We start from the raw sequence: 57210 nt of genomic DNA on the forward strand, positions 1-57210 counted from the left end.
TCCTCCTACAGCGGCAACGGCGGTTCCTGCGTTGAGTGGGCACCGGATCACGCCTCCACGACCGGCATCGTCCCCGTCCGCGACAGCAAGCGTCCGGGCGGACCGGTCCTCATGGTCTCCACCGACGCCTTCACCGGACTCGTGACCCTCGCCAGGCACGCAACGGTCTAACCTCCGGAAGGGCAGGCCGTGATGAACTGGATCAAGTCTTCCTACAGCGGCAGCGGCGGCACCTGCGTCGAATGGGCCCCCGCACACGCCACCACCACCGGCATCGTCCCCCTCCGCGACAGCAAGCGTCCCGACGGCCCGGTCCTCACCGTCTCCACCCGCGCCTTCACCGGCCTGGTGACCCTCGCCAGGACCGCGACCGTCTAAAGGCACAGCGCCCAGCGTCCCGCGCCCACCGGCCCGTCAGAGCCGGTGGGCGCGGGCACGTCACACCGCCACCGTCACTTCCCCCGGTACGCGTTGTGGATCGTCATCGACCCCTTGTTGCCCTGCCTGTCGGCGACCGTCGCCCGCAGCGCGATCCCCTTCCCCTTCGCCGGGCTCTTCACCGTCACCCGGCCGTCCTTCACCACGGCCTTCCGCCAGCTCTTCCCGCCGTCGTACGACACCGACACACTCAGCGACTTGAGGCTCTTCCCGGCCGCCGGGCCCTGCACCGTCACCGGGTACGTCTGGACGCGGCCCGCCGGAGCCGTGGAGTCCAGGCCCACCGACGGGGTGAACCGGGCGATCGACAGCGGCAGTTGGCTGAACTCGGACGTGCGCTGCGAGCGGAACGTCCATGACGCGTCCACCCGCGTCGCCACCCTGGTGACACTCGTGGGCCGGGTGACCGACGTCGCCAGGGTGTAGGTCGCCTTCTTCGGCGGCAGTGCGGTGAACAGCTCGCCCGCGTCCGTCGGCCGGTCGGCCCGGCCGACCAGGCTCGTACCCCGGTGGAGCGTGGTCCGGGCCGTGGCGTACGTGGAGTCGGCCGCGTTGCCCCGGCCGTCGGCGAACAGCGGCAGATGGGCCTGGAGCGCGTCGCCCTCGCGGAACACGCCGAACGTCCCGTTGACCAGCGGGCCGTGGACGGCGGTGTTGAGGTCGACGCGGTACTTCTTCCCGGCCCGGAACTTCTCCGGCGCGGCCGACCAGTGTGCCGACTCGGGGTTCCGCCAGTCGTCGGGCGTGCTCAGCTGGTCGTGTTCCAGGGTCCACCGGATGCCCTGGGCCGTGGTCAGGTAGCTGGTCCGGCGGGACTGCGCACGCTGGTGCACCAGCGTGCTGGAACCCAGGCCGGGGGCGAACTCGCCGTACGCCATGTACTGGCTGGACTTGCCGGGGACGGAGGCGCCGAGGCCGACGTCCACCCGGGCGAAGTCCGAGGGGCGGTAGTGCTTGCTGAGGCCGGCCGGGAAGCGGGTGCCGCTGCCCTTGTGGGCGGTGGTGTAGTCGGTTCCGGGCTTCTGCCAGCTGCTGAAGGCGTGGTGGGTCACGGTGCCGCCGCCGGTCAGGGCGGGGCCGACGTGCGCGCTCCGTACGCTGTTGAGGGAGTGGAACCCGGACTGCCACTCGTACGTCGACGCCCCCTGGCGCACCACGTACGAGAGGTCCGTGATCCCCTCTCGGACCTCGGGGTCGGGCACGGTGACCCGGAACGGCCTGGTGGTGCGGGCGTCGAGGACGACGGTGGTGTCGCCCTTCAGGTCCAGCAGGGGCCGGACCATCAGGTCGGTGTCGTCGGTCACCGGGTCGTACGACTGGCCGGTGAGGGCGTAGCGCCCCTTGGGGAGCCGTACGGTCCCCTCCCCGGTGGCGGGGTCGACCGCCACGGCCCTGTCGGGGGATTCCCCGGCGGGGAAACCGATTCCGGCGGTCGCGTTCGGGTCGGGCCTGCCGTCGCGGCCGATGGCCTTGATGGTGAGGTCGTACGACTCGGGTTCGCGGTTCACGGTGGTGGCCGTGCGCACCACCGTCCGGCCGTCGGCGCCCTTGGCCACGACAATGGCCTGATACCGACCGTCGGCGGCGGCCCGGATGTCGGCGGTCACGTCGAGGGACGCGGTCCCGCCTGCGGGGACGGTCAGCCGGGGCGTGCTGAGGGTGAAGAGGCCGTCAGGGCCGGTCGCGGCGGCGAGGGACACGTCCAGGGTGAGGTCCGTCGTACCCGTGTTGCGGTAGGTGATCTTCTCGGTGACGGGCACGGCGTCGTCGTGGGGCCACCGCTGGTCGCCGAGGGAGATCGACGCGGGTTCGGCGACGACGTTCTGGGTGGTGGCCCGGTCGATGTCGATCCGGCCGGTGCCCTGTTCCCAGACGCCGTACGGGCCGGGGTCGGCGGATCCGGTGAGGGCCGCTTTGATCCGGGAGCCGGTCCAGTCGGGGTGCTGCTGCTTGAGGATCGCCGCCGCGCCCGCCGCGTGCGGGGCGGCCATGGAGGTGCCGTCCTTGTTCGTGTAGCCGGGCGGCGGGTTCCCGGTGGCGGAGCCGGTACCGGTGGCGGCGGCCGCGGTGACGGCCACTCCGGGGGCGGTGACGTCCGGCTTGACGCCGCCGCCGTCGAAGCGGGGGCCGCGGCTGGAGAAGTCGGCGATGGCGTTGTCGTCATCGACCGCGCCGACGGTGAGCGCCCCGGCGGCAGAGCCGGGGGAGTCGACGGTCGAGGGGCCCGATCCGGAGTTGCCCGCGGCGATCGCGAAGAGGATGCCCTTCTCGGCCGTGTACTTGTTGACCAGGGCTTCCATCGGGTCGATGCCCGGGGAGTCGTCGCCGCCGAGGCTCATGTTGATGACGTCGGCGCCCTGGGCGACGGCCCAGTCGATGCCCGCGAGGATCCCGGACGTGCTGCCGGAGCCGTGGTCGTTGAGGACCTTGCCGTTGAGGAGGGTCGCGCCGGGTGCGACGCCCTGGTGGGTGCCGCCGGACGCGGCGCCCGTGCCGGCGGCCGCCGACGCGACATGGGTGCCGTGGCCCCGGCGGTCGCCGGTGCCGGGGGCGCTGGAGAAGTTCCGTTCGGCGACGACGCGGCCCGCGAGGTCGGGGTGGCTCGTGTCGATGCCGGTGTCGAGGACGGCGATCTTCACCCCGGTGCCGTCGTACGAGCGCGACCAGGCCTTCGGAGCGCCGATCTGGCGGGTGGTGCGGTCGAGGCTGGCCTTCACGACGGCGTCGAGCCAGACCTTCTCGATGCCGGCGGTGGTCGTGAGCGCTCCGCCGCGGGTGGTGCGGGTGAGCGCGTCCCACAGGTCGCCCGCCCCGGTGGGGGATTCGGCGGCGACGGCCTCGGCGCCGACGGCCGGCAGGGTCCGGTGGACCGTGGTCGCCCGTGCCCCGCGTACGTCCTTCTTCGCGGATCCCGCCGCCGGGCCCGCGTAGCTGACGATGGCCTTCACGCCGTCGCCGTGGAGCCGGCGCCCCTCGGGGCTCGCCAGTTCGGTGACGTCGAACAGCCGCCGGTCGAGCTTCCCGGCCGCGATCAGGCGCTGTGCGTCGTACGGGACGACGTAGGTGCGTCCCCCGGCGCGTTCGGTCCGGACGGGTATCCTCTCGCGGCCCTCGCCGGGCCGGACCTGCGTGATCCGTCCCCCGGCGCCGACGACCACCCGGTCCCCGGTGATCAGCGTGACCGTCGTCCCGCCCTTCGTGCTCTGACGGGCCGCCCCGCCGTCCCGGTGCTCCCCCGGTGACGCGGCGGCTCCGGCGGTCAGTGCCGTCCCCAGCGTGACCGCGAGGGCCACTCTCAGCGATCTCTTCGTGCGTCCGCGCACACGTCCTCCAGTGTCTTCCCCCGGGCCCGGATGGGTTCCGTTCCTTGTGGATCCGGTGAGCGCCGGTGGAGGTGGTGGGTTCACTGAGCGCGATCGGTTGGCCGTGATTCGGACGATCTTCACTGCGTACCGGGCGCCGGGCCGCAGGTACCGGGCGCACCAAAATGCCGGAGGGACCCCGACCGGCTGTCGGGATCGCCTCCGGCATCCTGCGTGCCCGCCGTCGCGCCACCGGGGGTCGCCTCGGGCCCCGGTGTGCGCGCCGGCCGGCCGTACCCCCGGGCGGTCCCAGGTCCGCCCACGCAGGAGGGTCCGTCCGGCCGGGAGGGCAGCAGGCTTTCAGGGGGAGCGGGCCTAGGGGCGCGCGCCGGTTCCGGCGAAGAGGACGCCGGTGCCCTCCTCGCCGCCGATCCGCCTGCCCTCCGGGCCGCCGGTCGGGCGCAGCGGGTTCAGCCGCAGGCGCAGCGCCGTCACTTCCCGTTCCGCGAGATAGGACTTCATCTCGGGGTGGTCGCCGACGACGACGGGGATGCCGACGCAGTTCATCATCGGGATGTCGGAGGTGTGGTCGCCGTAGGCGTAGCACTGGGACGGGTCGACGCCGGGGTGGGCGGCGAGGAGGGTGCGTACCGCATCGGCCTTCGCCTCGCCGATCACGGGGACCTCGACCTCTCCGGTGTAGCGGCCCTCGTGTTCCAGGGGGCGGGTGCACAGCAGGTGGGCCGCGCCGACCCGGTCGGCGACGGGGGCGAGGAGCGCCGGGAAGGAGCCCGACACCAGGACGATGGTGGCGCCCCGCGCGCGGTGGTCGCGCAGGGCGGCTTCCGTGCTCTCGATGAAGAGGCCGGCCGCGTCGCGTTCGGCGAACCAGCGGGCCGCCAGTTCGGCGACTCTGTCGACGGGTTCGCCCGCGTAGAGGGAGTAGTAGGAGCGGTTGATCTCCTCCCGTGGCACGCCCGCGTCGGCCTTGGCCTGGACGTCGGCGCGGATGCGGAGGTATTCGGCGCCGCCCCGGATGCCCTGCTCGGCGATCATGCGGAACTGAAGGAAGTCGAACATGCTCTTGCAGTTGATCAGGGTCTCGTCGACGTCGGCGAAGACCAGGTAGGAGGGGGTGGGCATGGCTCGGGCTCCTTCGTGCGATGCGCGGTCGTGGCCGGTCCGGGAGGGGGGAGGGTGGGGCGACGGGGAGGCGGTACGGGTGGGGGGACCGAAATCCGGACGGGGGGTTTCCGGAATGCGGCTCTGTGGGGGGTCCGTACCGCCTGTTCACCGTCTGTGGGGGGAGTTCCGGGTCCAGGTCAGCCCCGCAGCAGGGCCGCCCCGGTCGCCATGCCGCCGCCGAAGGCGAGCAGCAGTGTCAGCCCGTCGCCGGTCAGGGCGTCCCGGCGGTGCGCGTCGTCCAGCGTGATGGGGACGGAGGCGGACGCGGTGTTGCCGTACCGGTCGATGGTGCGGTGCACGGTGACGTCCTCGGCGAGCCCCAGGGTCGGCACCAGCGCGTCGAGGATCACGCCGTTGGCCTGGTGGGCGACCAGATGGCGGATCTGCCGGCCGTCGACGCCCTGTTCGGCCAGGAAGTCCTTCACGGCCAGCGGGACCTCGGCGAGGACGAAGTCGCGCACGCCCGCCCCGTCCATGCGGAAGTGGTCGCCGGGTTCCATGTGGATCAGCCGGCCGAGGTGTCCGTGGCTGCGGAGCCGGGTGGCGATGATCTCCCCACGTCCCGGTTCGCTCTCCGGGCCGATGACGACCGCGCCCGCTCCGTCGCCGAAGAGCACGACCGTGCGGTGGTCGGTGGGGTCGAGAATCCGCGAGTAGAGGTCGGCACCGATGACCAGCGCGTACCGTCCCTGGTCTCCGCTGGAGAGCATGCCGCGCGCGGTGGCCAGGGCGTACATGAAGCCGGTGCAGACGCCGTTGATGTCGAGGGCGGCGGCGCCGCTCGCGCCCAGGGCGGCCTGGACGGCGGTGGCGGTGGGCGGCTGGGGCCGGTCGGGTGTGGAGGTGGCCAGCGCGATCACGCCGACCTGCTCCGGCTCGATGCCGGCCCGTTCCATCGCGGCGCGCGCGGCGCGGGTGGCGGCGTACGCGGTGGTGGTCTCCGGGGCGGCCCAGCGGCGTTCGACGATCCCGGTCTTGCGGGTGATCCAGCCGCTGGGGCCGCCGGTGTGGGCGACGGCCTCCTCGTTGGTCACCACCCGTTCGGGCACCCAGGATCCGGTCCCTATGACGGCGGTGGTCATCGGGACACCTCCCGCTCCAGGGCGCGCGAGGCCACGGGGACGAGGTTGGTGAGCAGGGCCACCAGGGCGCCGATGATCAGCAGGGTGAAGTGGACCATCTGGACCGGGCCGAGGTGGAGCCAGTAGCCGAAGTAGAGGCCGCTGATGAGGAAGCCCGCGAAGAGGAGCAGGAAGAGGACGAGGGAGTGGTTGACCCGGCTGATGTACTCCAGCAGGCCGGGCGAGTCCGATCTCAACACCCGGATGCCGGTGGCGACGGCACGCCACATCAGGGCGACGGTGGCGAGCTGGTAGACGATGACGGCGATCAGGGCGGGTGCGGCGAGTTCGTTGGGCAGGGCCCGCCATTCCAGGCCGTTGCCGCGCACCGGATCGTCGATCAGGGCCTCCATGTTCATGGTGGCCTGAAGCAGGGCCTTGTTGGTGCCGAAGTCGTTGATGTTGTTGATCGCGATCAGGGTGAGCCAGGCCGTGACGCCGGCGAGCAGGACCACCGAGAGCAGCAGCAGGCCGCTGCGGGTGTGGACTGGCTTGTTCTTGGCGGGTCGGGTCTCGCTTGGGCTGAGGACAGCGGTCACAGGAACTCCATTCGTGCGGTCCGGCGCGCGGACCGTGGAAGAGGGGACGGGAGAGGAAGGGAAGGAACGGGGAGGTGCGAGGGGTGTACGGGGTGGTCAGGCGACGGCGACGGGTGCCTCGGCGCCGCCGCCCAGGGCCTTCGCCACCGCGGCGGCGGCCAGGCGGTGTTCCTTGGGCGCCAGGCGGGCCGCGTCGAACGCGGTGAACGTGGTCCGCGCGTGCGCCGCGCGGGTGCCGGTCTGGTGGAGTTCCTGTTCGACGGTGAACTTCAGCTTCGCCGGGTCGCTGGTGTCGGACTCGGTCACGACGCAGGTGATGTCCGCGTCGAGCGGGAAGAGGAAGTTGTCGAAGCTGATCTCCATCGAGTGCCAGATGTAGTAGTACTTCCGCTGCGGCCACTGGGACGCGACGAACTTCTCGCAGAACGCGATGAACATCTGCCGGAACGCCTCGATGGCGACCATGCCCTGGACGTGCTCACCGGTCTGGTGGTCGAGCAGCAGCTCGTTGTCGGAGTGCAGCCGCAGCCCGGCGCGGTAGGTGCGGTCGTCCTGCCGCTGCAAGCCCGCGACCAGGACGTTCGCCTCGCGGTACTTGTGTGCCTCGGCCCGTGCGGCGATGACCGGGTTGTTGGGCTGCATCAGGATCTTGCGGCTCAGGCCGGCGCGCTCCAGGGCGGCGCGGATGTAGCCGCGGTCGAACTCGTCGATGCCCTGCCCCTCCCACAGCAGCATGGGTCCGGCGAGGTCGTCGTAGGTTCCCGAACCGACCGCGGATACGAAGCTGCTGACGGTGCGCACGGATTCGTGTCTGGCGAAGGACGCGAAGCGGTCCCCGACCAAGCAGACGCTCTTGAGGGTGTGTTCGGACATGGCTCCTCCGATAAATCGGGTGGTGACGGCCTTGGAAACCAGATGGCAGGCCGCGGAAACATGGCGATCCGCAGGCGAAGACGGCACGTTTCGCCAGAAAGTCGAGAGGGTCGATTACCAGCCAACCGGCACCACGATGTGCCCGGGCGGCTACGGTTCGGCGGCGTGGGGGGCCCGCCTCGCGGAGTGGGTCAGACTCGCGGGGCCGGGCGCCGCGACCTGCCACGGGACGTGTGGTTCTCCCCTGTCCCATGGAGGCGGGTGGCGTCCTGATTCGAGCCGCGGTGGGCAAGGTTCGGCAGTCCGCACAGAAAAGCGGAGCCTCACCATCCGCGGAAATCACGGAGCATGGAAATAACGGAGCGTGAAAGGCATTCGGGGCAGGCAGGCTCGTCGACTCGGGAACCCGAGAGCGCAGGCCTCGCGAACGGAAGCCGGAGAACTCGCGAACCGAGCGTCACGGGATGCCGGGACCCCGGAGAGTCCGCACGGACACATGGCGCATGAACATGTCAGTGCGTGAACATGGGCTTGCAGGCGTCGCAGCGCGCACACACAAAACAATAAGGAATCGTTAAATCCGCATCAGGCACGCCGAGTTGGCCGCACCGGAGCCGAAAGTGTACGCTTGAGAAAGCTTCACCCATTCGGCATGGAGACAGCCCAGGGTGACAGCGGTCAATTCAGCGAAAACAAGCCAGTTGGCCAGTACACCTGGTCAGGGCGTACAGGCCAGACAGTCGACGGTCTCCCAAGTTGGGTCGCTGACCTGGCTGTTTACAAGAGCGGCCGGGCTACTTGATACACAGAACATAGATCCCCCCACAGGTCTATCCGCACGTTCCCCTGTCGCAGGAGTACTTCCCTTTACTCCTCGCGACAGGTGAAACCTTGCCAAACATCCAGTTGGTTGGCAAGCCCGAGTGACACGCTTAACGTAATTCACACGGGCCGCCCGGCCACCCCACCTCCGCTACTCGGGCGCGTCGGCCCCGCGAATTCCATTCACCAGACCCGCCGCCAGGTCCACCACGGCACCACGGACGACCTCGGGTGAATCCGCCTCCTCCACACGGGAGCCGACGATCAGCCGGGTGAGCTGAGGAACCGCGTTCGGCCAGGCCGCGAGGCCGATGAGGGACAGCAGCACGACGGCCGCGCGGGGGCCGGAGCCGATACCGAGCCGGCTCGCGAGGGCGTCCACCTTCAGGGCGTAGCCGTCGGCCCGCCGCTGCTCGCCGGGCAGCTCGCTCCCGCCATGGCTCAACGCCTCCCACAGCAGCAGCCGCAGCAGCTCGGGCCGCTCCCGGTGGAAGTCGTACACCGACCCCACCCAGGCCGCGACGTCGTCGCCCGGCTTGCCCACCGCCTCGGTGAGTTCGTCCATCGCGGCGCTCACCGTCGCCGCGAACAACCCCTCCTTGCTGCCGAAGTGGCCATAGACCCGCTCCTTGTTGACCCCGGCCCGCTCCGCGATGCGGTCGACCCGGGCGCCCGCCACCCCCAGGGCGGCGAACTCCTGCCGGGCGGCCCCCAGGAGCTTCTGCCTCGTAACGGCTGTATCTCTTGCCATGCTCACACCTTACCCAACCAAACAGTTGGAACTACCTTGACACCCAACTAGTTGGTTGGTCTCATGTGAGGCATGACAACCGACTCGAACGTCACGCCACAGTCGGCTCTTCGGGTCGGCGCGCCGACCCCCGCGCCAGGCGTGCCACACGCCGGCGGCGCCTCCCCCTCCCCCCACACCACCCCGGTTCCGGCCCCGACCTCCTCCGGGGCCGGGACCGGGGCGGCGGCCGGGGAAGGGAACGCCTCCTTCGGCACCTCCGTGCCGGCCCTGTGCGCGGTGGGCATCCTGATCGTCGGACAGCTCTACACCGTGCTCCCGGTCCTGGACGACCTCGCCGGCTCCTGGTCCACGAGCACCTCGGCGGCCGGCTGGGCCACCACCGCCTTCGGCTTCGGGTACGCCGCCGGATTCCTGTTCTCCGGGCCCCTCTCGGACCGCTTCGGCCGGCGCCGGCTCATCGTCACCGGGCTGCTGATCACCGCGCTCGCCACGGTCGCCGTCACCCTGGCGCCCAACCTCGTGGTGGGCTGCGCCATCCGCGCCGTGCAGGGCCTGGCGGCGGCCACCTTCGCGCCCGCCGCCTTCGCCTATATCGCCGAACGGGTCGAACCGGCCCGGCGGGTCGCCGCCATGACCTGGCTGACCAGCTCGTTCCTCTCAGCCGGCGTGCTGGGCCAGGTCTTCTCGCAGTCCGTGGCCGAAGCCTGGAACTGGCAGACCGTCTTTCTGATCTGCGCCGCGGCCATGGTCGGCGGCGCGGTGCTGCTGCGCACCGTGCTCCTGCCCGACCGCGACACCGCCACCACCTCGGCCCTGGACGCCTACCGGGCCATGGGCCGGCTGCTCACCAAGCCGTCGCTGGTGCTGTTCCTGCTGGCCACACTCACCCTGCTGTGCGGCTTCGTCGCCGCCTACACCGCACTCCAGCTCATGGGCCCCGGCTCGCTGAGCGAGAGGCCCGACGCGATGCTGCTCCTGCGGGCCAGCTCGCTGCCCGCCATGGTGCTGGTCCCGCTGGTCACGCCCTTCCTCGTCCGGCTGCCCGCCGCGCGCCGGGTGGTGGGGGCCCTGCTCCTGGCGGGCGCGGTGAGCGGGGCGACGGCCCTGTTGGCCGCCGGTGACGGCCTCGGTCTCGTGACCCTCGGCGCGCTGATGTTCGTCTTCGTCTTCGGTATCGCGGTCACCGCGCCGGCCCTGGTCGAGGCCATCGGATCCCAGGCGGGAGCGGCCCGCGGCGCGGCCGTCGCGCTCTACACCTTCACCCTCTTCGTCGGCGCGAGCCTCGGCCCTCTGCTGGCGACGTCCGCCGGCGACAGCTTCGCGACCGTCTCCGCCGTGATCGCCGGGGTCCTGTGCGCCGGTGCGGCGCTGGCGGCCGCGGGGCAGCAACTGCGCCGCTGAACACCCGCGGGCACACCGGGCGCAGCCGCCCGGTCCGCTCCGATCCCCCACGAGGGGACCGGCCGTGTCCGCGGCAGGGCGCGCAACCGCCGCCATCACGCGGAAGGCCCACACCGCAAGGAAGGAACGACACACCCATGCGATCCCGCATCATCATCCCGGCCCTCGCCCTCGGCGGAGCCGTCGTGCTGGGCACGACGCTGCTGGTCAACGCCGACGACAGCGACGCCTCCCCCACCGCCACCGCGACCAGCACGCAGACCCGTCCGCCCGGGGCACCGGTGGACGACGCCGCGCAGAGCGCGCGGGAGAAGAAGCAGGAGAAGAAGAACGTGACAGCAGCGACCCAGGGCAGCGCCCAGGAGAACTCCGCCGCCGCCCGCCAGTCCCAGCAGTCCCTGGCCGACGCGGGGCTCTCCATCCCGGACGGCTGGCGGCCCGTGCAGGTCCGCGAGGAGAAGCACGAGGACCGCGCGGTCACCGTCGTCCGCTACGAACAGGGCACCGAGCGCACGATCGGCGGCGAGCACATCACCTCCGTCGTGGACGGCGAGGGCACCCTGCTCGGCTACACCCGGATGACCCTGGACGCCGCAGGCTCGTCCGTGCCCTCCAGCTCGACGGCGGAGAAGGCGGCCTTCGACTGGATGGAGCGCTTCGTCCCGGAGCACTCCGCGGGCCTGTCCGTGCAGTGGGTGGACCAGCACGACGAGGAAGTGCGCGACGAGTCCGGGGCCAAGCACACCATCTCCGGCGCCAAGGTCAAGAGCCACCACGAGAACGGCCTCTACACCTGGGTGATCGTGGACGACGAGGGCGAGGTCATCAGCTACGAGCGGGACATCCGCTGGGACGGCTCCGCGGGCCGGCGGGCCACGCAGATGTGGCTGCACGACAAGTGGATCGCCGCCCGCGAGGGCAGCGGCCCCCAGCCCGAATCGCCGTACGCGAGGGCCTGAGCCCTCCGCCCTCCCCCTGTCCCGACCCACCCAGCGCCGAGAAAGGCGACGACCGTGAACAGCGTCACCCTGCCCCCCACCCGCACCACCGCACCGGGGTCGGCCGCCGGTACGGGAGACCCGGCCCGGGACCGGGCCCTCCCCGACTCGGCCTTCTGCACCTGCGGCTGCGCGGTGGCCACCTGGTCCATGCCGGACGCCCCCACCGTCCACCGGGCCGCGCCGGCCCTCCCGGGCCACACCCGCGGGTAGAACCACCCGTCCCGGGCACCGCCTGAGCACCGGCGGTCCCGCAGCCCGGTCCCGGCGGCGCCACCCGTCCCCCGCGGGCGGCTGCCGGGGCCGGAGCCCCGGACACCGGTCCCGGCAGAGCGCTCCCGTCCCCCGTGAGCCTCTGCCGGGACCGGCCCTTTTCCCCGCCGGTTACGTGTTCTCGTGGGACTCCGCGTCCCCGTGCGGGTCCCGGGTGCCCGCCCCGGTCTCCCCGGCCGATTCGGCCGCGCGGATGGCGGCGCGATAGGCGCGGCCCGCCGCACGCAGTTCCGCCTCCGGGTCCGTGCCCGCCGCGTCCGCCCGGACGGCGAGGGCCAGCAGCTCCGCGCCCGTACCGCCGGTGTCCGGGAGCGGCACGTCCAGACCCGCCGTCCGCACCCGGGACGCCAGCTTCGCGACCAGCGCGAGCGCGGGCTGCCCCGGCGGAATGCCGTCGGTGACCGACTCCCGGTCCTTCTCCTCGGCCTTCGCCCGCAGCCAGTGCGCGCGGACCTCGTCCGGGGTGTCCGCGTGCTCCTCGCCGAAGACATGCGGATGCCGGTGGATCAGCTTCTCCACGATGGTGGCGGCGACATCGTCCACGGAGAACGGCTCCTCGGCGTCCTCCTCGGCGATCCTGGCGTGGAAGACGACCTGGAGGAGGACGTCCCCCAGCTCCTCGCGCAGTTCGTCGCGGTCGCCGTCCTCGATCGCCTCGACCAGCTCGTACGCCTCCTCGATGGCGTACTTCGCGAGCCCCTCGTGGGTCTTCGCCGCCGACCAGGGGCACTCGGCCCGGATCCGGTCCATGACCTGGACGAGGTCGAGCAGCCGGCTGCCGGGCAGGTCGTACGAGCCGGGCAGCAGCTCAAGATCCGGCATGGCCTCGCGGCCCGAGCCCGCCAGCCGGGCGAGCCCGTCGGTCAGCGGCCCCTCGCCCTCGCCGGTGGCGACGACCACCACGGTCGCCCCCGTGGCGCACTGGTCGACCAGCTCGCGGGCGGTGGGCGCGGCGATCTCCACGGTGACGCCCGCCTCGCGCAGATAGGGCAGCTGGGGGTGGCCGGGATCGGCGCAGAGCACCCGGTCGGCCGCGTGCAGCAGCTGCCACGCGGGCCAGGACAGCAGCCCGGGGGCCACCCGGTGGCTGGCGGTGAGCAGGACGATTCGGCCGGTGGCGGGGGTGGTGGTCACCCCCCGAACCTACCGGTGTCACGCGCCGCCGGGCTGGGCGGGCTGCGGCTGCGGCTGCGGCTGCGGCTGCTTGGTGATCTGCTTGATCCACGGGGCCTTGTAGTCGCCCAGCTCCAGCTGCTGGTCCTTCCACTGCCCGAAGCGCGGATTCACGTCGATGTCGAGGGCCTTCGCGGCGGCGACGAAGGCACGGTTCAGCTTCTCCTGCCCGTCGGGGGCCCCGGAGGCGCCCACGGACTCGGCCAGCTTGCTGATCTGGATCTCGCGCCGGATGGCGTCGTCGATCCGGTCGGGGGCGACCCCGCGCTCCTGGAGATAGGCGGCTTCGAGCTGCTGCTCGCCGCCGGACTGCTGGACCAGACCGCCGCGGGTCTGCTGGATCTCCTTGCGGCTCACGCGCACGCCCGCGTCCTGGGCGGCGCGGTCCACCACCCGGTCCACGATGATGTCGTAGAGCTTGGCCCGGCTCAGCTGCCCGCTGTCCTTGATCAGCTGGGCGGCCTGGGGCGAGCGGGCCTGGGCGGCGCGGACGTCCTTCGCGGCGGCCTGCACGGTGGACACCTCGACCCGTTGCCCGCCGATGAGGGCCGCGGCGCCGGGGCGGGCCTCCTCACCGCAGGCGGCGAGCAGGGGCGTGGCGATGAGCAGCGCGGTGGACGCGGTGATCGCGGTGCGACGGCGGCGGTGCAAAGGATCCTCCCGACATTGTTTGTGCGGTGGTTCACAAGGCCCTGCGGTGATGATGTTAGGCAGTCGGACGCGGCCTCGGCCACCACTTCGCCCGCACTGATTGCGATCAGTCGCCGATCGGATCCCGATCGGTCCGCCCGCGCCGGCGCCGATCAGAGGGAGCGGACGGATATCGCCCCGGTGTCCGGCTCCGGCTCGGCCTCCGTGCGCGCGGGGGCCTGCGCCGCCTGTCCCGGGCCGCCGGCGTCCCGGCCCGCCTTCTCCGGCCGGAGCATGATCGTGCGGGAGAGGACGAAGGTGACCGGGATGGCGGCCGCCGCCGCGATCAGGGGCGCGTACCGGCTCCCGAACTCCAGGACGTCCACCAGGAGGTAGACACCGGCCGTGGTGATCACGAAGTTGGCCGCGTTGGTGAGCGGGAAGAGGAGGAACTTCCGCCAGGTGGGCCGGGTGCGGTAGGTGAAGTACGAGGTGAGGAAGAAGGAGCCGACCATGCTCAGCGCGAAGGCGGCCACATGGGCGGCGACGTACGGCAGCCTCAGCAGGAGGAGGAGATAGAGGCCGTAGTACGTGCCCGTGTTCACCGCTCCGACCAGGGCGAAGCGGAACAGCTGCCCCCGTACTGTCATCGTGGCGAACTCCCCCGTGCGGGTCCTGCGGCTGTGCGGTCCCCCTTAGCGTGACACACGCCCCGGCCCACTCCCGTGACCCTCCCGCGTCCCGCCGTCGCGGTCGCCGGACACCTCGCCGCCGCCCTCGCCGGACGCGGGCACAACCCTTTGGCCCGCTCGCAGGTCACACGTGTCGCACCGGCGGAATCCGCCGGATACGCGGGCGACTTGACCGAGCGCCCGCGCAGCCGTACGCACGAAAGGCTGATCATGAATTCCCATCGACTCGCCCGGGGCCCGGTGCTCGCCGCCGCCGTCATGGCCGCCGCCGCCCTGACCGCTCCCCTGGCGATCGCCGCGCCCGCCGCCGCGCCCGCCCCGCCGAAGAAGGCGGCCGCGAAGCCGAACGACTTCAACGGCGACGGCATCCGCGACCTCGCCGTCGGTGCGCCCGGCGGCACCGCGGGCAAGGTCGCGAAGGCCGGGCACGTCTCCGTTCTGTACGGGTCGAAGAGCAAGCCGCTGACCGCGCAGAAGCAGCTGTTCCACCAGGACTCGCCGGGGGTGTCCGGCACCGCGGCCGCCGGCGACCGGTACGGGGACAGCCTGGCCGGCGCCGACCTCGACCGGGACGGCTACGCCGACCTGGTGGTGGGCGCCCCCGGGGACACCATCGGCGGCCACGGCCCGAACCGGGGCTCGGTCTCCGTGCTCTGGGGCTCTCCGAAGGGGCTCACCGCCGGACCGACTCTGGCGACGGGCGGGGCGGACACCGATCTCGTCGGCCTGCGCCTGGCGGTGGGCGACTTCGACGGCGACGGGGACCAGGATCTGGCCCTCACCGAGAGCCAGGCCAACCTGCGGATACTGTCCGGCCCGTTGAAGCGGGACGGCTCGGCCACCGGCGTCCGGGCGATCACCGACCAGGACAATCTGCACCGGATCACCGACCTGGCCGCCGGGGACGTCAACAAGGACGGCCGCACCGACCTCGTCGCCTCGCGCTACAACAGCGACATGTACGAGTACCCGGACACCGCCGTGTGGCAGGGGACGGCCCAGGGTCCGGCGGCGACGCCGAAGGTCGTCAAGACCAAGCGCATGGACATCCAGGGCGGCGACAACCTGGACGTCGGCGATGTCAACAAGGACGGGTACGCGGACATCGTCGTCGGGAAGGACGACTTCCGCGAGTTCGACATGGACGGCGGCAAGGGCGGCCGGATCCTCTTCTACCCGGGCTCCGCGAAGGGCGCCGACGGGTCGAAGGCGGTCGTGTGGACCCAGGACACCCAGGGGGTGCCCGGCACCGCCGCCTACCGTGACTACTTCGGCTCCGGTGTGACCGTGGCCGACGTGGACGGCGACGGCTACGGGGACATCGCCTCGGGCCTGCCGGGCAAGACCGTCGACAAGGCGAAGAAGGCCGGTTCGGTGCTGGTGCTGCGCGGCTCCGCGAAGGGCCCGACCACCACCGGCGCGAAGGTCTTCACCCAGAGCACCGCCGGGGTGCCGGGCGCGTCCGAGGCGAACGACACCTTCGGCGCGAGCGTCGGCGTCACCGACCTGAACGGCGACAACCGTCCCGAGCTGGTCGTCGGCGGCACCGGCGAGGACAAGGGCGCGGGCGCGGTCTGGGTCCTGAAGGGCACGAAGACCGGCCCGGCCACCACCGGCGCGATCACCTTCGGCAACGGCACGGTGGGCGCTCCGGCCGCCGTGAACAGCGGGTTCGGTTCGGCGTTCGCCAACTTCACCACCTACTGGCACTGAAACGACAGCGGCCGTCCGGCGGGGGCCCCCGCCGGGCGGCCGTGTCATATCGTCCGGCGCGTCACGGCGTACGGAACCGCTGCTGGTGGTCGAGCGCGCGGCGCAGTTCGCCCGCGAGCGGGTGGTAGGGGCCGTAGCCGCGTTCCGCGTCGTACAGCAGGGCCTGGAGCTGGGCCCGGCCGCCGGTGTGGTCGCCGAGGGCCAGCAGCAGGTTCCCGATCCGGTGCCGGATGTCGAAGGCGCGCGCCCGGTCGGCGACGCCCTGGTGGTACGGGAGCAGCGCGCGGTACTCGGCGAGGGCGGCGGCCGGTTCGCCGAGCTGTTCCAGGCACTGGGCGGCGTCATAGCGGTACTGGAGGGCCTGCGGGTCGGCGGCGCCCGCCTCGGTGGCGCGTTCCTCGGCGAGGCGGCGCAGTTCGGGCAGGGCCCGGCGGTACTGGCCGTCGTCCATGAGGGTGCTGGCGTACTGCTTGCGCAGGATGCGGACGACGGGTGAGTGCTCGCCGTGCTCGGCGGCGGCCGCCGGGAGGATGGAGCCGAGGACGTCGACGGCCTGGGTGATGCCGCCCTCGCCGAGGAGGCGTTTGACCTCGTCCACGGCGGCGGCCACGTCGACGCGCGGAGCGACGGGTTCCACCGCAACCGCCGGGACGGACGGGGTGACCGGGGCGGCCGGGGCAGGGGGTGCCTGGGGTGCGGGCCGGTCGGGCCAGGGGGCCCAGGGCCGCAGGAAGGGCCGCGCCGGGTCGAGCGGGCGGCCGGGGGGCACCGTGCCGACGGGGGCGCGCGGGTCGCCGACGGGGGTGCCGCGCGCGGGCAGCAGCGGCGCCAGTGCCTCGTACACCTCCTGCGCGCCGGAGGGCCGGTGCTGCGGGTCCTTGGCGAGCAGCCGCAGGACGAGCGCTTCCAGTGCCCCGGGGATCGCGGGCCGCTCCCGGCGGACCGGCGGCGGCGGGTCGTAGAGGTGCCGGTGGAGCACGCCGAGGGCGGTGGACCCGGCGAAGGGGACGGACCCGGTGAGGAGTTCGTGGAGCAGCACCCCGAGGGCGTACAGATCGGTGTACGGGCCGACCGCGCCGCCCATGGCCTGTTCGGGGGCCATGTATGCGGGGCTGCCGATGGGGGAGCCGGTGTGGGTGAGGCGGGTGGTGTCGGTGTCGATGACGGAGGCGACGCCGAGGTCGAGCACGGTGACGGTGCCGTCGGGTTTGATCATCACATTGCGGGGTTTGAGGTCGCGGTGGACGATCGGCACCGCGTGGACGGCGGCGAGGACGGCGCACAGCTGCGCGGCCACGCAGACGGCCCACTGCCAGGGGTAGGGCTCGTGCTCGGCGAGGTGGTCGGCGAGGTCGGCGCCCTCGACGTACTGCATGACGAGGTAGAGGTCGTCGTCGTCGCCGCCCGCGTCGTGGACGGTGACGAGGCCGGGGTGGGTGACCTGGGCGGTGACCCGGCATTCGCGGAGGAAGCGGCGGCGCATCTCGTCGGCGGCGGTGGCGGCGGCCATCCGGTCGGGCCGCAGCAGCTTGACGGCGACGCGGCGGTCGAGCCGGCCGTCGTACGCGGTCCACACCTGGCCCATGCCGCCCTGGCCGATGACGGTGGAGAGTTCGTAGCGGCCGGCGATGACGCGCCCGTTCACCGGTCCCGCTCTCTGCGGAGGTAGTCGCTCAGCTCGTCGAGTTCGGCGCGGACCTGCTCGATCCGGGGCGCGGGTACGGGCCGGGGCGGTGTCGGTGCCGGCGGCGGTGTCGGTGTCGGTGTCGCGGTGTACGGGGAGGGCTGTACGGGCGGCGGCGGCTGCTGGGCGGGGTACCCGTAGCCGGGCGCGGTCCGCCGGGGCTGTGCCGGGGCCTGGGGGTATCCGTAGCCGGGGGCCGGGGGCGGGCCGAAGGCGGCGGGTGCGGTGGTCCCGTACGCCGGGTGCGCGGTCCCGGGGGCGGCGGCGGTCCGCGTACCGAGCTGCTGGAAGTAGCGCAGCTCCACGACGAGGTAGTGCACCGGGACTCCGATGCCCATGGCCACCATGGCGAGCAGGGCGACGACTTCGGGGCCGGAGGCGGTGTCCGGTTCCTTCTTCGCGGTCTCGTCGGTCGCGCCGAAGTCGGCCACGAAGACGAAGAGGGCCACGGCGAGGGCGAGGCACGCCCAGAACAGCACCCAGTCCAGGGGGCGTCGGCGGAGCACCGCGAGCCGCAGCATCGGGGCCCAGGACAGCAGGCCGAGGCTGAGGAGGGAGATCACGACGAAGAAGCCGCGCAGCGCGAAGAGCGTCGCGGTCGCCGGACGGCGTCCGGGGGACGGCGGGGCGTGGCCGTGCATGTCCGCTCCTGATGGCCTGGGGACGAGGCTGACAACCTGAACAGGGGATGAGCGTATACACCGACCGGCGCGAGGGCCGCCGGGTTGTGGCACGACGGCGAGCGGCGGGCCTGTCCCGGGGTCCGTCGGGCAGCGGCGGGCCGGCTCAGCCCGGCGGTACGGTCCCGTCCGTCAGCCCGTCGAACAGTCCCCGCACGAGCCGTTCGCCGAGCCGGCCCGCGAGCCTGAGCGCGTCCTCGAAGGCGGCGAGGGCGCGGAAGCGTTCGCCGTAGCGGCGCTGGTCGGCCAGGGGCAGCCGGGGCAGCTGGAGCCGGCGGACGTCGAGCCGGGTGGCGGTGGAGGCGTGGCTGCTGGCCTGGCGGGTGTTGGCGGTGCCGCGCAGGAAACCGGCGAGGAACCAGGGGTCGAGCGCGTCGGGCGCGGGCCGCAGCAGATGGAGGTTGCGGCCGAGGACGGCCCCGGCGGTGGCCTCGTCCACGACCCGGACGACGGAGCCGCCGCCGAGGACGGGGACGACGACGTCACCGGCCTGGACGCGGACGGCGTCGGCGGCGGCGCTGTCGGTGTCGGCTTCGGGCAGCGGCCCGGACGGGGGCGCCCCGGTGAGCACGTCCTGTTCGGTGAGGACGGCGGCGGTGGTGCCGGCGGGCGGCGCGGCTCCGGCGCCGGGGTGGGTGGTCCCGGCGCGGAGCAGCAGGGCCCCGGCGCGGGCCAGTTCGCCGACGGTGGTCAGCGGCCAGGGCGCGGGCGTCGCGGGCGGCGCGGGCCGCGGTGTCAGTTCGGCGGTGAGCCGCAGGGTGTCGGCGAGCCGTTCCCGTACGCGCAGCAGTTCACCGGCGTCGGCCCCGGTGGCGGGCGGGGGGACATGGCGGGCGGGGGCCAGGTCCACGTCGTCGTCGAGGAGTTCGATGACGGGGACGCGCCGGGCGGCGGCCGGGGTGTCGTCCGGCGCGCCGGGGGTGCCGGCGGCGAAGGGCCGCCAGGCGCCGAGGACGGCGTCGTGGACGGCGGGCCAGTCGATGCGGTCGCGGCCGCCGGTGGCGCCGGGCAGTTCGGCGGTGTCCACGAGGAGCAGTTCGGGGGCGGGTGCCTCGCCGGCGGCGGGCTTGCGCAGCACCCACAGGTGGAGCGGGATGCCGTAGGGGGGCGCGGCGCCGGCGGGCAGGGCGACGACGGCCCGCAGCGCGCCCCGGCGGAGCAGTCCGGCGCGGATGCGGCGGCCGGAGCGGCGGGAGGCGGCGGCGGGCGGCATCAGGACGACGGCGGTGCCGCCGGGCCGCAGCCGGGCCAGCGCGTGCTGGACCCAGGCGAGTTCGGACTCGGTGCGGGCGGGCAGGCCGTACTCCCAGCGCGGGTCGTAGGCCAGTTCGTCGTGGCCCCAGTTGCGTTCGTTGAACGGGGGGTGGACGAGGACGGTGTCGGCGCGGGCGTCGGGGAAGGCGTCGGCGCGCAGGCTGTCGGCGGCGCGGGCGCGGACGGCGGCGTCGGAGCCGAGGGCGAGCCGCAGCGCCGCAAGCGCGGTCGGGCCGGGGTCGGTGTCCTGGGCGAGGAGGGTCCCGGGGCGCGGGACGGCGGCGAGCAGCGCGCCGCTTCCGGCGGCGGGGTCGAGCACGGTCGAGCCCGGGGCGGGGTCGGCGACGGCGGCCATCAGGGCGGCGGCGGCTTCGGGGGTGGGGGTGTACTGCCGGGAGCCGGCGTCGAGGAAGCGGCCGTGGAGGAAGGCGAAGGCGTCGCGGGGCCCGAGTTCGGCGGCGAGCGCGGCGGCGGAGCGGAGCAGGGGCATCGATCCGGGGGCGGGCTGTCCGGGGGCGGGGAGCGCGGCCCGGAAGAGGTCGGCGCGGTCGGCACCGAAGCGGGCGGTGAGGACCTGTTCCAGCGCGGTGGGCAGGAGTTCGGCCATCCGCTCGTCGGCGGCCGCGGGGTCGGCAGCGGAGCCGGCAGCGGAGTCGGCAGCGGAGTCGGAGGAGTCGGCGAGTTCCCGCCAGAGGGCCGGGCGGTCCTGGACGAGGAGCAGGGCGCAGCCGGCGCGGACGAGGGCCGCGGTCAGGGACTCGGGGTCGTCGGCGAGCTGCTGCCAGAGCCGTTCCCGGAGCGGCACTTCGGCGAGTTTGCCCTGCTCGCGGAGCCAGCGTTCGACATCGGCGAGGGCGAACGAGGGGCTGCTGTCGGTGCCGCCGACGGGCCGGGGGAAGTCGGCGTGGCGGCGGCGCCAGTTGCTGACGGCGGCCCGTCCGACGCCGGCCAGCCGGGCGATCCCGGCCGCGGTCACCTCGCTTGCGTGCTCCGGCACCTGCCCGCCTCCGTCATCCGTCGCCGCTGGTCAGAACCCCGTGTGTGCGGTCGAGCATAGCGCGGCACCCGGAGGAATCCCTTCACAGCGACCCGAAATCCTTTCCCGTGAACTCTTGTTGACTCGGTTCACAGCTCATGCTCTTATTGACCCGTCACCACGGGGGGCTCCCAGCGGGTCCCGATCACACCGCATGTCCGGGAGGGCACGACTCATGTCCCACTCCACGCACCAGGACCCCTATGGCCAGGGGCAGCAGCAGCCGTACGGGAACCAGCCGGGGTACGGGACCCCGGGCGGGCCGCAGACCACCGCCGGACACGGCGACGGATACGGCGACGGATACGGGCAGCAGCAGGCCCCGGCCGGATTCGGACAGCAGCCCCCGCCGCCGCAGCGGCGGATGCGCAACGGACTGGGCACGGCGGCGCTGATCCTCGGCATCATCGGCACGATCACCGGACTGATCCCGCTGCTCTTCTGGCTCGGCGGCACCCTGGGCCTGATCGCCCTGATCCTGGGGCTGAGCGGCCGGGGCCGGGTCAAGCGCGGCGAGGCCGGCAACAAGAAGACGGCCACCTTCGGCGCCCTGCTCGGCCTGGTGGCCATGGTCGTCGGGGTGATCGGCGCGGTGATCACCTTCAAGGCGGTGGACGACGCCGTGGACGAGATCGACAAGGCGGCCACCGGGGTCACCGCGACCAAGGAGCCCGGCTCCGACGACGGCTCGAAGAGCGGAACGAGCAAGAACAAGGGGAACAAGGGGAAGAAGGGGAAGGGAAAGGGCGCGGGCGGCGGCTCCGGCGACAGTGGCGGTGCCTCGGCGCTCGCGGCCGGCGACACCGCCTCGTACCCCGACGGGCTGAAGATCACGACCGCCGCGCCCCAGCCGTACACGCCCGACGAGTACGCGGCCGGCCACACCCGGGGCAACAAGGCGTACCTGGTGAAGGTCACCGTCGAGAACACCGGCGCCGAGAAGTTCGATTCGGCGCTGCTGATGGCCCAGGCCCGCGCCGGTGCCGAGGGGGTCACGGCCGAGGAGATCTTCGACGACACGGTCGGCGGGGGCATGACCGGCACCCTGATGCCCGGTAAGAAGGCCACCGTCAGCTACGCCTTCGACACCCCGCCCACCGCGAAGGACCTCACCGTGGAGATCACCCCCGGCTTCGAGCACGACGCCTCCCAGTGGGAGCTGGCGCTCTAACGAAAGGGAGTGCGGCCCGCCCACCGTCTCCGGTGGACGGGCCGCACTCCGCGCGTATCAGCGGGAGGCCGTCAGGACCCCAGGACCGTCGTCAGGAACTCGCCGGTCCAGGCCAGCAGCTCCCGCCCCACCACCGGCTTCCCGCCGATCTTCCCCGTGGTGGGGCGGGGCACCAGTACCTGCCCGGCCGCCGCCTTCACCACCGTGCGCGGGTACAGCCGCTTCAGCCGCAGCTCCTGCGACTCCCGCAGCTCCACCGGAGCGAAGCGGATATTGCTCCCCTGGAGCACGATCTCGCCGACCCCGCAGGCCCGCGCCAGCATCCGCAGCCCCGCCACCAGCAGCAGGTTCTCCACCGGCTCCGGCAGCTTGCCGTAACGGTCGGTCAGCTCCTCCCGGACCGCCCGCACGTCCTCCTCGGTGTTGGCCGAGGCGATCGAGCGGTACGCCTGGAGCCGCAGCCGCTCCCCGGGCGCGTAGTCGTGCGGCACATGGGCGTCCACCGGCAGCTCGATCTTGACCTCCAGCGGCGGCTCCTCCTCCACCCCGCCCTCCAGGGAGGCCCGGTAGTCGGCGACGGCCTCCCCCACCATCCGTACATACAGATCGAAGCCGACGCCCGCGATGTGCCCGGACTGCTCGCCGCCGAGGAGATTGCCCGCGCCCCGGATCTCCAGGTCCTTCATCGCGACATACATGCCCGCGCCCATCTCGGTGTGCTGCGCGATCGTCGCGAGCCGCTCGTGCGCGGTCTCCGTCAGCGGCTTCTCCGGCGGGTAGAGGAAGTACGCGTAACCCCGCTCCCGGCCCCGGCCCACCCGCCCGCGCAGCTGGTGCAGCTGCGAGAGGCCGAAGTTGTCGCCGCGCTCCACGATCAGGGTGTTGGCGTTGGAGATGTCGATCCCGGACTCCACGATCGTCGTGGAGACCAGCACGTCGAACTTCTTCTCCCAGAAGTCCACGACGACCTGTTCGAGGGCGGTCTCCGACATCTGGCCGTGGGCCGTCGCGATCCGCGCCTCCGGGACGATCTCCCGCAGCCGGGCCGCCGCCCGGTCGATGGACTCGACCCGGTTGTGGATGTAGAAGACCTGGCCCTCGCGGAGCAGTTCGCGCCGGATGGCCGCGCCGATCTGCTTCTCCTCGTACGGGCCGACGAAGGTGAGCACCGGGTGGCGCTCCTCCGGCGGGGTGGTGATGGTCGACATCTCCCGGATGCCGGTCACCGCCATCTCCAGGGTGCGCGGGATCGGCGTCGCGGACATCGTCAGCACATCGACGTTGGCGCGCAGCTTCTTCAGCTGCTCCTTGTGCTCGACGCCGAAGCGCTGCTCCTCGTCGACGATGACCAGGCCCAGGTCCTTGAACTTCGTCTCGGACGAGAAGAGGCGGTGGGTGCCGATGACGATGTCGACGGCGCCGTCCTTCAGTCCCTCCAGGGTCGCCTTCGCCTCGGTGTCGCTCTGGAAGCGGGAGAGCGCCCGCACATTCACCGGGAACTGGCCGTACCGCTCGGAGAAGGTGCCGTAGTGCTGCTGCACCAGCAGGGTGGTGGGGACGAGGACCGCGACCTGCTTGCCGTCCTGGACCGCCTTGAACGCGGCCCGCACCGCGATCTCCGTCTTGCCGTAGCCGACGTCGCCGCAGATCAGCCGGTCCATGGGGACGGTCTTCTCCATGTCCTCCTTGACCTCGGCGATGGTGGAGAGCTGATCGGGGGTCTCCGCGTACGGGAAGGCGTCCTCCAGCTCCCGCTGCCAGGGGGTGTCCGGGCCGAAGGCGTGCCCCGGCGCCGCCATCCGCGCCGAGTACAGCTTGATCAGGTCGGCGGCGATCTCCTTGACGGCCTTCTTCGCGCGGGCCTTGGTCTTGGTCCAGTCCGCGCCGCCGAGGCGGTGCAGGGTGGGGGCCTCGCCGCCGACGTACTTGGTGATCTGCTCCAGCTGGTCGGTGGGGATGTAGAGCCGGTCGCCGGGCTGGCCGCGCTTGGCCGGGGCGTACTCGACCACCAGGTACTCGCGGGTGGCGCCCTGGACCGTACGCTGCACCATCTCGATGTAGCGGCCCACGCCGTGCTGCTCGTGGACGATGTAGTCGCCGGTCTCCAGGGTGAGCGGGTCGATCGTCTTGCGGCGGCGGGTCGGCATCCGCTGGCCGTCCTTGCCGGCCGCCTTCTGGCCGGAGAGGTCGGTCTCGGTGAGGACGGCGAGCCGCAGCCCGGGGGCGGTGAAGCCGTAGTCGATCGAGCCGCAGACCACCTGGACGACGGCGGCCGGGATCTCGCCGGTGCCGCTGTCCAGCCGGGCGGGGACGCCCTCGCCGCTCAGCACCTCGACGGTACGGGCGGCCGGGCCGTGGGCCTCGGTGACGAAGACGACCCGCCAGCCGTCGGCCAGCCAGCCCTTGGTGTCGGCGAGGGCCCGCGCGGTGTCGCCCCGGTAGGACTCGGGGGCGCTCAGCCCCAGGGTGAGGGTGTCGCCGCTCAGCTCCTCGTCGGCGGCGAACGGGGACACCGACCACCACATCATGCCCAGCTCACGGGCGTGGTCCCGGACGTCGGCGATCCCCCACAGCGAGGCGGCGCCGACATCGATGGGGGCCTGGCCGTCGGCGGCCATGGCGATCGCCGCCCAGGACGCCTGGAGGAACTCCTGGCTGGTGGCGACGAGGTCGGCGGCCCGGGTACGGACCCGCTCCGGGTCGCAGACGACGGCCATGGACCCCTTCGGCAGCACGTCGAGCAGCAGCTCCATGTCGTCCACGAGGACCGGCGCCAGGGACTCCATGCCCTCGACGGCGATCCCCTCGGCGATCTTGCCGAGGAGTTCACGCAGCTCGGGGTGGGCCTCGGCAAGATCGGCGGCCCGGCTCCTGACATCGTCGGTGAGCAGCAGCTCACGGCAGGGCGGGGCCCACAGACCGTGCTCCGCGACCTCCAGCGACCGCTGGTCGGCGATCTTGAAGTAGCGGATCTCCTCGATGTCGTCGCCCCAGAACTCCACCCGCAGGGGGTGCTCCTCGGTGGGCGGGAAGACATCCAGGATGCCGCCGCGCACGGCGAACTCGCCGCGCTTCTCGACCAGCTCGACCCGGGAGTACGCGGCGGCCGCGAGCGCTTCGGTGATCTCGCCCAGATCGGCCTGCTGCCCGGTGCGCAGGGCCACGGGCTCCAGGTCGCCCAGGCCCTGGACCTGCGGTTGCAGTACGGAACGGATGGGCGCGACGACGACGGAGACGGGGCCGGCGGCCGGGTCGTCCGCCGACGGGTGGGCCAGCCGGCGCAGCACGGCGAGCCGCCGGCCCACGGTGTCGGAGCGGGGGGAGAGCCGCTCGTGCGGCAGGGTCTCCCACGCCGGGTACTCGACCACGCCCTCCTCGGGGAGCAGCGTGCGCAGGGCGGCCGCGAGGTCCTCGGCCTCCCTGCCGGTCGCGGTGACGGCGAGCACGGTGCGGCCGGAGTCCCGGGCGAGCGCGGCGAGCGCGAAGGGGCGGGCGGCGGGCGGTCCCACCAGGTCGACCTGGGTGCGGCTGCCGGCCCTGGCCGCCTTCACCGCCTCGGTGAGCGCGGGGTCGGGTACGACGGCATCGAGCAGACCGTGCAGGCTCATGAAAGGCTTTCCGTCCCGGGAAGTGGGTGAGAGGAGTGGGTGGGGCAGGGCTGGGCAACGCGAAGGGCCCGACACGTGTGACGGGCCGGGGGTTTCCAGCGTACGCCCGCCCACCGCGCCCCCGCCTCCGCGACCGGACACGCCGTCCGGGCCCGGGAAGAGCCCCCGGTGGGGGTGCCCGCCGCAGGACCGCCGTGACCAGCCAGGAGCCGTATGACCGACGAGGAGTTCGAGGAGTTCTACACGCACTCCGTGAAACACCTGGTCGGACAGGTGTATCTGATGACCGGGGATCTTCATGAGGCCCAGGACGTGGTGCAGGAGGCGTTCGTCCGGGGCTGGGCGCGGCGGGCCCGGCTGGAGCGGGACGCGGGCCCCGAGGCGTGGATCCGTACGGTCGCGTGGCGGCTCGCGGTGAGCCGCTGGCGGCGGCGGGGGCGGACCCTGGCGGCGTGGCGGCTGCGCGACGGCCATCTGCCGGGCACGGCGCCCGCGCCGGACCCGGAGACGGTGACGCTGGTGGCGGCGTTGCGGCGGCTGCCGGAGGGGCAGCGGCGGGTGGCCGTCCTCCACTATGTCTGCGATCTCAGTGTCGAGCAGGTGGCCGCCGAGACGGGGCTCGCGGCGGGCACGGTCAAGACCCATCTCTTCCGTGCGCGGGCCGCGCTGCGGCCCCACCTCGTATCCGAGGAGGAGCACTGTGTCTGAACGATCCGGAACCGCGGGGCCCGGGGCGGCGGTGGACCCGGCGCTGGCGCGGGCGTTGAAGCGGGCCGCCGTGGCCGGGGGCTCGGGGGTGGTGCCGGAGGTGGCGGGGCGGGTGATCGCCCGGGGGGCGCGGCGGCGCCGGATGCGGGCGGCCGGGGCGGCGGCGGTGGTCGGGGCGCTCGCCGTGTCGGGGGCGCTGACGGCGCTGTCGCTGCGGGGCCCGGAGCCCGGTGTCCCGGCGGTGGTGCCGGCCGCGACTCCGGCGGTGTCCCCGCCGCGCCCGCTGCCGACGGCCTCGGCGACGCGTCCGGCGGCGGAGCGGGCCACCGGGGCACCTAAGTGGTCGTCGCCTTCGGCCGCGACCGGGATGCCCGCGGGCGGGACCCCGCCGCCGGCGACGCCGACCAGGCCGCCGGCCCCCTCGCCCTGAACGGGATACGGAGACGGGAACGGCCCCGGGCGTCCGCGCGGGGCGGGCGTCCGGGACCGGGTCTCCCCCGTACCCCCGTGACGGGGGCGGTCCGGTTCCGGTGGGCGGAGTCCGCCCACCGGAGCCGGTTGCCCGGTTCCATCGATCTCGGTCAGCCGTCGGTGGCGATGGCGTTCAGGACGTTCATCCGACCGGCCCGGAAGGCGGGCACCAGGGCCGCAAACAGGCCCACCAGCGCCGACGCGAGGAAGACCAGGATGATCGTCGTCCACGGGATCTCCAGGATCTTCATCCCCTCCAGGGCGAGCAGCTTCTGCGCGGCGGCGCCCCAGCCCATCCCGAGCCCCAGTCCGAGCAGCGCTCCGAAGAGGGCGATGACCACCGACTCCAGGCGGATCATCCGGCGCAGCTGGCGGCGGGAGAGCCCGATCGCCCGCAGCAGCCCGATCTCGCGGGTGCGCTCCACCACCGACAGGGCCAGGGTGTTCACGACGCCGAGGACGGCGACGACGATGGCGAGGCCGAGCAGCCCGTAGATGATGTTGAGCAGGGAGTCGATCTCGGACTTCAGCTCGTTCTTGTAATCCGTCTGGTCGCGGACCTTGTACTGGGGGTAGTCCGCGAGCGCGCTCTCCAGGGCGGCCCGGGCCTGCTTCTCCTGCCCGTCGGCGGCGGTGGCCAGGACCATGTAGCTCAGCGGGAAATCGGCCGCGGGGATGTACTCGCGGGCGGTCTCGGTGCTGAGGTACTTGGCGCCCTGGTCCATGGCGTTGTCGTCGGAGGTGATCGCCGTGACCTTGAGTTCGGCGGTCTTCCCGGCGGTGAAGTCGACGGTGAGGGTGTCCCCGATCCTCACGCCGTGCTTCTCGGCGTACTCGCTGCCGACGGAGATGGCGTTCTTGCGGTACGCGTCGGCCTGCTCGCCCTCGGCCATGTCGCGGCGCAGGTCCTTGGCGTAGGCCGGGTCGGCGACGACCAGCTCCTCCTTGGCGGTCTTGCCGTCGGGGGCGGTGATCCTGGCCATGACGAGCCGGTAGTCGGTGATCCGCTCCAGGCCCCCGACCTGCTCCAGCGCCGTACGGGCCTGCGGTACGACGGGCTGTCCATTGCTGGACTGGACGATGTAGTCGGCGCCGACGCTGCGGTCCAGTTCCTCGGTGGCCGAGGCCACCATGGAGGAGCCGACGACCGAGAGGCAGGCCACCAGGGCGAGGCCGATCATCAGGGCCGCTCCGGTGGCGCCGGTGCGGCGCGGGTTGCGCAGGGCGTTGCGCTCGGCCATCCGGCCGACGGGGCCGAAGGCCCGCAGGACGACGGTGCCCAGCGCCTTCACCACCACTCCGGCGAGGAGGGGGCCGATGACGACGAAGCCGAGCAGCGTGAGGAAGATCCCGACGCCCAGGAAGAGGGAGCCCTCGGATGCCTTCTCGGCCTGGGTGACGACGATCAGCGCGGCCGTGCCCGTACCGGTCAGGGCGAGGCCGATCAGGGCGCGGATCCAGCCGGCGCGGCCGTCGGCGGGGGTGCCGGCGTCGCGCAGGGCCGCCATCGGGGAGACCTTGCCGGCCCGCCGGGCGGGGACGTAGGCGGCGAGGACGGTCACGACCACGCCGAGGAGGACGCCGACGACGGGGGTGGTCCACTTCACCGTCAGGTCGTCGGTGGACAGCTCCATCCCGACGGCGCCCATCAGCTGCATCAGCCCGACGGCGAGACCGACACCGGCGGCGACACCGAGGACGGAGCCGACGATGCCGAGGAACAGCGACTCGATCAGCACGGACCGGTTGACCTGCTGACGGCTGGAGCCGATGGCCCGCATCAGGCCGATCTCGCGGGTGCGCTGGGCGACGAGCATGGAGAAGGTGTTGACGATGAGGAAGATGCCGACGAGGAAGGCGATCCCGGCGAAGCCGAGCATCGCGTACCGCATCACGTTCAGCATCTCGCCGACTTCTTCACGGCCCTGGTCGGCGGTCTCCTTGGCGGTGGTGAGCTTGAACTCGCCGCCGAGGGCCGCGTCGACCCGCTTCTTCAGCGTCTCGTCGGCGAGGCCGTCGACGCCGGTGATGTGGAGGTAGTTGAAGAGACCGGCCTGGCCGAGCAGCTGGCGCTGGGCGGTGGGCGTGTCGAAGTAGAAGAGCGCGGCGCCGGGGTTGGTCACCTTGAAGGAGAGCAGTCCGGAGATCTTGGCGCGGTGGTCGCCGAAGGCGGAAATGACGCGCAGCTCGTCGCCGATGGCCAGCTTCCGCTTGTCGGCGGTCTGCTCGTCGACCATCACCTCGGTGGGTCCGCGCGGGGAGCGGCCCTCGGAGATCTCCATCGCCCGCAGGTCGTTCTCGGTCCAGTTGCCGACGATGGTGGGGGCGCCGCCCGTGGGGCCGACGTCCTTGTTGCGGCCGTCGACGACGGTGGCGTTCATGACGGAGACGGAGCCCTCCGCGACCTGCACGCCCTCGACCTTCCGCACCTTCTCCAGGGCGGAGGCGGGCAGGGTCTCGGTCCTGCCGGACTGCGGGTCCTCGTCCTCGCCGTCCTTCTCCTGCGGGGCGACGGTGACATCGGTCGCGGTGACGGCGAAGAGCTTGTCGAAGGTGGTGTTCATGGTGTCGGTGAAGACGAGTGTCCCCGACACGAAGGCCACCGACAGCAGCACCGCCACCGCCGACAGCGCCATCCGCCCCTTGTGCGCGAGGAAGTTGCGCAGGGAGGTCTTGAGCACGGTCACGAGGTCCGTCCCCGGGCGTCGAAGTCCTTCATGCGGTCGAGGACGGCGTCGGCGGTGGGGCGGAACATCTCGTCCACGATCCGGCCGTCCGCGAGGTAGAGCACGCGGTCGGCGTAGGAGGCGGCGACGGGGTCGTGGGTGACCATGACGATGGTCTGGCCCAGGTCGTCCACCGAGCGGCGGAGGAAGTTCAGCACCTCGGCACCGGCGCGGGAGTCCAGGTTGCCCGTCGGCTCGTCCCCGAAGATGATCTCGGGCCGGGCGGCGAGGGCGCGGGCGACCGCGACCCGCTGCTGCTGGCCGCCGGAGAGCTGGGTGGGCCGGTGCTTCAGCCGCTCGGCCAGGCCCACCGTCTCCACCACCTTGTTCAGCCAGGCGGCGTCCGGCTTGCGGCCGGCTATGTCCATGGGGAGGGTGATGTTCTCCAGGGCGTTGAGCGTCGGCAGCAGGTTGAAGGCCTGGAAGATGAAGCCGATGCGGTCCCGGCGGAGCTGGGTGAGCTTCTTGTCCTTGAGGCCCGTGATCTCCGTGTCGTCCAGGTAGATCTGACCGGAGGTCACGGTGTCGAGGCCGGCGAGGCAGTGCATCAGCGTCGACTTGCCGGAGCCGGAGGGGCCCATGATGGCCGTGAACTGTCCCCGGTGGATGTCGACATCGACCTGGTCGAGGGCGACGACCCGGGTCTCCCCCGAGCCGTACGCCTTGACGACCTGGCGTCCGCGCGCCGCGACAGCGGTCAGCCCTCCGGCACTCCCGTGGCGGGGAATGGTCACAGGCGTTGTCACTGTAGGTCTCCTGTCGTTGCTTCGGGGACATCCGGGCCGTGCACCCGGCGGGTGCGGTGGTTTCCGGACGGTGGTGGCGCGCGAATCGAGTCTGCCGGGTCGGGCACCGGGGCGCGCTGGTGCCCGGCGCAGTCTTGGGCCGGGGGTTTTCCCCACCCCCTGCCTCCCGTGACCCCCCGGACTGCCGTGATCCCCCGGGCCTTCGGGCCGGCCCTGGGCTCCCGCTGGTTGCCGTGATCCGCTCAGGACCACAACGCTACGGAGCGGGAGCAAAGGCCACGTCGTCCCCCGGGACGAACGGCCCCCGGAACGCAGGGGGGAGGAACCCCTAGGGGTACGCAGCCGCCGGGGCCCGCCGTCTCAGGGACGGGCGGCCGGATCCGGTGCCCGTGGCCGGGGGAACAGGCCCGTCCCCTCCCGCCGTGCCCCCGTCGGTGAGAGGGTGTCCCCGACATTTACTTGTATGACGAAAGGACTTGCCGTGGGGGAGCGTCCCGGGCCGACGCCGAACGGGCCGGCCACCGGCCCCGATCCGACGGCCGACCGCCGGGGGCCCGTGGTCGCCGCCCTGATGATGGGCATGGCCCTGGCCGCCCTCGACGGCACCGTCGTCTCCACGGCCGTCCCGCAGATCGTCGCCGACCTCGGCGGCTTCTCCGTCTTCTCCTGGCTCTTCGCCGGCTACCTCCTCGCCGTCACCGTCTCCCTGCCGGTGTACGGGAAGCTCTCCGACACCCTCGGCCGCAAACCGGTGCTGATCGCGGGCATCGTCCTCTTCCTCGCCGGCTCCCTGCTCTGCGCCCTCGCCTGGAACATGGCGTCACTGATCGCGTTCCGCATCGTCCAGGGGCTGGGCGGCGGCGCCCTCCAGGGCACGGTGCAGACGATCGCCGCCGACCTCTACCCCCTGAAGGAACGCCCCCGCATACAGGCCCGGCTCTCCACCGTGTGGGCGGTCTCGGCGGTCGCGGGCCCGGCGGTCGGCGGGGCACTCGCGACCTGGGCGGACTGGCGCTGGATCTTCCTCATCAACCTCCCGGTGGGCGCGGTCGCGCTCTGGCTGATCGCCCGCCATCTGCGCGAACCCGCCCGGAAGCCGCGTGCGGAGCGGCTCCCCGTCGACTGGCCCGGCGCCCTCCTCGTCTTCGCGGCGGGTACGGCGCTGCTCACCGCGCTCGTCCAGGGCGGGATCGCCTGGCCCTGGCTCTCCGGCCCCTCGCTGGCCCTCTTCGGCGCGGGCGCGGCCCTGCTCACGGCGGTCGTCCTGGTCGAACGCCGGGCCGCCGACCCGGTGCTCCCCGGCTGGGTCTGGCGCCGGCGCACCATCGCGGCGGTCAACCTCGCCCTCGGCGCGCTCGGGGTGCTGATGATCGCGCCGACGGTCTTCCTGCCGACGTACGCCCAGTCCGTACTGGGGCTCGGGCCGGTGGCGGCCGGGTTCGTGCTGTCGGTGATGACGCTGAGCTGGCCGGTGAGCGCCGCGTACTCCAACCGCCTGTACAACCGGATCGGCTTCCGGCAGACCGCGATGGTCGGCATCGGCCTGGCGGCCCTGATCCTCGCCGCGTTCCCGCTGCTCCCCTACCCGGCCGAGCCCTGGCAACCGGCGCTGATCATGCTGCTGCTCGGGGCGGCGCTGGGTCTGTTCCAACTGCCGCTGATCGTCGGGGTCCAGGCGACCGTGGGATGGGCGGAGCGGGGCACGGCGACCGCGTCCATCCTCTTCTACCGGCAGATAGGCCAGAGCGTGGGCGCCGCCGTCTTCGGCGCGGTGGCGAACGCGGCACTGGCGTCCCGGCTGGGCGGCTCCGGCGACCTGGACGCGGTCTCGCGTTCCCTGGAGGACGCGGGCGGCCTGTCGGCGGACGCGGCCGACACGCTGCGGCGCGCGGTGGACGCGGCGGTGGACCAGGTCCACATCGGGGCGGCGGGGGCGGCGGTCGTGGCGCTGCTGGTGCTGTTGTTCCTGGCGCCGAGGAGGTTCCCGGTGCTGGAGGAGGAGCGGGACGGGGTGGGGGGTACGGCGGAGGCGGCGGGTACGGCGGAGGCCACCGGGACACCGGACGCAACGGGGACGGCGGGTACGCCGGAGCGCTGAGGCGGTCCGGGCCGGATCACCCCTCTTCCGCCGGCTTTTCGTCGCCCCCACGCCCGGTGAGGGCGGCCAGGCTGTTCCGGATATGGTCCATGTGCGCGTGGATCTGCTCGCGGGCCTCCTCGTGCTCGCCGAGGACCCGCTCGGTCTCCCGGCCCGTGCGCTCCTCCGCCAGCCGCGCCTGGGCGACGATCTCGGCGGCGCGGGCCTCCGCGTCCTCCTGGCCGTGCCGGGTGGACTCCTCCGTCTCGGCGAGGGCACGTTTCGTCCCGTCGAGCACGTCCTCGGCACGGGTGGTCAGCTCGTCGAGCCGCCGCTCGTGGTCGGCGGCGCGGGCGGCCAGTTCGAGCCCGTCGGCCTCCCACCGCTCGGCCTGCTGGGTCTCCAGACCGGCGAGCAGGGCCTCGGCGCGCTGCCGGGTCTCCTGCCACCCCTCGACGGCGTCGGCCCGCTCCCGCCCGGCCTCGGCGACGGCCTCGGCGACCAGCCGCTCGGCCTCGGCACGGGCGCCGGCCAGCGTCTCCTCGGCCTCGGCGTCGGCCGCCGACCGCACCGCCTCGGCGGCCTCCCGGGACTCCGCCCCCATCCGGAACCCGTCGCTCTCGGCGGCCTCCCGCACACTCCCCGCCTCGGCGAGCGCGTCGGCCCGCAGCTCGGCGGCCTCCTCCTCACTGAGGACGAACACCTCCCGCGCCCGCTCCCCGAGCCCTTCGTACGTCTGCGGCTCCAGCTCCCCGACGACCCCGCGCAGCCGCTCCGCCTCGGCCTCCAGCTCCTTGGCGAGCACGACGAGCCGGGCCACCCGCTCCCAGGCGGCATCCCGCTCCCGGGAGAGGGCGAGGACCCGGGCGTCGGCGGTGTCGGTGCGGTAGCCACGGCGTACGACGGTGAATCCGTGCGGCGACACCGATGCAGCGCTCATTCTTCAGCCCCTCGTGGTCCCGGTCCGACAGTGCATGAGGCGATTGTGCTCATATCCGCTCGGAACCAAGACAAACATATGTAACGCGACACCACTGTCCCCGGCGGCGGAAACACGCCGCTGGTTCGCGCGAGCGGCACCGGGGCGGCGCGCGATCAGGTGTACGCGGAGACGGGGACCGCGAAGTCGTACCCGGCGGCGGTGTGGCCCCAGACGTAGTCGTAGGGGCACAGGCCGTACTCGTTCCGGTAGGCGTAGCCGTTCTAGAACATCGCGGAGCACGTGAAGCAGTACCCGCCCACTGGTTCTGCGTCCACGGCGGCTGCCCGACGTTGTGGCGCATGAGGAGCTGCATCGGCCACGCGGACGGGTGGATGTAGGCGTGGGCCCCACCCGAGGGGCCCCCATCGCCGTACCTGGCCCTGCCTGTCCAGGCGTGATGCTTCGGATTGAAGTACCGGACGGGGACAATCGGAACGGGCCGGGCACAGCGACGGGACTGCGGGATCGGAGGTCCATTGATCACCCACTGGTGAGGCGGACAGCACGCTGCCGTAGCTGCTCGGCTTCCGCCACGGTTTTGTACCGCTCCAGACGGACCTGCATGGTGTGGGCGGTGTCGATGACTTTCACCGACCGGACGCCTTCCGCGCAGTCGAGGAATTCCGTCCAGGTGGACAGGGCTCCGTCGAGGTCGCCTCGGCGGAGGTGGATCTCGCCGAGATGGCCGAGGACGCCGACCCGGGTCCGGCGGCGGTCAAGGCCATGGATCTCCAGGGCCTGGCGGAGGTGTTCCTCGGCGCCGTCGAGGTCGCCCATCCTGGCGTGGATCATCCCCGCCGTGTAGGCCCATCTGCCTTGGCTGAAGTGCGAGGCCCAGGACTCGCCGGGCCCGCTCGTCGCGCGTTCGATGGCGGTCTGGGAGCTGGTCAGGGAATGGGTGGCCAGGCGGCGGTCGCCATCGAGGGCGGCGGCATCGGCAAGGGTGATCGTGTAGTAGGCGATCACGCGCGGGTCGGAGATGTCCTTGCCGTACTCGACGCACTTCTCGGACAGGCGCAGCGCGACCGCGTGGTGCTTGGGACCGAGGTCCATGGCCTGTACGGCGAGGCCGCGCAGGGCCGTGGCCGCCAGCTCGGGGTCTTCTGCTTCGGCGGCGAGGCGGTAGGCGTGCGCGTAGTACTGCTGGGCCCGGCCCTGGTGCTCGGGGTCGTTGCCCTCGTCCTGGGCCATCCAGCCGGCGAGGTGGACGAGCTGGGAGGTGGCGGCGAACAGCTCGCGGCCGGTGGCCTCGGTGTACTTCCCGTTCAGCCAGGGGGCCACGTCGTCGGTGAGGTAGCGGACGGCCAGGTGGCGGGCGTGTCCGCCGCCGAGTTCGGCGGCGGCGTCGCCGAGGGCTTTGACCATCTGCTTGACGGCGGCGACTTCGCCTTTACCGACCCGTACGGCTCCGGCCGGGGCCGAGGTGACGCGGCGGGTGATGCTGTCGAGGTCGGGCAGCGCGAGCGCGCTGAGAGCGTATCCGCTGGTCGCGGCCAGGATTGTCCGACGTTGCACGTCTCGTCTCCCCAACTGGATGAGTGATTCCACGGTATCCATGGGGTAACGGCCGGGGTGATCTGCTCGCGTCACTCCGGCCTGGTCCAAGCCGAGTTCGAGCCGCCGTGGCGGCAGCGGGAACGATGAGGGACCCGGCAACTGCGGCGGAAGCGCCGAGCCCGGCAGCGAGGAGCGAGCGGCACGGTAACCGTCCGGGACTGGGCTGATTCCGATCGTTCCGCATCGGGTCCCCCATCGCCATACCTGGCCCCGCCTGCCCGGGCGGGACGCTTCGGATTGAAGCACCGGACAGGGATGATCGGAACGGGCCGGGCACGGCGACGGGGCTGCGGGACCGCAGGATTTACAGTTCGGTGGAGCGGGCGAGGGCGACGAGCCCGGCGAAGGCGTGGGTGGAGAGGGTGAGGACCGGGCCGGTGGGGTGCTTGCTGTCCCGGACGGGGACGATGCCGTGGGCTGAGGCGTAGGAGGGGGCCCACTCGATGCATTCGCCACCATTGGGACCGCTGTAGCTGGACCTCACCCAATCCACTGCGCCAAGGTCGGGATTGTTGATCATGGTGCGTACTCCTCAAGGATCTTCCGAATGCGGGTCAGGGATTCGCTCTGGCCAAGTGCCTCTGCTCGCAGACGATCGTAGGTATCAATGGCGGCAGATGTGATCTTGGGGGTGTCCTGCGGTCGCCCACCTTGCGGGCCTTCCGCATGTAGCACCGTAGGCGCGTCGTCGAAGGCCAGCAACGTGAACGGGGCATCGGTCGCCGGTGGACAGCCGAAGGGCATGAATTGGAGTGTCACGTTGGGCCGTTCGGCATCTTCCAGCAGACGCTTCAACTGGCGTTCCATGATCTGCGGTCCCCCCATGACGACCCGCAGCGAGGCTTCGTGGAGTACGACCCAGAGCACGGGAGGCGCCGGGTCTGTCCGGTCGAGGACTTCCCGTCGACTCGCACGTTCCAGCACCTTGGCATCAATGGTGGACGAGCTGAAGCGGGATGGCCCCCGCCGATAGAGCGCGCGGGCGTACTCCGGGGTCTGAAGCATTCCCATCACGTACAGAGTTGAGTACGTGAAGATCCTTGATGCCTTCCGCTCATGCTGGAGATACGGCACGAACCACGTCGGGTGATCGCCCTCAACGGCACTTTGCCGCTGCCGCGCCATCATCGCCCCGGTACCGAACGCGCGGTCACACCCCTCGGCAAACTTCGCACTGGGGACGATGGTCGCACGTTCCACCTTGGACACGTACGCCCCGGAGTAACCGACGGCCGCCCCCAGCCCTCGGACGCTCATCCTGCGCGCCAATCGCATCTCTCGCACGTCAACGCCGAAGATTTCGACAGGAGTCAACACTTTCTGGGTCTCGTCGTCATCCATGGCTCCGACCTCCGATTTTATCTCTGAGGTTAGATCGAACTGCGATTCGAGCTGTCGAATTATGTCGTTCAACAGCCCTACGCATGTGAGTAGTTGTGCTCATCTAGTCACCCAACGAAACCCGGCGGCGAAGGGAATGGTCACGTGATCACAACTGCTACAAAAGCCCCCACCCGCGCCGACGACTCCGCTGGCCTGATCGCGCAGATACGGACCGCTGACCCGATCGCCGAGCGGCGTTACCGGAGGGCGAGGGTGACATGAACGAGGCTCTCGCGGTGGGCACGCTGGCCTTCGACATGGTGACCGGGACGATCGGGGTGGTGATGGCGGAGTACGGAACGCGGTACTACCTGCGTCCGCCACACGGTGGGTGCGAGTGGGACGCGCCCCGAGACGAAATCCGACCCGCGACCGTGGCCGATCGGATCAGGCCCGCGCTGACCGAAGCGAATGTGCGCAGCAGCGCGGGAGGCTTCCTGTGAAGAAGCTCAAGGAGCGTGCCGCGACAGCGGTGCTCATAGGCGCCTACCTCTCCGTCGTCGGGCTGCTGATATCCGCCGCGCGCGACCAGCTCTGAACCACCCATCCCCCAGGCCCCGCTTCCGCGCGGCAGTGGTCCCTTGCCCACTGCGCACCACCGCGCGGGAGCGGACCCCGGCCCCGGTCGCCATTCCGTTCCCCCGCACAGGCGACCGGGGCCGGACCCCATGGCTGCACAGCGAACACACGCAACGGCCCCGCTCTCCCGGAGCGAGAGAGCGGGGCCGTCTGCCACTGTTACGGCGTTGGAGAGGCTGCCGCCACCGGGGGAGGCCTGGGAACCACGGCGGGGGTCGCCATGCCGTTCTCCTCCAGCGCGATGGGGCCCAGTTCGACGCTGCGGACCAGGACACCGGGGAAGTCCTCGAACCGCTCCAAAGCGTTCGCAATGGCTCCGGTGAGGGTGTCAGCCGGAACGATGCAGATGAACCGGCTGTGACCCGGCCGCTCGGCCAGCCCCAGGGCTCCGTCGTGGAAGCGTTCGAGGTGGTCCAGGGTGGAGGACTGCTCCTCGGTCAGCGGGGCGTCCAACACAAGATTGAAGTGCCACTCACGAAGCGCATCGCTCATGCTCTCTGATGAACTCATAGATCCTCTTCGCTTCGGTCCCGGTGCTCCGAGCGTTGCCGATCAGTGGAGCTGGAGGGACCACTCCTGCTTCGAACCACCCTTGCAGGTCCACACCCCAAGCTGCTTGAAGTCGGAGTTGTGGGTCAGGCAGTCGTCGTCGGAGATCTGGATCCGGTACTTGCCGTTGCCGGCGTCGACGAACTCCCACTTCTGGTTGGAGGTGTTGCCCCATGCCTGCTGCTCGGCGACATAGGTGTCCGGGTTCATCGTGAGGTTGTACCCGAGGTCGTTGACGATCCGGTACCGGCCCCCGCCCAGCGGTTTGATCGTCCAGGTGGAGCCCTTGTAGCCCAGGATGCCGCTCAGGATCGGCTGGCCCCAGCTCGCGTTCTCGTTCGGGGCCGTCGCGCCCAGACCGTTGAAGAGCTTCAGGAACAGCGGCCGCTCGGTCGGGATGCTGGAACCGCCGCCACCGGGGTTGGGCTTCGGGTCGGTCGGTGTGATCACGCCGCCGGAGGTGGATTCGAGGATCCACTCCTGCTGCCAGCCGCTCTCGCAGGTCCACACCCCGAGCTGTTTGAAGTCGGAGTGGTGGGTGAGGCATTCGTCGCCGGAGATCCGGATCTGGTACTTGCCGCTGCCGACCGAGGCCAGCTCCCACTTCTGCCGGGACGAGTTGCTCCACGGCTGGATTTCGCCCAGGTAGCTGCCGCTGTTCTTGGTGAGTTCCAGACCGTAGGAGCTGGTGATCCGGTACTTGCCGCCGCCCACCGAGGTGAGCTTCCACTTCGACTCGTTGCCGCCCCTGATCCCGGGGACGACCGACGCGCCGGCGGAACCGCCGACCGGGAGGGCGCCCAGACCGTTGGAGAGCTTCAGATACACGTCGGCGCCGTTGCCGGGCGTGGTCGGGTTCGTCGGCTTGGACGGGATGTTGCCGCCCCAGGCCCAGTTCTGGTTGGGCGCGTCCCGGTGGTCGGCGGAACCGCAGGCCCAGCCCACCACCGTGCTGCCGTTGGCGGTCCGGCCGCTGTAGTTGTCGACGCAGACGTCCTTGGACCGGTCGTCCTGGTCCGTCATGTGCCGCAGACTGCCGCTGGGCGACATGTGCCAGCGCTGACCGGGGATCTCCAGGCAGTCCCAGACCTGGAGCTTGGTCCCGTTCGCGGTTCCGTTGCTCGCCAGGTCCAGGCACTTGCCGTTGGCCGCCCGCAGCTTGTAACCGTTGTAGGTCCACTTCTGCGCGTCGCCGCCGTTGCACTCCCACAGCTGCACGGGGGTGCCGTTCGCGGTGCCGTTGCCGCTGACGTCCAGGCAGGCCTGGTAGCCGGGCCTGCTGGAGTCGGGGGTCAGGCTGCCGGTCCTGCTGCCGTGGCCGGAGCGCGCGGGAAAGTGGATGGTGCGCACGTCGCCGTCGCACTTGTAGGGCCGCGCGGTCTTCGCCCGGCAGAGCCACGGCTCCTTCTTGACGGTGTCGCTGTCGTTGCCGACGAACGCCCAGTTCAGGTAGCCGCCGTCGCCCCGGTTACGGAAGGTCGAGTCCCCCTGGAAGACCCAGATCCGGAAGATGTCGTAGCCGGAGGGCTCCCTTTGTTCCTTGTCCATGAAGTGGTTGAGCTTGTAGGTGGTGGCGATCAGCACCCCCTTCATGTCGGCCTTGTGCTCGTTGTGGAACCACTCGGTGTTGTACAGGTCGGTGCCCACGGTCTTGAACACCATGACGTTGAAGCCCGGGAACTTCTCGCTCAGCTTCGTCGCGGTGCTCTGGGTGAACTCCGCGTTGGTCAGCTTGTTGGCGTTGGCGGCCCTGCGCATGCCCTTGATCATGTCGAACGAGGCGCCGATCAACGAGGTCATGCAGTTGCCGCCGCCCGGCACGGCCGGGGTTCCGCAGGTCTTGTCCACGGGGAACGGCGTCGGCGCGGCCTGGGCCGGAGCGGTCAGGACCGGCGACACGGTCAGGCCGGAGGCCACGGCGACTGCGGCGACTCCGCAGGCCAGGGCGCGTTTCAGACGGGACAGGGGTTTCATGGCAGAAGCGTCCTTCTTGTCGAAAAGACGGACGCTAGGCCCCGGGATTTGCTATCCCGTGGCTCCTGACGGCATCCATACGTCAAGGTCAGGAGGCTTAACGCCTTTTCGCGCGCCAGCCTGTAGGGACTACGGCTGGGGTGGACATGCCGTTGTCACGGAGGTCGAAGTGGTCCATCTCCACACTGCGGACCAGGACCCCCGGGAAGTCTTCGAAGAAGCCGAGAGCTTCCGCGACGGCACCGGTCAGGGTCTCCGACTCGAAGGAGCACATGAACCGGGAGTAGCCCGGTCGCTCCGCCAGGCCGATACGTCCGTCGTTGAAGCGGTCGAGGTGGGCCAGGGCGTCGGACTGCTCCTCTGTGAGCGGGGCGTCCAGTACGAGGTTGAAGTACCAGTTACGCACAGTCTTCTGGTGTCGGTCTCCGAGTGCCATGTCACCACGTCGTACTCGCCTGCGAGCGGACAGGCGGCGGAACCGGGGCCGGACCGCCCGAACGGGTGACCGCACCCCCGGTGGCGGACGCCGAAGGGCCCCGGTCCTCTCCTCATGAGAGAACCGGGGCCCTTCGCTCAGCAGCTCAGAGCAGGCCGTCCCACATCTGCTCCAGCAGGACGAACCACCAGTTGTCCGGGGAGGAGAGCGCCGCCGGGTCCAGCGCCGCCAGGTGGGCCTGGAAATCGACCGTCCAGCGGCCGGCCTGTTCCGGGGTGAGGCCGTAGCGGAAGCGCCACATGCGGCCCAGCATCGCCATGCAGCGCACGAACTCGGGCAGGCCGGAGTTCACGAACTGCGGTACCGCCGGGCGCCCGTCCAAAGCCGCCTCCAGCGGGACGGCGACGATGTGGGCGGTGCCGTACTGGACGCAGATCTGGCGGCCGAAGTCGTTGCCCAGCACCAGATAGGACGTGGCGTCCGGCGCGGACTGGATCTGCCGCTGGGCCGCCAGCTCCGCGAGCGTGGGGACGACCGGGTGGGCCGGCTGCGCCCAGAAGAACGGATTGAAGTCGGCCGGCAGCCCCGCCCACGCGAGGGTCGCCGCCACGACCTCCGGCACCCCCTGCCGGGACACCGCCTGCTGGTCGAACCGGCAGATGCCCTGCGGTCCGAACGCGGCCGCCAGCTCCTGCGCCAGGGCCTGCGGCGGCACCGGCGGGGCCGTCTGCACCGGTGGCAGCGGGGCCCGGACCGGGGCCGGGCGGGCGGGGCCGTCGGCGACCTGGTGCAGTTCGCCCTGGTGGGTCAGGAGCTGGGCCATGCCCTGCTGCCGGCCGGCGTGGTCCGTTCCGTACGGCGCGATGCTGGTGATCCGGGCCTGCGGCCAGGTCTCCGCGATCATCCGCGCGCAGTACCCGCCGGGCAGCCGGCAGGACTCCAGTTCGGTGTGGAGTTCCAGTACCTGCTGCGGCGGCACGCCGAGGGCGCGCAGCTCGTGCAGGATCTGCCACTCCGGGTGCGGGGTGCCCGGCGCGGAGCGGCGGATCAGCTGGGCCTCGGAGCCGTCGGGCGCCCGGTAGCGCAGGACGGCCTGGTAGCCGGGGCCGACGGTCGGCACTCCGGCCGGCTGCTGGGGATAGCCGTACGCGGCGGGCGGCGGGCCGGGGGGACCGGGCGGCGGGGTCGCCGACGCCGGAGGTGCCAGGACGGTCGGCGCGTGGTGCACCCCCTCCGGCGGCGTGGCAGGCACGGGCGGCGGCGGCGGACCGGGCGGCGGGGTCGGAGACGCCTGAGGTGCCGGAGGTGCCAGGACGGTCGGCGCGTGGTGCACCCCCTCCGGCGGCGTGGCAGGCACGGGCGGCGGTACGGGCGGCACCGGGCGTTCCGGCGGCAGCTCCGGGCTGTGCCGAGTGGGCCGGTAGCCGCTCGCGGGCACACCGGGGGCCCCGGGCCCGGACGGCGGCGGGGTCGCGGCGGGCGGGGGCGTACCCGTGCCCTGGACGGGCGGCGTCGACGGGGTCGGCGGCGTCTTCGGTGCGTCCGGCTTCGGTGCGTCCGGCTTCGGCGCGTCCGGCTTCGGCGCGTCCGGCTTCGCGGTGGCGGCCGCGCTGTCCGCGACCGCGCGCATCACCTTCTCCCGGGACTCCCTCACCGTCGGCGGCAGCTGACTGCCCCCGGGGATCAGCGCCGTCGGCAGCTCCGCGTCCGCATCGGCGTAGGCGGCCTCGCGCTCCGAGCGGCCGACCGGCGCCGTGTAGACGGTGTCGGGCAGCGGCACGGAGGCGTCGTCGTCCGTATCGTCGCTGCTCGTATCGTTCCAGCGCGTCGGCGTGCCGGTGCCCGCGGCGGGCGTACCGGGAGCATCCGACACCTCGTCGCCGCCCCGGGGACGGCCGCCCGCCTGGGAGGCGTCGGACGCCGACGACGCCGTGGGCTCCGCAGTACGGTCGGCCGGGGCCTCCTCCAGCCACTCCGGCGGACTCAGCAGGAACGACGTCTGGTTCTGGTCGATCCGCCTCGGCGCCTGCGGCACGGCGGCGGCCGGGGCGTCGCCGCGCCCGCCGTACTCCTCCTCGTACCGCCGGATCACCTCACCCACCGGCAGTCCGGGCCACAGCGTCGCCTCGCCACCGTCCCGGGCGACGACCAGCCGCTGTTCCCCGCCGTCGGCGCGCGCGCCGCCCTCGCGGTCCTCGGCCCACGCCACGAAGCCGAGTGCGAACTCGCGCACCCGCACCTCCCGGTGCTGGTACGGCGGCATGTCGCCGTTGATCCACTCCTCGGCGCGCTCCTGCGCCTGCGCGAACGTCACCATCGGCGCGTCACTCCCCGTCCCGGACGGGCACCGCGCGCGCGAAGCCGCCGTCCACCATCAGCTTCGCCACGTTCTCCAGCTCGGGCGGGCTGCCCGCGAGCCGCTTCAGGAAGGCGTCGAAGTCGTCGCCGCAGGGCAGCAGCAGCTTCTCCACCCGCTCCTCCACGGGCAGCCCGTCCCGGTCGCGGGAGTCGTCGTACGCGCAGAACCAGACCGAGCCGGTCGCCGGGCCCCGCGTACGGATCGCCAGCAGGCCGCCCTGGACATAGCCGACACCCAGGAAGTCCTTGGTCAGATGGTCGCGCAGGCACTTGTTCACGTACACGAGGTCATTGAGGGACGCCTCGTCCCGCACGGTCAGGAACGGCTGGTCCACCAGCAGCCCCAGCTCCGGATCGAGCGCCACCCCGGCCGGCGCGCAGCCGCCCGCCGCCTTCAGGAACGAGCGGTACGCGCCGGGCAGCCGGAACCCGAGATCCTCCTCGACGCCCTGAAGCTGCTGCTCCGTGACCGCGAGGGCCCCCTTCGGCAGCCGGAAGTGCGGGGGCCTGGCCTCCTGGAGCGGGCGGGTGCCGCGCTTGTCCTGGTCGACGGGGGTCGTGGCCAGACCGCCGTGGTGCCGCAGCAGGGCCTTGACCTCGACGGGGATCAGTTCGAGGCGGCGGGAACCGCGTACGTGGTGCCAGGTCCAGCCGTGCGGGGTCGCCACGGCGGGCAGCGTGTCCCACAGCGGATGGCCGCTCGCGTGCAGGGCGGCGTTGGCCGAGACGTAGTCGGTGAGCCGCAGTTCGTCGACGCCGAAGCCGGCCGGGGGCTCGGCGATCTCGGCGGCGGCACGGGCGTACGCGGAGAAGTCCGGGTAGCCGTCGGCGTCCACCCGCACCCCCCGCGGATGGCGGGCCGCCCGGACCGGGTCCGGGAAGTGCACGAGCTGACCGGCGTAGGCCGCGTTCGGCACGGCGGCACGACCGGGCGCGGCCGGTGCGGCTCCCTGGGCCGGGACGCCGGGAGGGGCCCCCAGTCCTTGCCGGTCTGTCGTCATGGCGATCCGCCCCCTGCTGGCTGCTGACTGTCCGGGAACAGCCTAAGCGGTGGTACCCCGCCCGCCCCAGGACCGGCGGCCGCCGCACCCGCCGACCGCCCGGAGAGCCGTATCGGCGACTGCGCACTGTCACAGCCGGGTGACCGAACGCCCACGGCCCGACACGCTTCATCGACCCAGCTTCCCCACGCAGCGTCGCATTTGGCACGCTGTTCCTTCACTTCGGGGGAGTGCGGGGAGGAAACGACAACGCCATGCACACAGCGCGATCAGACAGTCCGACCACGACGGGGGATCCCCGGCTCAGCTGGAGCGCCACCGGTGAGGTCCGGCCACCGGCGCTCAGCCACCGCCGCGACGGCATCCTGCCCGCCGTCGCGGCGGCGCTCTCCGTCCGGGGCGAGACCCTCAAATCCACGGCGGGCAAGGGGGACCAGCCGCCCGAGCTGCACCCGCTCGTACGGGACTTCCTCGACGCCCTGCCGAGCGGGCAGCGCGAGCGGTTCACCGGGCGCTGCGCCGAGGCGATCCTGCTCTCCCGCCATCTCGCCACCGCCGAGACCCACCGCTCCAAACGGGCCCGCCGGCGCCCGCTGTCGCACAGCGAGGCAAAACGTGCCCTGAAGTACGCGAAACTGACGGCACGCAGGATCCGGGAGGACGGTGACCCGCTGCACGGCAGCTACGCACCGCCCTGCCGCTCCTGTACGGCGATGCTCGACCACTTCGGGGTCCGCGCCGTGGACCCGACCGCACCCGAGAACGGCTGAACCAGCACCGATGTCCGACAAACTCAGCACCACCCGGTTTCCGGTCGCCGTCGACGCGGCGCTGCGCGACGCGGGGTGGCAGCCCGGCCGCTGGGACATCAAGCTGGCCGAGCACTGGGCCGACACCCTGCGCGCCTACGAGTCCCCCGCCGGGCACCGGCACACCGTCTCCCCGGCGGCCGTGGAGGCCTGGGCCGAATTCGGCGGCCTGCGCGTCGCCGGCCCGGGTCCGGGGCGGCAGACCGCGCCCCCCGTGGTCCGCTTCGAGCCCCTGGCCGGGCTGCACCTCGCACGGACCTTCGCGGACCTGGGGCGGGCGCTGGACACGGAGATATCGCCGCTCGGAGTCGAGGGCGACGACCAGGCGATGCTGGCGATCGACGCGGAGGGACGGATCTACAGCGTCGACCACACCGGCGACTGGTACGTGGGCCCGGACCTCGACCGGGCACTGACCTCGCTGGTCACGGGGCTGTTGCCGAGGCGGTTGGCTCTGGGCTGAGGTTTGTGCGGGTCGGTTGTGTCGGTCACCCCGGGCGGGGTACGGGTCCGTCCTCAATCGCCGGACAGGCTGGATTTGTGCGGGTGATCGTCGGGGACCAGTCCCCGAGCCCCTGCGCCTCAATCGCCGGCGGGGCTTGATTTGTGCGGGTTGGCGGTGCCCTCGGGGGTGGGGTGCGGGTCGGTTGGTCGGTCACCCGGGGCGGGGTGGGGGTCCGTCCTCAAGCGCCGGACGGGCTGGATTTGCTCGGGTTGCCGGTGCCCCCGGGGGTGAGGTGCGGGTGGTTGTCCGGTGGCGGGTTGGCGGGGGCCTCCGGGCTCACCTCCTCGGGGTCGGCGGACCGAAGGCCATCCGTCAGCGCGAGCCGGACTTCCCGCCGATCCCCTGCGGGGGCGACCCTGCACCCCCCACCCACACACCCCAGGAACACCCACCAGCCCCAGCACCCCCGAAACCACCAGCCCGAACGGGGAAAGAACACGGGCCAGCCCCTCGTTCGAAGCCCGCCCGGGACGACCCGAGACGAAACCGGAACCCGCACCCTCCTTCCCCCCCGCCGGGGGTACCGGCCACCCTCCGGCTGGTCCGTGGGCGGGGGTGCAGGGTCGCCCCCGCAGGGGATCGGCGGAGACCCACCCGCACACAACCCCGTGAACACGCTCGCCGACCCCGAGGACGCCAACCCTGCCTAATGGCAGTTGAGGCCAGCACCGGTCTCCACACCTCCTAGACCTAGGTAGTGGGGAGACCAATCATGGGGATGACCAGCACGGACGCGCCGGTGACGCCGTACGACGGATGCGGGAAGTGCCTGATCGGACTGCGCAGGCTGTCGCGGGTGAAGGGTGCGACCAGCAGCCCGCAGCGGCAACAAGCTCTCATCCTGGACGCCGCTGAGGCGGTGGGCGGGCACATCATCGCGTGGGCCGACGACTGGGAGGTCTCCGGTGCCACGGACCCCCGCACCCGCCCCGGATTCGGCCCGTGGCTGCGGGACGAGAAGGGCCCGTACAACGGGATCGTCGGCTCGGCCGTCGACCGCATCGGCCGCAACGTCGTAGACGTGCTGTCCACGGCCTACGCCAACCACAGCGCGGGCCGGATCCTGGTCACAGCGGACCACAACGGCGTCTGGGACCTGACCGACTCGAACCAGGAAAACGAACTCACCCTCAAAGCCATGGGTGCCCAGATGGAACACCGGTCCATTCGGGAGCGGAACAGGCAGGAGACCCACCGGGCCCGCGCTGCGGGACAGATCGCCAACCGTCCGTCGTACGGGTACCGAAACGTGCGCCCCGCCCCGACACAGAAGGTCACCCATCGGGAGCTGGAGACTCACTCCGCCGAAGTGCTGCGTGATGCCGCACGGCGGATCCTGCTGGACGAGACAGGGACCACCACCCCGTATACGGAAGCGGCACGGCTGACACTCGCCGAGGAACTGTCCCCGATGGACTGGCTTGCGGTGGAGTACGGGCGGGAACCGAAGGGTTCCGCGTGGGGCGGGAAGGCCCTGCGAGAGATGCTGCTGAGCGAAGCCGCCCTCGGCTACCTCATGCACAAGGGCCGCCCCGTACTCGACAAGAACGGCAAGCCGTACCGGGTCGGGCCCCCGCTGTGGGACCGGGCCACCCACCTGGCGCTCAAGGCCAAGCTGAACCCCGCCCCCGGCAAGGTGTCCCGTCCCCGCGCGCCGATGCAGAAAACCCGCCTTGGCGGCGGGCTCGCCACCTGCGGGAACTGTGGGTCGAACATCTACCGCAACGGCACTACCGGAACGAACAAGGCACCCGCCTACCGGTGCACCGCCAAAAGCAGGGGCATCCCCGGAGCGCAGCACTGCGGACGCAAGCGCAGAGAGCTGACGATGCCGGATGTCGTCGCGGCACCGATCATCGCCCGTGCCGAGCTGGACGCGATCGTTGAGGGATGGTTCCTGGAGACCTTCGGATCCTTGATGCTCATGCGGTCCGTGTACGACCCCGGCACGGGGCACGCCGCCGAAATAGCCGACCTGGAAGCAGCCCGCGCACGGCTCCGCGAAGACCGCCAGACAGGCATCTACGACGATCCGGCGGACGCGGCATGGTTCCGGGACCGGTACGCGGAGATCGGCCGCGAAATCACCGAACTCAAGAAACTCCCGGACCGTCCGGCAGGCTGGACCACCGTCCCCACCGGAAAGACCGTCGCCGACGAATGGCACGCCACCAACACCGAAGCAGCCAAGCGGGAAATGCTGGAAGCGCACGGCGTAAAGGTGGTGCTCCACCCGGCGGGACACGGGGAACGCGTCGTCATCACCACCACCCTCGCGCACTACCCCGGGGCTGAGGCTGCCCCGCTCGCAGGTGACCAGACGCACCCCACAATGCGAGACGGACGCGGCAACCGTCTCAACCAACCCGCGTTCTACGCCGCTGCCTGACAGATAGGCTCACAACAGCCCGTGCCGACATGGGTGCACAGGTCAGGAACGGCCCCCCGCGAGGGGACGCACTACGGTCGTACCGCCCCTCTGAGCCCCCGACGGCCCCCGTGACCGTCGGGGGCTCTGCCGTGCCCGCACACGGGCGCACAGGGCCTGTCCTCGGGCTGCTCGCCGGCGGGGCCGGTCCGGGGCTCCGCAGCGGGAAGGGGTCAGCGGGCCGATGGCTGATGAGATGACGTTTTGGTACTTGGTTTTGATTGCACATAAAAAAATAGAGAGAAACCAAAGAACACCCTCCGTCTGTCATGCCGCCATGACCGGTCCGGGTCCGGGCCATCGCTGGTCCTTACTACTGGTGCACGAGGAGACAGCCGCTCGGCTCCGCTACGGCGGACAGGCCATCGTCGGTCCTTACTACTAGTGCAACCGAGAGACCGGGATTACCGCACACCCGCCCCGCAGAGGGGGACACGGTGGTCTGAGTGCCCGGCCTCTCAGCAAGCTCTGCCCGTGCAGCACGCACCCAACCGGGGTGGCCGCTGCCTCGCTCGTGATCGGGCACCATGTCGCCAGATCACATGGCATCCACGAAGTTCGGGAGTCTGTCACCGTCCAGCAAGCCATGCAGTGAAACCTGACGCAATGCATGCGGTCACCACGGCCAACAGGCGCACGGGGACACGCTCCACGGTGATGCGGAGTCCACCAATCCGCACATCGATAGCAGGGGTGGCACCGTTGACAGGCATGGGTCGACCCTGCGTGGTAATCGGTATATCCAGAAGTGTTTGCCCAGGTCACGGTGCACGTGCATGGGTAATGGGGACTCCTGGCATCGCCCTAGGCAGGACGCACATCCCGAAGATAGACCGACAACCCGCATTCTCATTATTCGATCTCGGTTATTTGGACAGGGATTCAGGTTCCCTAGTGCCAGATGTGAGGAGGGGCACCGTTCCCAGACGACCCCGCCGCCCCTGCACCATCCCCGGGTGCCCTGAACTGACCCCCCGGGGCGGCCGCTGCCCCGCTCATGAGCGTGAGGCGAACCGCGAGCGTGCGTCCCGGGGTTCGACGTACGACGTGCGTTGGCAGCGCATCCGGCGCGCGTACCTCTACAACCATCCGTGGTGCGTGCTCTGCGGGACCGCTGCGACTGTGGCCGATCACTTCCCGCTCAGCCGGCGAGAGCTGGTGGCGAGGGGTGAGCCGAACCCGGACGCATGGAAGCATCTTCGGCCCTTGTGCACGTCGTGCCACAACCGGGAGACCGCGCGGAACCAACCGGGCGGGTTCGCTGCCGAACGGCGCTCTCAGCGCGAGTCGGGCGAGGTTCCGCCGTTCTGACGCGGTGGCCCCCGGGCGGGGTCCCCCTGCCCCTCCCACGGCTGAGCGGGCGGGAGAGAAAACACTCTCACCGGGGCTGTGGCCGTTTTTGGGAACCCTTCGGCAGTGGAATGGAGGCTGCATGGCCGACCGGTACAGACCGACACCCGCAATCCAGCGGGCACGGGAAGGAAACCCGTCGAAAGCAGCGATCAGAGAAGGGGTCGTGGTCCCGCGCGCGATCCTCGCCGAACCGGATTGGGTGGAGGTCTTCCGGTTCTCCCCTGATTCCAAGGTTGAGTCCGCGAACGTCCGGTGCCGCGATGTGGCTTCACAGGAATGGCGGCGCATCGTCCCCATCCTCGAAGTGGCGGCCGGTATCGGTGAAGTCGACCACACCACCGTGAAAGACCTCTGTGTCTGCGTAGCCCGTATCGACCAGGCCGAGCGGGACCTTTCCGAACGCGGGCTCATGGTGACCGCCGAGCGCGGAACGGTGAAGAACGGGTCCGCCACGATCGCAGGGCAGTACCGGACACAACTCGCCCGCTACATCCGCGAACTGGGCTTGTCGCCGAGTTCCCGCATCGCCATCACCGCACCCGAGTTCGATGACGACGATGACGACATCTTTGACTAGTGGATCCCCTGATCACTAAATGAAGAAGAGGAAGAATCATGGCTGTATCTCTTGCCGAGTCGGCGAAGCTCGCCACCGACCACCTCAATGCGGGGGTAATCCAGACCTTCATTGAAGAGTCTCCGATCCTCGACCGGATGCCGCTGGAGAGCTTTGAGGGAAACAAGTACACCTACACCGAAGAAGCCGAACTCCCTGGAATTTCTTTCCGCGCCGTGAATGAGGCGTACCCGGAGAGTTCGGGTGTGGTAAATGAGCTTGAAGAAGGTTTGGCTATCCTCGGAGGCGATGTCGATGTAGACCGTTACATAGTGCAGACCAGGAGTAAGCTCAATAATCAGCGCGCCATACGGACATACATGAAGGTGAAGGCGGCTTCGATCGACTTCTCCGACAACTTCTTCAATGGCGATAGGTCTGTCAACCCGAAGGGAATCGAAGGGCTTCGCAGGCGGCTTATCGGGCGTCAGGTGATCGATGCCAACAAGGTTGGCCCGACTTCGAATCAGTACGATTTCTTCGACGCGCTTGACGCGCTCGTAGCTGCCGTGCCAAAAATCGGCGGTTCAAACGGTGCGCTCTATATGAACTCCGCGCTCATCGGCAAGGTGAAGTCCGGCTACCGGCGCCTCGGTGGGGGTGAACTCCTGATGCGCGAAATCCATGGAAAAGAAGCTGTAGTGTGGAATGGCATTCCGTTGCTGGACCCGGGACAGAAGCTGAACGGAGCCGACATCCTTCCCCTGACCAAGGGAGCTGACGGTAAGGAGACCGGGGAAATCTATGCCGTACGCTTCGGCAACGAAGAGACGGACGCTGCTGTAACCGGACTGACCAACGGCGGAATTCAGGCAACCGACCTCGGCGAGGCACACGACAAGCCGGTCTACCGCACCCGCATCGAATTCTATTGCGGCATCGCCATTTTCGGCGGAAAGGGTGCCGCCCGCCTCACGAATGTACTGAACGGCTGAAGCGGCACTAAAAGACCCCGTGCCCGTCACCCACTTTGGGTTACGGGTACGGGGATTTTCATTTCTAAAAACGGTAGGGGTCATCATCTAGGGCAATCTTCAGATTCTCCAGAGCCTCACGAAGATATCCTGGAGCGGTGGACCTCTCTTCGCTTTGCCGAATTGTCTCCCTGAGAAGGTTAAGGGTTCGCGCTGAGGCGATTTCATGGACAACGGGAGTGACAAGTGCCGTCAATTCTTCCGCATCACGCCATGCACTGACCCGCATCAGGCAGTCGAGCAGGCGTGCCGCTGAAATTTTGCGATAACCCACCTTCGCCTTACTTGGATGCCACACCGCCTGTTGCAGATATGGGATCCCCTCCGCGTAAAGTCCGGCCAATTGCAGGGCATACCCGTGATGGCCATCAATCTCATTCTCAGTGACCCACCACGACCATGACGGGTCACCATCTCTTGTCCCGTCTTCAAGTGCACTGCGGGCCCGATCGAACACCTTCACGCCGTCCGATTCTCGCCCGACCCCCATAAGCCCCTTAGCTTCACGAATTCGGAAGATTGTTTCAACTCTCGGAGAGAGGCGGCTCGCTTCTATTACGGACTGGCTGATCGCCAGTTCTTCCCGGGGTCGGCCAAGCCAGCCGGCATGCATCGCCATATTCTGCATAATCAAGAGTTCAATTGAGCGATCCCCCGATAGCTTTGCCAGGACGAGCGCCTCGTGATTGAAACGTTTTGCTGCCTCATGACTCTCGGCGTCGAATAGCGCCCATCCCGCTACCTCTGCCAACTCAGCCGCAGCCGATTGGATGTCATGTTCATGCCTTGATTCGTACTCCCCGTTCCCGAGGCGCACATGTACCGATTTGAATGCCCGTGCCGCCGCGTCGGCGATTGAAATGCCGCCGAGTTCGTTATCCAGCGTGATCAGGCGCTGCGTCGACTCCCTAATTGCTTGCGCATACTCTGATCCTCTCAGCTCCGTCAGATCCGATTGGGAGGAGAATTCCTTTACGGGTTCACGGCTTCGAATTAAATCGCCAATTTCACTCTGGGCGCTATCGAGAGTGGGTGTGAGCAGATTTTCGAGTTCGCGAATTGATACGTTAAGTTTTTTCGCGATCTTCGGCCTTACCCAAGGCAAGGGCTCGACCTCCCCTTTCTCCCAGCGCTGAATCGTTGAACGATCAACGTGCAGTGCTTCCGCGAGCCCTTCTTGGGTGTAACCACATGCCTTGCGGCGCGCGGCCAATCCCTCTCGCTTCCCCATCGCGGCCCGCCCTCTCGTCCGGAAGTCGTCTGCCCTGGTCAGCGTAGCCAGTGAGGCCAACGTGCGTCACACGTGCGGCCCTTCTGCCGTGGACCGGGGTCTTTCCGTCAGGTTGCCTGTTGATCCGCACACAGATTGAGCCGAGGGGCACTAATGAGCGATAGCAGGTGGAGCGAGCAGCCAGGGTGCTCGAATGCTGTACGCATCCGGTGCCTGCAGATTGATCAGCCGTACAGGTGGGACACCCCGCCGCAGGGGTGGGCGCCGCTGAGGCCCGGGGTGCTCCACATCGCCCTCACGGGGCTGGTCTTGCTCACGGCCATGCCCCATGAAGCAGACGATTCCGCCCCGGTCCCCGGCTGCCGCATCTGCAAGGCCCACGCGATCCTGCGCGACCACTCGCGCCGGTACGGGCACGCCACCCAGGTGCGTCACTGCAACGCCGTGATCCGCCAACACCACCCCAACCATCCGGAGGTTGGCCATGCGTCAGCCACCCAGCAGGGCATCGGAGCTGAACCCGCTCGACTTCGGGCCCTGCGACTGCCCCAACCCTGACTGCGAGCTGAAGAACAAGGCACCCGCCGACCGTCCCGAGTCGCCCGCTCTCTCAGCTCTCCGCGCGGAGATCCGGGAGGACAACCGGCGCCGCCGGACGCTGGACGGCCTGTACCACCACTGAAGGAATTCGATGCGATCCCGGTTCTCCGCGCTCACCACCCTGGTGTTTCTCGTCCTGTGGGGGATATCCGTCGGCATGATCACTATGGGGATCGCGCAGGACATCAACACACTCTGCCGCCCCGTGTAGGGGTGCCACAGACCGTCCGTCGGGGAAGCGCTCTGGGCCCGGCGGACACCCCGTTCCCGGACGGACGCCAGGACGTCTCACCGCCTGGTGCATCCCGGGAACGCAGGGCCCCGGCGTGCACCCCCCGTTGCCGCCGGGGCCCGTCCACCACCACTCCCTCCCGAACACCACTCCCTCCCGAAAGGCATTCGATGACGCTTCACGCGGAAGAGGCCCCGGACGGCTCGTTCGAGCTGCGCATGGTCAAGATCTACAACTGTGTCGTCCCGACGATTCGCATCGTCGTTCCCCGCGTCGCGTTCAGCGCGTTCGTGAACGAGGTACGCGCGGGGAACCTGGATCACTTGCTTGCGTCCGACGAGGAGATGACCGCTGCGCTGGAGCTGGTGAGCTGGTGTACCTCCGACGATGCCGCCGGTCAGAACGCCTGTGACGGTCACGACGATGCCGAACCCTGCCACTGAGACATCCCGCCCTCCGGAAGCGTGTTGCCTCCCGTTCGGCACCCGCCTGACCGACCCCTGATCTCCTCCGGGCACACCCCCCACCCTGCTGCCCGGAGGCTGAGGGAGCACCCCCCACCTGCGCTCCCTGACCCCGGTCGGCCCTGTCCCTCACACCGGACGGCCGGGGTCCCCCCCACACCCTTCACGAGGAGAGAGCCATGCCCGAACTCGTCAAGCCCGGCGGCACTCCGCTGCCCGCGCCCACCGCCCGGAGGACCTGCCCCCTGCTTCCCCCCTGCGCGCGGCAGCCGTGCCCCACATGCCTGACGCCGAGGGCGACACAGAGCGCAGCCCGCTAGTCGTCTGGCATGTGCCCTACCTGCCACCGATTGCTGAGCCATCTGCTCGCCACCGCGCGGGGGGCCGACCCCACCGCAGTGGTGACCGCACGGGCTCTTTGGGATCTGCACACCGTCCGGGCGCACACAGCGGCCGTCCGTGCCCAGGCTGACACCGACTCCGGCCCGCCCCAGCGGAAGCGGCAGGGCAAGCGGGTCCGCCGGACGGACGCCGAGGTGCACGCGGCCCAAACGAGGGTGGACGCCGAGCGGGTGACCGTCATCGCGCGCTACCTCGCCGGCGAACCACTCGGCACTCTCGCCAAGACCTACGGCGTAGGCGACCGATGGTTGAAGACGACGTTCGAGTCATGGTCCGTGCCACTGCGGAGCAAGCGGAAACGGACCCCGTGACCCCGTTCGGCTGCCCCTACCTCATGGCGGGGACGGTTGCAGCCGGGCGGGTCCATGATCTTCCGCCCTCGGGGAGACCCCGCTACAGGGCTCCCAACCCGCCCCGGGCCGGTCCCGCTACGCGTCGCCCTGGCCGTCGCCCTCGGAGTACCGCACGAACGTCCCCAGGTTCGGCACGGTCGTGATCAGACCGGATTCCCGCAGCGCGCGGGTTGCCTTGCGCATCGTGTCGCGGTTCACGCCGAACTCTGCTGCCAACCGGACTTCCGAGAGCTGGAAGCGCTCCGGGTACTCCCCGCGCTCAATACGGCGGGTGATCTCTTCCGCGATCTGCTGCCACTTCGGGCGCATGGGGTCGAACTCCACACCGTGACGCTACCGAGGGGGCAACCGCGACGCACTTCCATCCCCATCCACCCATCGGGGTGGACAGGGATGTACAGGCTGTTTATCGTCGCAATGGAAAGCACCCCGAGGGACCGATTAGGCCCGGTCCGCTCGGGGCTCCGCCGATCAGCTTTAGGGAGCTGATGACATGCGCGATGCTATCGCCCGTGCCCTCGCATGGATGCTGCACTTACTCGCACCCGGCCAAGGGCAACACCGCCACCGCATGACCCCCGGACCGACTGACGCATTCGTTCCGTCCGCTGAGGCCGCCCACGTATCGCCATGGTCCCGCCCCTGGACCGGACCGACGAAAGAAGAGGCCGCCGCGATCTTCCGGCAGCAAGCCGAAACCGCACTCAGGCCCCGCGCCGTGCAGCAGCAGCGCCGCCGCGCGCTCCACTACGCGACGCGGGGAGTCGACTTCCCCTACACGTACCCGGGCGCCCCGTTCCCCGCCGACGCGTGGACATGGACGGGTGTGACCGCATGACCGCCGAGGTGTTCGTGACCGCGCTGCGCGACAACGCAGCTCCGAAGCCGTTCAGCGCCGTATGCCTGGACTGCGGACGCGTCTCCACTGGAGCGGTCCCCGTCAGCATCGTGGACCGCTCCAGCGGCCCCCCCGGTGACCCTGTACGCGTGCCCTGACTGCGTGGTCCTGTACGGCGATGGGCCCCGCCGGTACGACACGGCCCATCTGAACTTCTGGTAGCACCTGACGACAGAGAAGCCCCGTTCGGCCACGTGCCGGGCGGGGCTTTCTGCTGCGAACAGGGCCCCGACCAGGATGTGTTCGCCTAGACTGCCAATAGAGGGGACCGGCGGAGGTGAGCCCGGAGGCCCCGCCAACCCGCACCACACCCGCACGCCGGAACCACCCGCACAAACTGAGCCCGTCCGGCGATTGAGGACGGGCCCGCACCCCACCCCGGGTGCACAGACGAACAACCCGCACCGCCAGGCACAGGCAACCCGAGCAAAACCCAGCCTCGCCGGCGCTTGAGGCGCAGGGGCTCGGGGACTGGTCCCCGACAACGGACCCGCACGGTGCGGGAGAACCCGCGCACCCACCCGCCCCGCGGCAACCCGCACAAACTCACCCCGAAACCCCACACGGCAGCACCGCCGACACCCGAAACCCCCCCGCCTCCGTCGGCCCCGACACAAACACGCCCCCCAGCCCCAGCACCCTCTCCCTCATCCCGACCAGCCCGTTCCCCCCGCTCGGCAGCTCCGCGCCGACCCCGCTCCCGGCGGCGTCGGGCGCCCCGTTCTCCACCTGCATGGCGATCTCGGTGTCGCGGTGCGCGAGCCGGACCATGACCTTGGCGCCCGCGGCGTGCTTGTGGACGTTGGTCAGGGCTTCCTGGACGACGCGGAAGGCGGTCTGTTCGACCTCGGGCGGGTAGGGGCGGGCCTCGCCCTGGACGGACAGTTCGACGACCATTCCGGCCTGCCGGGACTGGCCGACGAGGTCTTCGACGTCGGCGATGCGGGGGCCGTCCTCGGCGGCTGCCGCCGCTGCCGCCGCGGCTGCCGCGCCGACCGCCGCGAGCGGTACGGGGGCGCCGGGGGGCCGGGTCTCGTCGCCGGCGCGCAGGACGCCCAGCATTTCGCGCAGTTCGGTCAGGGCCTGGCGGCCCATGTCCCCCACGAGGGCCGCGTTCCGGACGGCCTTCTGGGGGTCTTTGAGGGCGACGGCCTGGAGGGCGGCCGCGTGGACGACCATCAGGCTCACGCGGTGGGCCACGACGTCGTGCATCTCGCGGGCGATCCGGGTGCGTTCCTCCGTACGCGCCCACTCGGCCCGCTGTTCGGCCCGGTCGGCCAGCAGGGACAGTTCCTGTTCCAGGCTGTCGGCGCGTTCGCGCAGGCTCTCCATGAGCCGGCGGCGGGCGCCTATGTAGAGGCCGAGGAGGACGGGTGGGAGGGTGCTGCCGACGGCGATGAAGCCGGCCATGACCGGGACGTACCAGACTCCCGGGTCGTCCAGTCCGGTCGCGGCGACATCCTCACGTACCCGGACGAAGCTGATGATCAGGGTCGCGACAAGGGACATTCCGCTGAGGGTGGCCAGGACCCGGCGGGGCACGTCGGACGCGGCGAGCGAGTAGAGGCCGACGACGGTCAGCAGATAGCCCATCGCGGCGGGGCTGATCGCGATGGCGACCAGGACGACGAGGATCGGCCAGCGCCGCCGGAGCACCAGCAGGGAGCCGACGAGCAGCCCGAGGGCGACGCCGAGCGCCAGGGGGATCCCGGCCCGTGCGGCGAAGTCCACTCCCTGGGTCGCGCACTCCGCGGCGGAGATCAGGCCGAGGCCGATGTCCAGTAGTGCGGTACGCCGCCTGCCCCACCACAGCCAGGTGCGGGGCGGCGTGCCCGTGGCGTCCTGGTGTGCCCCCGTTGTGGTCATGTCTCCCAGACTACGGGCGCGGTCGGGGGGATCCCGTAGTGGTTATCGGACGGCGGGCGGTCGCGGCGGGCCGGGGAAATCCGGGGAGGCGCAGCTCACACCGGTCCGGGGAAGGTTTCGGCCCAAGCCGATCTGGCCGGGATCCTCCGCGGGTTCCCGGGGGGTCCGAATGCCGGAATCGGACCGTCGCGTCGAGGGGGCCGGGTACGGCATAGTAGGGGCTGCCGTCCGGCGGCCGGATCACGGAATCCGGGCAGGACGGGCGATCTATCCCAGGTCGTCTAATGGCAGGACAAATGGTTTTGGTCCATTGAATGAGGGTTCGATTCCTTCCCTGGGAGCTGGATGGGTGGGGCCCGGCCTGGTGCCGGGCCCCACCCATATTTCGCTGGTGAAACCCCCCGGTATCCTTCGGATGTCCACCCCCTGAAGCCGAAGGGCATTCCCGTGAGCGCCAACCGCCCGGCCGCCGTCGTCGTCCTCGCAGCGGGTGAAGGCACCCGCATGAAGTCGAAGACTCCCAAGGTCCTGCACGAGGTCTGCGGGCGGTCGCTCGTCGGACATGTCGTGAGCGCGGCCCGGGAGCTGGACCCCCGGCAGCTGGTCGTGGTCGTCGGCCACGCCGGCGAGCGGGTCACGGCACATCTGACGGAACGCTTCCCCGGCACCCGTACCGCCTTCCAGGCGGAGCAGAACGGCACCGGGCACGCGGTCCGGGTCGGCCTGGAGGAGCTGGGCGAGAAGGCCGACGGCACGGTCGTCGTGGTCTGCGGCGACACCCCGCTGCTCACCGGCCGCACGCTCGCCGCGCTGGCGGGGACCCACGCGGCCGACGGCAACGCGGTCACCGTGCTGACCGCTGAGGTCCCCGACGCGACGGGGTACGGGCGGATCGTGCGCGACGCCGCGACCGGCGCGGTCACGGAGATCGTGGAGCACAAGGACGCCACCGCCGCCCAGCGCGGGATCCGGGAGATCAACTCCGGTGTCTTCGCGTTCGACGGGGCGCTGCTCACCGAGGCGCTGGGCAAGGTGCGCACCGACAACAGCCAGGGTGAGGAGTATCTGACCGACGTCCTCGGCATCCTGCGCACGGCCGGCCACCGGGTCGGCGCCTGCGTCACCCCGGATCACCGCGAGATCCTGGGGATCAACAACCGGGTGCAGCTCGCCGAGGCCCGCCGGTTGCTCAACACGCGGCTGCTGGAGCAGGCCATGCTCGCCGGGGCGACCGTCATCGACCCGGCGTCGGTCCAGGTCGACGTCACCGTCACTTTTGAGCCGGACGCCGTCGTCCACCCCGGGACCCAGCTGCTGGGCGCCACCCACCTCGCCGAAGGCGCCGAGGTCGGCCCGAACACCCGCTTGACGGACACCACCGTGGGCAACGGCGCCCGGGTGATCAACTCCGTCGCCGACTCCGCCGAGATCGGCCCGGGTGCCTCCGTGGGCCCGTACGCCTATCTCCGCCCCGGTACCCGGCTCGGCACGAAGGCCAAGGCGGGCACGTACGTGGAGATGAAGAACGCCACGATCGGCGAGGGCACCAAGGTCCCTCATCTGTCGTACGTCGGTGACGCGACCA

At 71.0% G+C, this 57210-nt stretch carries 47 protein-coding genes and 1 tRNA gene (2 of these 48 running past the window's edge); 21 read left to right on the top strand and 27 right to left on the bottom strand.

Going from position 1 to position 57210, the window contains the following annotated elements:
* Together SYYSPA8_RS33905 and SYYSPA8_RS33910 are read left to right on the top strand one after the other, a co-directional pair.
* A protein-coding gene (locus SYYSPA8_RS33905; protein ID WP_323451267.1) for a DUF397 domain-containing protein crosses the window boundary here: on the top strand, positions 1-171 show its 3' portion. The gene continues 30 nt to the left of window position 1, outside the view; 171 of the gene's 201 nt are visible here — the last part of the coding sequence; its start codon lies beyond the left edge, outside the window; it ends in the stop codon at positions 169-171.
* A gap of 21 nt (positions 172-192) precedes the next feature.
* On the top strand, positions 193-378 hold the full coding sequence (locus tag SYYSPA8_RS33910) for a DUF397 domain-containing protein (RefSeq protein WP_323451268.1): 186 nt from the start codon (positions 193-195) through the stop codon (positions 376-378).
* Between the two features lie 74 nt (positions 379-452).
* On the opposite strand, the gene SYYSPA8_RS33915 is transcribed toward SYYSPA8_RS33910, so the two are convergent.
* The 6 genes from SYYSPA8_RS33915 to SYYSPA8_RS33940 all read right to left on the bottom strand — a co-directional run bounded on the left by SYYSPA8_RS33915 (position 453) and on the right by SYYSPA8_RS33940 (position 9031).
* Positions 453-3761: a S8 family peptidase gene (locus SYYSPA8_RS33915; RefSeq protein WP_323451269.1), complete on the bottom strand. Its 3309-nt coding sequence runs from the start codon at positions 3759-3761 to the stop codon at positions 453-455.
* Between the two features lie 354 nt (positions 3762-4115).
* A complete protein-coding gene (locus SYYSPA8_RS33920) occupies positions 4116-4883 on the bottom strand; it encodes an HAD family hydrolase (RefSeq protein WP_323451270.1) in 768 nt (255 codons plus the stop codon).
* Between the two features lie 179 nt (positions 4884-5062).
* The gene (locus tag SYYSPA8_RS33925; RefSeq protein ID WP_323451271.1) at positions 5063-6007 is read right to left on the bottom strand and encodes a 3-oxoacyl-ACP synthase III family protein; all 945 of its coding nucleotides are present in this window, start codon (positions 6005-6007) and stop codon (positions 5063-5065) included.
* The gene (locus SYYSPA8_RS33930) at positions 6004-6585 is read right to left on the bottom strand and encodes a DUF2165 family protein (protein ID WP_323451272.1); all 582 of its coding nucleotides are present in this window, start codon (positions 6583-6585) and stop codon (positions 6004-6006) included. The genes SYYSPA8_RS33925 and SYYSPA8_RS33930 overlap by 4 nt, the downstream gene beginning before the upstream one ends.
* Before the next feature lie 96 nt (positions 6586-6681).
* Positions 6682-7458, bottom strand: coding sequence for an AfsA-related hotdog domain-containing protein (locus SYYSPA8_RS33935; RefSeq protein ID WP_323451273.1), 777 nt, complete (start codon positions 7456-7458; stop codon positions 6682-6684).
* 973 nt (positions 7459-8431) lie between these two features.
* The gene (locus SYYSPA8_RS33940; RefSeq protein ID WP_323451274.1) at positions 8432-9031 is read right to left on the bottom strand and encodes a TetR/AcrR family transcriptional regulator; all 600 of its coding nucleotides are present in this window, start codon (positions 9029-9031) and stop codon (positions 8432-8434) included.
* A gap of 72 nt (positions 9032-9103) precedes the next feature.
* Between SYYSPA8_RS33940 and SYYSPA8_RS33945 the strand changes: the two genes are divergently transcribed.
* From SYYSPA8_RS33945 to SYYSPA8_RS33955, 3 genes are all read left to right on the top strand, one after another.
* A complete protein-coding gene (locus tag SYYSPA8_RS33945) occupies positions 9104-10435 on the top strand; it encodes an MFS transporter (RefSeq protein WP_323451275.1) in 1332 nt (443 codons plus the stop codon).
* 137 nt (positions 10436-10572) lie between these two features.
* A complete protein-coding gene (locus SYYSPA8_RS33950) occupies positions 10573-11394 on the top strand; it encodes a hypothetical protein (RefSeq protein WP_323451276.1) in 822 nt (273 codons plus the stop codon).
* A 54-nt stretch (positions 11395-11448) separates the two neighbouring features.
* Complete coding sequence (locus SYYSPA8_RS33955; protein ID WP_323451277.1) at positions 11449-11646, top strand: hypothetical protein; 198 nt, start codon at positions 11449-11451, stop codon at positions 11644-11646.
* Positions 11647-11817: 171 nt separating this feature from the next.
* Here SYYSPA8_RS33955 and SYYSPA8_RS33960 read toward each other — a convergent pair whose 3' ends face one another.
* From SYYSPA8_RS33960 to SYYSPA8_RS33970, 3 genes are all read right to left on the bottom strand, one after another.
* Positions 11818-12840, bottom strand: coding sequence for a nucleoside triphosphate pyrophosphohydrolase (locus tag SYYSPA8_RS33960; protein WP_323451278.1), 1023 nt, complete (start codon positions 12838-12840; stop codon positions 11818-11820).
* Positions 12841-12858: 18 nt separating this feature from the next.
* Positions 12859-13530: a SurA N-terminal domain-containing protein gene (locus SYYSPA8_RS33965; RefSeq protein WP_323451279.1), complete on the bottom strand. Its 672-nt coding sequence runs from the start codon at positions 13528-13530 to the stop codon at positions 12859-12861.
* A gap of 152 nt (positions 13531-13682) precedes the next feature.
* Positions 13683-14159 carry a GtrA family protein gene (locus SYYSPA8_RS33970; RefSeq protein ID WP_323451280.1) on the bottom strand — a complete coding sequence of 159 codons (477 nt, stop codon included), beginning with the start codon at positions 14157-14159 and terminating at the stop codon, positions 13683-13685.
* A 252-nt stretch (positions 14160-14411) separates the two neighbouring features.
* On the opposite strand from SYYSPA8_RS33970, the gene SYYSPA8_RS33975 reads away from it, so the two are divergent.
* Positions 14412-15914: an FG-GAP-like repeat-containing protein gene (locus tag SYYSPA8_RS33975; protein ID WP_323451281.1), complete on the top strand. Its 1503-nt coding sequence runs from the start codon at positions 14412-14414 to the stop codon at positions 15912-15914.
* A gap of 61 nt (positions 15915-15975) precedes the next feature.
* Here the strand turns inward: SYYSPA8_RS33975 and SYYSPA8_RS33980 are convergent, their stop codons facing one another.
* From SYYSPA8_RS33980 to SYYSPA8_RS33990, 3 genes are all read right to left on the bottom strand, one after another.
* Positions 15976-17559 (bottom strand): serine/threonine-protein kinase, encoded by a 1584-nt coding sequence (locus tag SYYSPA8_RS33980; RefSeq protein WP_323451282.1) that lies wholly within the window; start codon positions 17557-17559, stop codon positions 15976-15978.
* Positions 17556-18239 (bottom strand): hypothetical protein, encoded by a 684-nt coding sequence (locus SYYSPA8_RS33985; protein WP_323451283.1) that lies wholly within the window; start codon positions 18237-18239, stop codon positions 17556-17558. The genes SYYSPA8_RS33980 and SYYSPA8_RS33985 overlap by 4 nt, the downstream gene beginning before the upstream one ends.
* 145 nt (positions 18240-18384) lie before the next feature.
* Positions 18385-20529, bottom strand: coding sequence for an N-6 DNA methylase (locus SYYSPA8_RS33990; RefSeq protein ID WP_323451284.1), 2145 nt, complete (start codon positions 20527-20529; stop codon positions 18385-18387).
* Positions 20530-20743: 214 nt separating this feature from the next.
* On the opposite strand from SYYSPA8_RS33990, the gene SYYSPA8_RS33995 reads away from it, so the two are divergent.
* Complete coding sequence (locus SYYSPA8_RS33995; protein WP_323451285.1) at positions 20744-21739, top strand: DUF4352 domain-containing protein; 996 nt, start codon at positions 20744-20746, stop codon at positions 21737-21739.
* 71 nt (positions 21740-21810) lie between these two features.
* Here SYYSPA8_RS33995 and mfd read toward each other — a convergent pair whose 3' ends face one another.
* Entirely contained in the window at positions 21811-25347 is a 3537-nt protein-coding gene (gene mfd, locus SYYSPA8_RS34000; protein WP_323451286.1) for a transcription-repair coupling factor, read from the bottom strand.
* A gap of 213 nt (positions 25348-25560) precedes the next feature.
* Between mfd and SYYSPA8_RS34005 the strand changes: the two genes are divergently transcribed.
* Positions 25561-26055 carry a SigE family RNA polymerase sigma factor gene (locus SYYSPA8_RS34005; protein ID WP_323451287.1) on the top strand — a complete coding sequence of 165 codons (495 nt, stop codon included), beginning with the start codon at positions 25561-25563 and terminating at the stop codon, positions 26053-26055.
* A gap of 581 nt (positions 26056-26636) precedes the next feature.
* Here SYYSPA8_RS34005 and SYYSPA8_RS34010 read toward each other — a convergent pair.
* Positions 26637-29213, bottom strand: a complete 2577-nt coding sequence (locus SYYSPA8_RS34010) for an ABC transporter permease (protein ID WP_323451288.1) — start codon at positions 29211-29213, stop codon at positions 26637-26639.
* The gene (locus tag SYYSPA8_RS34015; protein ID WP_323451289.1) at positions 29210-29998 is read right to left on the bottom strand and encodes an ABC transporter ATP-binding protein; all 789 of its coding nucleotides are present in this window, start codon (positions 29996-29998) and stop codon (positions 29210-29212) included. The genes SYYSPA8_RS34010 and SYYSPA8_RS34015 overlap by 4 nt, the downstream gene beginning before the upstream one ends.
* A gap of 463 nt (positions 29999-30461) precedes the next feature.
* Here SYYSPA8_RS34015 and SYYSPA8_RS34020 point away from each other — a divergent pair, with 463 nt between their 5' ends.
* Entirely contained in the window at positions 30462-32096 is a 1635-nt protein-coding gene (locus tag SYYSPA8_RS34020) for an MFS transporter (protein ID WP_323451290.1), read from the top strand.
* Between the two features lie 16 nt (positions 32097-32112).
* On the opposite strand, the gene SYYSPA8_RS34025 is transcribed toward SYYSPA8_RS34020, so the two are convergent.
* The 4 genes from SYYSPA8_RS34025 to SYYSPA8_RS34040 form a co-directional block, all read right to left on the bottom strand.
* A complete protein-coding gene (locus tag SYYSPA8_RS34025) occupies positions 32113-33015 on the bottom strand; it encodes a coiled-coil domain-containing protein (protein WP_323451291.1) in 903 nt (300 codons plus the stop codon).
* A gap of 522 nt (positions 33016-33537) precedes the next feature.
* Positions 33538-34572 carry a tetratricopeptide repeat protein gene (locus SYYSPA8_RS34030; RefSeq protein ID WP_323451292.1) on the bottom strand — a complete coding sequence of 345 codons (1035 nt, stop codon included), beginning with the start codon at positions 34570-34572 and terminating at the stop codon, positions 33538-33540.
* Between the two features lie 346 nt (positions 34573-34918).
* A complete protein-coding gene (locus tag SYYSPA8_RS34035) occupies positions 34919-35134 on the bottom strand; it encodes a DUF397 domain-containing protein (RefSeq protein WP_323451293.1) in 216 nt (71 codons plus the stop codon).
* Positions 35131-35955, bottom strand: a complete 825-nt coding sequence (locus SYYSPA8_RS34040; protein ID WP_323451294.1) for a helix-turn-helix domain-containing protein — start codon at positions 35953-35955, stop codon at positions 35131-35133. The genes SYYSPA8_RS34035 and SYYSPA8_RS34040 overlap by 4 nt, the downstream gene beginning before the upstream one ends.
* 260 nt (positions 35956-36215) lie before the next feature.
* Here SYYSPA8_RS34040 and SYYSPA8_RS34045 point away from each other — a divergent pair, with 260 nt between their 5' ends.
* A complete protein-coding gene (locus tag SYYSPA8_RS34045; RefSeq protein ID WP_323451295.1) occupies positions 36216-36440 on the top strand; it encodes a hypothetical protein in 225 nt (74 codons plus the stop codon).
* Between the two features lie 295 nt (positions 36441-36735).
* On the opposite strand, the gene SYYSPA8_RS34050 is transcribed toward SYYSPA8_RS34045, so the two are convergent.
* The 5 genes from SYYSPA8_RS34050 to SYYSPA8_RS34070 all read right to left on the bottom strand — a co-directional run bounded on the left by SYYSPA8_RS34050 (position 36736) and on the right by SYYSPA8_RS34070 (position 42894).
* Positions 36736-37068: a hypothetical protein gene (locus SYYSPA8_RS34050; RefSeq protein ID WP_323451296.1), complete on the bottom strand. Its 333-nt coding sequence runs from the start codon at positions 37066-37068 to the stop codon at positions 36736-36738.
* A gap of 60 nt (positions 37069-37128) precedes the next feature.
* Complete coding sequence (locus SYYSPA8_RS34055; protein WP_323451297.1) at positions 37129-39099, bottom strand: ricin-type beta-trefoil lectin domain protein; 1971 nt, start codon at positions 39097-39099, stop codon at positions 37129-37131.
* 97 nt (positions 39100-39196) lie between these two features.
* A complete protein-coding gene (locus SYYSPA8_RS34060; protein ID WP_407706147.1) occupies positions 39197-39505 on the bottom strand; it encodes a hypothetical protein in 309 nt (102 codons plus the stop codon).
* Positions 39506-39680: 175 nt separating this feature from the next.
* Positions 39681-41852: an SUKH-4 family immunity protein gene (locus SYYSPA8_RS34065; RefSeq protein ID WP_323451299.1), complete on the bottom strand. Its 2172-nt coding sequence runs from the start codon at positions 41850-41852 to the stop codon at positions 39681-39683.
* 7 nt (positions 41853-41859) lie between these two features.
* On the bottom strand, positions 41860-42894 hold the full coding sequence (locus tag SYYSPA8_RS34070) for an SMI1/KNR4 family protein (protein WP_323451300.1): 1035 nt from the start codon (positions 42892-42894) through the stop codon (positions 41860-41862).
* A gap of 254 nt (positions 42895-43148) precedes the next feature.
* On the opposite strand from SYYSPA8_RS34070, the gene SYYSPA8_RS34075 reads away from it, so the two are divergent.
* From SYYSPA8_RS34075 to SYYSPA8_RS34095, 5 genes are all read left to right on the top strand, one after another.
* Positions 43149-43664, top strand: a complete 516-nt coding sequence (locus SYYSPA8_RS34075; protein ID WP_323451301.1) for a YwqJ-related putative deaminase — start codon at positions 43149-43151, stop codon at positions 43662-43664.
* A 10-nt stretch (positions 43665-43674) separates the two neighbouring features.
* The gene (locus tag SYYSPA8_RS34080) at positions 43675-44166 is read left to right on the top strand and encodes an SUKH-3 domain-containing protein (RefSeq protein ID WP_323451302.1); all 492 of its coding nucleotides are present in this window, start codon (positions 43675-43677) and stop codon (positions 44164-44166) included.
* Between the two features lie 754 nt (positions 44167-44920).
* On the top strand, positions 44921-46597 hold the full coding sequence (locus SYYSPA8_RS34085) for a recombinase family protein (RefSeq protein ID WP_323451303.1): 1677 nt from the start codon (positions 44921-44923) through the stop codon (positions 46595-46597).
* Between the two features lie 1471 nt (positions 46598-48068).
* Positions 48069-48566, top strand: a complete 498-nt coding sequence (locus SYYSPA8_RS34090; protein ID WP_323451304.1) for a P27 family phage terminase small subunit — start codon at positions 48069-48071, stop codon at positions 48564-48566.
* Positions 48567-48604: 38 nt separating this feature from the next.
* The gene (locus tag SYYSPA8_RS34095) at positions 48605-49540 is read left to right on the top strand and encodes a major capsid protein (protein WP_323451305.1); all 936 of its coding nucleotides are present in this window, start codon (positions 48605-48607) and stop codon (positions 49538-49540) included.
* A 64-nt stretch (positions 49541-49604) separates the two neighbouring features.
* Here SYYSPA8_RS34095 and SYYSPA8_RS34100 read toward each other — a convergent pair whose 3' ends face one another.
* The gene (locus SYYSPA8_RS34100; RefSeq protein ID WP_323451306.1) at positions 49605-50810 is read right to left on the bottom strand and encodes a helix-turn-helix transcriptional regulator; all 1206 of its coding nucleotides are present in this window, start codon (positions 50808-50810) and stop codon (positions 49605-49607) included.
* Between the two features lie 484 nt (positions 50811-51294).
* On the opposite strand from SYYSPA8_RS34100, the gene SYYSPA8_RS34105 reads away from it, so the two are divergent.
* The 3 genes from SYYSPA8_RS34105 (at position 51295) to SYYSPA8_RS34115 (ending at position 52819) form a co-directional block, all read left to right on the top strand.
* The gene (locus SYYSPA8_RS34105; protein ID WP_323451307.1) at positions 51295-51492 is read left to right on the top strand and encodes a hypothetical protein; all 198 of its coding nucleotides are present in this window, start codon (positions 51295-51297) and stop codon (positions 51490-51492) included.
* Between the two features lie 320 nt (positions 51493-51812).
* Positions 51813-52085 carry a hypothetical protein gene (locus SYYSPA8_RS34110; RefSeq protein WP_323451308.1) on the top strand — a complete coding sequence of 91 codons (273 nt, stop codon included), beginning with the start codon at positions 51813-51815 and terminating at the stop codon, positions 52083-52085.
* A gap of 350 nt (positions 52086-52435) precedes the next feature.
* Positions 52436-52819 (top strand): hypothetical protein, encoded by a 384-nt coding sequence (locus SYYSPA8_RS34115; protein WP_323451309.1) that lies wholly within the window; start codon positions 52436-52438, stop codon positions 52817-52819.
* A 117-nt stretch (positions 52820-52936) separates the two neighbouring features.
* Here SYYSPA8_RS34115 and SYYSPA8_RS34120 read toward each other — a convergent pair whose 3' ends face one another.
* Complete coding sequence (locus SYYSPA8_RS34120) at positions 52937-53185, bottom strand: winged helix-turn-helix domain-containing protein (protein ID WP_323451310.1); 249 nt, start codon at positions 53183-53185, stop codon at positions 52937-52939.
* Positions 53186-53695: 510 nt separating this feature from the next.
* Between SYYSPA8_RS34120 and SYYSPA8_RS34125 the strand changes: the two genes are divergently transcribed.
* Positions 53696-53857: a hypothetical protein gene (locus SYYSPA8_RS34125; RefSeq protein ID WP_323451311.1), complete on the top strand. Its 162-nt coding sequence runs from the start codon at positions 53696-53698 to the stop codon at positions 53855-53857.
* 448 nt (positions 53858-54305) lie between these two features.
* On the opposite strand, the gene SYYSPA8_RS34130 is transcribed toward SYYSPA8_RS34125, so the two are convergent.
* The gene (locus SYYSPA8_RS34130; RefSeq protein ID WP_323451312.1) at positions 54306-55625 is read right to left on the bottom strand and encodes a sensor histidine kinase; all 1320 of its coding nucleotides are present in this window, start codon (positions 55623-55625) and stop codon (positions 54306-54308) included.
* A gap of 270 nt (positions 55626-55895) precedes the next feature.
* Here SYYSPA8_RS34130 and SYYSPA8_RS34135 point away from each other — a divergent pair.
* A tRNA-Gln gene (locus SYYSPA8_RS34135) sits at positions 55896-55966 on the top strand.
* A gap of 106 nt (positions 55967-56072) precedes the next feature.
* Positions 56073-57210, top strand: partial view of a bifunctional UDP-N-acetylglucosamine diphosphorylase/glucosamine-1-phosphate N-acetyltransferase GlmU gene (gene glmU / locus SYYSPA8_RS34140; protein ID WP_323451313.1) — the 5' portion only. 311 nt of this gene lie beyond the right edge of the window; only the first 1138 of its 1449 coding nucleotides appear in the window; it begins with the start codon at positions 56073-56075; the stop codon falls past the right edge of the window.

This window comes from Streptomyces yaizuensis, from assembly GCF_034961445.1.
In the GTDB taxonomy this organism is placed as follows: Bacteria; Actinomycetota; Actinomycetes; order Streptomycetales; family Streptomycetaceae; genus Streptomyces; species Streptomyces yaizuensis.

Bases quoted from the DNA above. Each gene is read 5' to 3' on its own strand.
- SYYSPA8_RS34065 (WP_323451299.1), bottom strand. From the start codon at position 41,852: ATGGTGACGTTCGCGCAGGCGCAGGAGCGCGCCGAGGAGTGGATCAAC.
- SYYSPA8_RS34105 (WP_323451307.1), top strand. From the start codon at position 51,295: ATGCGTCAGCCACCCAGCAGGGCATCGGAGCTGAACCCGCTCGACTTC.
- SYYSPA8_RS33975 (WP_323451281.1), top strand. From the start codon at position 14,412: ATGAATTCCCATCGACTCGCCCGGGGCCCGGTGCTCGCCGCCGCCGTC.
- SYYSPA8_RS33910 (WP_323451268.1), top strand. From the start codon at position 193: ATGAACTGGATCAAGTCTTCCTACAGCGGCAGCGGCGGCACCTGCGTC.
- SYYSPA8_RS34070 (WP_323451300.1), bottom strand. From the start codon at position 42,894: ATGACGACAGACCGGCAAGGACTGGGGGCCCCTCCCGGCGTCCCGGCC.
- SYYSPA8_RS34050 (WP_323451296.1), bottom strand. From the start codon at position 37,068: ATGAGCGATGCGCTTCGTGAGTGGCACTTCAATCTTGTGTTGGACGCC.
- SYYSPA8_RS34080 (WP_323451302.1), top strand. From the start codon at position 43,675: ATGTCCGACAAACTCAGCACCACCCGGTTTCCGGTCGCCGTCGACGCG.
- SYYSPA8_RS34095 (WP_323451305.1), top strand. From the start codon at position 48,605: ATGGCTGTATCTCTTGCCGAGTCGGCGAAGCTCGCCACCGACCACCTC.
- SYYSPA8_RS33985 (WP_323451283.1), bottom strand. From the start codon at position 18,239: ATGCACGGCCACGCCCCGCCGTCCCCCGGACGCCGTCCGGCGACCGCG.
- SYYSPA8_RS33970 (WP_323451280.1), bottom strand. From the start codon at position 14,159: ATGACAGTACGGGGGCAGCTGTTCCGCTTCGCCCTGGTCGGAGCGGTG.
- SYYSPA8_RS34005 (WP_323451287.1), top strand. From the start codon at position 25,561: ATGACCGACGAGGAGTTCGAGGAGTTCTACACGCACTCCGTGAAACAC.
- SYYSPA8_RS33925 (WP_323451271.1), bottom strand. From the start codon at position 6,007: ATGACCACCGCCGTCATAGGGACCGGATCCTGGGTGCCCGAACGGGTG.
- SYYSPA8_RS33920 (WP_323451270.1), bottom strand. From the start codon at position 4,883: ATGCCCACCCCCTCCTACCTGGTCTTCGCCGACGTCGACGAGACCCTG.
- SYYSPA8_RS34115 (WP_323451309.1), top strand. From the start codon at position 52,436: ATGTGCCCTACCTGCCACCGATTGCTGAGCCATCTGCTCGCCACCGCG.
- SYYSPA8_RS34040 (WP_323451294.1), bottom strand. From the start codon at position 35,955: ATGGATGACGACGAGACCCAGAAAGTGTTGACTCCTGTCGAAATCTTC.
- SYYSPA8_RS33945 (WP_323451275.1), top strand. From the start codon at position 9,104: ATGACAACCGACTCGAACGTCACGCCACAGTCGGCTCTTCGGGTCGGC.
- SYYSPA8_RS33995 (WP_323451285.1), top strand. From the start codon at position 20,744: ATGTCCCACTCCACGCACCAGGACCCCTATGGCCAGGGGCAGCAGCAG.
- SYYSPA8_RS34055 (WP_323451297.1), bottom strand. From the start codon at position 39,099: ATGAAACCCCTGTCCCGTCTGAAACGCGCCCTGGCCTGCGGAGTCGCC.
- SYYSPA8_RS34045 (WP_323451295.1), top strand. From the start codon at position 36,216: ATGAACGAGGCTCTCGCGGTGGGCACGCTGGCCTTCGACATGGTGACC.
- SYYSPA8_RS34020 (WP_323451290.1), top strand. From the start codon at position 30,462: ATGACGAAAGGACTTGCCGTGGGGGAGCGTCCCGGGCCGACGCCGAAC.
- SYYSPA8_RS34110 (WP_323451308.1), top strand. From the start codon at position 51,813: ATGACGCTTCACGCGGAAGAGGCCCCGGACGGCTCGTTCGAGCTGCGC.
- SYYSPA8_RS34075 (WP_323451301.1), top strand. From the start codon at position 43,149: ATGCACACAGCGCGATCAGACAGTCCGACCACGACGGGGGATCCCCGG.
- SYYSPA8_RS33935 (WP_323451273.1), bottom strand. From the start codon at position 7,458: ATGTCCGAACACACCCTCAAGAGCGTCTGCTTGGTCGGGGACCGCTTC.
- SYYSPA8_RS33950 (WP_323451276.1), top strand. From the start codon at position 10,573: ATGCGATCCCGCATCATCATCCCGGCCCTCGCCCTCGGCGGAGCCGTC.
- SYYSPA8_RS34090 (WP_323451304.1), top strand. From the start codon at position 48,069: ATGGCCGACCGGTACAGACCGACACCCGCAATCCAGCGGGCACGGGAA.
- SYYSPA8_RS34025 (WP_323451291.1), bottom strand. From the start codon at position 33,015: ATGAGCGCTGCATCGGTGTCGCCGCACGGATTCACCGTCGTACGCCGT.
- SYYSPA8_RS34125 (WP_323451311.1), top strand. From the start codon at position 53,696: ATGACCGCCGAGGTGTTCGTGACCGCGCTGCGCGACAACGCAGCTCCG.
- SYYSPA8_RS34100 (WP_323451306.1), bottom strand. From the start codon at position 50,810: ATGGGGAAGCGAGAGGGATTGGCCGCGCGCCGCAAGGCATGTGGTTAC.
- SYYSPA8_RS33940 (WP_323451274.1), bottom strand. From the start codon at position 9,031: ATGGCAAGAGATACAGCCGTTACGAGGCAGAAGCTCCTGGGGGCCGCC.
- SYYSPA8_RS34085 (WP_323451303.1), top strand. From the start codon at position 44,921: ATGGGGATGACCAGCACGGACGCGCCGGTGACGCCGTACGACGGATGC.
- mfd (WP_323451286.1), bottom strand. From the start codon at position 25,347: ATGAGCCTGCACGGTCTGCTCGATGCCGTCGTACCCGACCCCGCGCTC.
- SYYSPA8_RS34130 (WP_323451312.1), bottom strand. From the start codon at position 55,625: ATGACCACAACGGGGGCACACCAGGACGCCACGGGCACGCCGCCCCGC.
- SYYSPA8_RS34035 (WP_323451293.1), bottom strand. From the start codon at position 35,134: ATGATCAACAATCCCGACCTTGGCGCAGTGGATTGGGTGAGGTCCAGC.